At 62.1% G+C, this 57,123-nt stretch carries 50 protein-coding genes and 1 pseudogene (2 of these 51 cut by a window edge); 30 read left to right on the top strand and 21 right to left on the bottom strand.

Annotated features, from left to right (window positions below):
* From hscA to L9B60_RS05780, 14 genes are all read left to right on the top strand, one after another.
* Positions 1-939: the 3' portion of a Fe-S protein assembly chaperone HscA gene (gene hscA / locus L9B60_RS05845; RefSeq protein WP_249677159.1), read on the top strand. The gene continues 924 nt to the left of window position 1, outside the view; only the last 939 of its 1,863 coding nucleotides appear in the window; the start codon falls outside the window, past its left edge; it ends in the stop codon at positions 937-939.
* A gap of 3 nt (positions 940-942) precedes the next feature.
* The gene (fdx, locus tag L9B60_RS05840) at positions 943-1,284 is read left to right on the top strand and encodes an ISC system 2Fe-2S type ferredoxin (RefSeq protein WP_249677158.1); all 342 of its coding nucleotides are present in this window, start codon (positions 943-945) and stop codon (positions 1,282-1,284) included.
* 13 nt (positions 1,285-1,297) lie between these two features.
* Complete coding sequence (iscX, locus tag L9B60_RS05835) at positions 1,298-1,498, top strand: Fe-S cluster assembly protein IscX (protein WP_249677156.1); 201 nt, start codon at positions 1,298-1,300, stop codon at positions 1,496-1,498.
* 90 nt (positions 1,499-1,588) lie between these two features.
* Positions 1,589-2,020 carry a nucleoside-diphosphate kinase gene (ndk, locus tag L9B60_RS05830; RefSeq protein ID WP_249677154.1) on the top strand — a complete coding sequence of 144 codons (432 nt, stop codon included), beginning with the start codon at positions 1,589-1,591 and terminating at the stop codon, positions 2,018-2,020.
* Between the two features lie 22 nt (positions 2,021-2,042).
* Entirely contained in the window at positions 2,043-3,191 is a 1,149-nt protein-coding gene (rlmN, locus tag L9B60_RS05825) for a dual-specificity RNA methyltransferase RlmN (RefSeq protein WP_249677152.1), read from the top strand.
* 12 nt (positions 3,192-3,203) lie between these two features.
* Entirely contained in the window at positions 3,204-3,962 is a 759-nt protein-coding gene (gene pilW / locus L9B60_RS05820) for a type IV pilus biogenesis/stability protein PilW (protein ID WP_249677150.1), read from the top strand.
* Positions 3,962-4,978, top strand: coding sequence for a RodZ domain-containing protein (locus L9B60_RS05815; RefSeq protein WP_249677148.1), 1,017 nt, complete (start codon positions 3,962-3,964; stop codon positions 4,976-4,978). The genes pilW and L9B60_RS05815 overlap by 1 nt, the downstream gene beginning before the upstream one ends.
* Before the next feature lie 4 nt (positions 4,979-4,982).
* A complete protein-coding gene (ispG, locus tag L9B60_RS05810; RefSeq protein ID WP_249677145.1) occupies positions 4,983-6,092 on the top strand; it encodes a flavodoxin-dependent (E)-4-hydroxy-3-methylbut-2-enyl-diphosphate synthase in 1,110 nt (369 codons plus the stop codon).
* Positions 6,093-6,113: 21 nt separating this feature from the next.
* Positions 6,114-7,403 (top strand): histidine--tRNA ligase, encoded by a 1,290-nt coding sequence (gene hisS / locus L9B60_RS05805; protein WP_249677143.1) that lies wholly within the window; start codon positions 6,114-6,116, stop codon positions 7,401-7,403.
* A 46-nt stretch (positions 7,404-7,449) separates the two neighbouring features.
* The gene (locus L9B60_RS05800; RefSeq protein ID WP_249677140.1) at positions 7,450-8,091 is read left to right on the top strand and encodes a YfgM family protein; all 642 of its coding nucleotides are present in this window, start codon (positions 7,450-7,452) and stop codon (positions 8,089-8,091) included.
* Positions 8,084-9,235 carry an outer membrane protein assembly factor BamB gene (gene bamB / locus L9B60_RS05795; protein WP_249677138.1) on the top strand — a complete coding sequence of 384 codons (1,152 nt, stop codon included), beginning with the start codon at positions 8,084-8,086 and terminating at the stop codon, positions 9,233-9,235. The genes L9B60_RS05800 and bamB overlap by 8 nt, the downstream gene beginning before the upstream one ends.
* A 141-nt stretch (positions 9,236-9,376) precedes the next feature.
* A complete protein-coding gene (der, locus tag L9B60_RS05790; RefSeq protein WP_249677137.1) occupies positions 9,377-10,840 on the top strand; it encodes a ribosome biogenesis GTPase Der in 1,464 nt (487 codons plus the stop codon).
* Positions 10,841-11,003: 163 nt separating this feature from the next.
* Complete coding sequence (locus tag L9B60_RS05785) at positions 11,004-12,152, top strand: pyridoxal phosphate-dependent aminotransferase (RefSeq protein WP_249677135.1); 1,149 nt, start codon at positions 11,004-11,006, stop codon at positions 12,150-12,152.
* Positions 12,140-12,931 (top strand): amidohydrolase, encoded by a 792-nt coding sequence (locus L9B60_RS05780; protein ID WP_249677132.1) that lies wholly within the window; start codon positions 12,140-12,142, stop codon positions 12,929-12,931. The genes L9B60_RS05785 and L9B60_RS05780 overlap by 13 nt, the downstream gene beginning before the upstream one ends.
* Before the next feature lie 281 nt (positions 12,932-13,212).
* On the opposite strand, the gene leuA is transcribed toward L9B60_RS05780, so the two are convergent.
* The 4 genes from leuA to L9B60_RS05760 form a co-directional block, all read right to left on the bottom strand.
* Entirely contained in the window at positions 13,213-14,886 is a 1,674-nt protein-coding gene (gene leuA, locus L9B60_RS05775) for a 2-isopropylmalate synthase (RefSeq protein WP_249677130.1), read from the bottom strand.
* Positions 14,887-15,232: 346 nt separating this feature from the next.
* The gene (locus L9B60_RS05770) at positions 15,233-16,054 is read right to left on the bottom strand and encodes a peptidoglycan DD-metalloendopeptidase family protein (protein ID WP_249677129.1); all 822 of its coding nucleotides are present in this window, start codon (positions 16,052-16,054) and stop codon (positions 15,233-15,235) included.
* A 3-nt stretch (positions 16,055-16,057) separates the two neighbouring features.
* Entirely contained in the window at positions 16,058-17,437 is a 1,380-nt protein-coding gene (gene xseA / locus L9B60_RS05765; protein WP_249677127.1) for an exodeoxyribonuclease VII large subunit, read from the bottom strand.
* A gap of 120 nt (positions 17,438-17,557) precedes the next feature.
* Positions 17,558-18,442 (bottom strand): LysR substrate-binding domain-containing protein, encoded by an 885-nt coding sequence (locus tag L9B60_RS05760; RefSeq protein WP_249677125.1) that lies wholly within the window; start codon positions 18,440-18,442, stop codon positions 17,558-17,560.
* A gap of 104 nt (positions 18,443-18,546) precedes the next feature.
* Between L9B60_RS05760 and L9B60_RS05755 the strand changes: the two genes are divergently transcribed.
* From L9B60_RS05755 to guaA, 4 genes are all read left to right on the top strand, one after another.
* Positions 18,547-19,317, top strand: a complete 771-nt coding sequence (locus tag L9B60_RS05755) for a sulfite exporter TauE/SafE family protein (RefSeq protein WP_249677123.1) — start codon at positions 18,547-18,549, stop codon at positions 19,315-19,317.
* A gap of 58 nt (positions 19,318-19,375) precedes the next feature.
* The gene (locus tag L9B60_RS05750) at positions 19,376-19,924 is read left to right on the top strand and encodes a sugar ABC transporter ATPase (RefSeq protein WP_249677121.1); all 549 of its coding nucleotides are present in this window, start codon (positions 19,376-19,378) and stop codon (positions 19,922-19,924) included.
* A 94-nt stretch (positions 19,925-20,018) separates the two neighbouring features.
* Positions 20,019-21,488, top strand: coding sequence for an IMP dehydrogenase (guaB, locus tag L9B60_RS05745; RefSeq protein ID WP_249677119.1), 1,470 nt, complete (start codon positions 20,019-20,021; stop codon positions 21,486-21,488).
* 105 nt (positions 21,489-21,593) lie between these two features.
* Positions 21,594-23,171: a glutamine-hydrolyzing GMP synthase gene (guaA, locus tag L9B60_RS05740; RefSeq protein WP_249677117.1), complete on the top strand. Its 1,578-nt coding sequence runs from the start codon at positions 21,594-21,596 to the stop codon at positions 23,169-23,171.
* Between the two features lie 81 nt (positions 23,172-23,252).
* On the opposite strand, the gene L9B60_RS05735 is transcribed toward guaA, so the two are convergent.
* Complete coding sequence (locus tag L9B60_RS05735; RefSeq protein WP_249677115.1) at positions 23,253-23,855, bottom strand: LuxR C-terminal-related transcriptional regulator; 603 nt, start codon at positions 23,853-23,855, stop codon at positions 23,253-23,255.
* A 98-nt stretch (positions 23,856-23,953) separates the two neighbouring features.
* Between L9B60_RS05735 and L9B60_RS05730 the strand changes: the two genes are divergently transcribed.
* Positions 23,954-25,567 (top strand): ATP-binding response regulator, encoded by a 1,614-nt coding sequence (locus tag L9B60_RS05730; RefSeq protein WP_249677113.1) that lies wholly within the window; start codon positions 23,954-23,956, stop codon positions 25,565-25,567.
* Between the two features lie 21 nt (positions 25,568-25,588).
* On the opposite strand, the gene L9B60_RS05725 is transcribed toward L9B60_RS05730, so the two are convergent.
* Together L9B60_RS05725 and L9B60_RS05720 are read right to left on the bottom strand one after the other, a co-directional pair.
* On the bottom strand, positions 25,589-25,876 hold the full coding sequence (locus L9B60_RS05725; protein WP_249677111.1) for a hypothetical protein: 288 nt from the start codon (positions 25,874-25,876) through the stop codon (positions 25,589-25,591).
* Between the two features lie 225 nt (positions 25,877-26,101).
* Complete coding sequence (locus L9B60_RS05720; RefSeq protein ID WP_249677109.1) at positions 26,102-28,981, bottom strand: membrane-targeted effector domain-containing toxin; 2,880 nt, start codon at positions 28,979-28,981, stop codon at positions 26,102-26,104.
* A gap of 167 nt (positions 28,982-29,148) precedes the next feature.
* Between L9B60_RS05720 and L9B60_RS05715 the strand changes: the two genes are divergently transcribed.
* Together L9B60_RS05715 and tadA are read left to right on the top strand one after the other, a co-directional pair.
* Positions 29,149-30,525, top strand: coding sequence for a multicopper oxidase family protein (locus L9B60_RS05715; protein ID WP_249677106.1), 1,377 nt, complete (start codon positions 29,149-29,151; stop codon positions 30,523-30,525).
* Position 30,526: 1 nt separating this feature from the next.
* Positions 30,527-31,009, top strand: a complete 483-nt coding sequence (gene tadA, locus L9B60_RS05710; protein ID WP_249677104.1) for a tRNA adenosine(34) deaminase TadA — start codon at positions 30,527-30,529, stop codon at positions 31,007-31,009.
* A gap of 94 nt (positions 31,010-31,103) precedes the next feature.
* Here tadA and mltF read toward each other — a convergent pair whose 3' ends face one another.
* Positions 31,104-32,564 carry a membrane-bound lytic murein transglycosylase MltF gene (gene mltF, locus L9B60_RS05705; protein WP_249677102.1) on the bottom strand — a complete coding sequence of 487 codons (1,461 nt, stop codon included), beginning with the start codon at positions 32,562-32,564 and terminating at the stop codon, positions 31,104-31,106.
* A 188-nt stretch (positions 32,565-32,752) separates the two neighbouring features.
* Between mltF and purL the strand changes: the two genes are divergently transcribed.
* Positions 32,753-36,649: a phosphoribosylformylglycinamidine synthase gene (gene purL / locus L9B60_RS05700; RefSeq protein WP_249677100.1), complete on the top strand. Its 3,897-nt coding sequence runs from the start codon at positions 32,753-32,755 to the stop codon at positions 36,647-36,649.
* 3 nt (positions 36,650-36,652) lie between these two features.
* A complete protein-coding gene (locus L9B60_RS05695) occupies positions 36,653-36,964 on the top strand; it encodes a YqfO family protein (RefSeq protein ID WP_249677098.1) in 312 nt (103 codons plus the stop codon).
* An 84-nt stretch (positions 36,965-37,048) separates the two neighbouring features.
* Here L9B60_RS05695 and L9B60_RS05690 read toward each other — a convergent pair whose 3' ends face one another.
* From L9B60_RS05690 to L9B60_RS05675, 4 genes are all read right to left on the bottom strand, one after another.
* Positions 37,049-41,614, bottom strand: a complete 4,566-nt coding sequence (locus L9B60_RS05690; RefSeq protein ID WP_249677096.1) for a hemagglutinin repeat-containing protein — start codon at positions 41,612-41,614, stop codon at positions 37,049-37,051.
* Between the two features lie 23 nt (positions 41,615-41,637).
* Positions 41,638-43,296 (bottom strand): ShlB/FhaC/HecB family hemolysin secretion/activation protein, encoded by a 1,659-nt coding sequence (locus L9B60_RS05685; RefSeq protein WP_249677094.1) that lies wholly within the window; start codon positions 43,294-43,296, stop codon positions 41,638-41,640.
* 111 nt (positions 43,297-43,407) lie between these two features.
* Positions 43,408-44,112: a 4'-phosphopantetheinyl transferase family protein gene (locus L9B60_RS05680; RefSeq protein WP_249677091.1), complete on the bottom strand. Its 705-nt coding sequence runs from the start codon at positions 44,110-44,112 to the stop codon at positions 43,408-43,410.
* A gap of 114 nt (positions 44,113-44,226) precedes the next feature.
* Positions 44,227-45,018: a dienelactone hydrolase family protein gene (locus tag L9B60_RS05675; RefSeq protein ID WP_249677090.1), complete on the bottom strand. Its 792-nt coding sequence runs from the start codon at positions 45,016-45,018 to the stop codon at positions 44,227-44,229.
* 139 nt (positions 45,019-45,157) lie between these two features.
* Between L9B60_RS05675 and L9B60_RS05670 the strand changes: the two genes are divergently transcribed.
* The 4 genes from L9B60_RS05670 to L9B60_RS05655 all read left to right on the top strand — a co-directional run bounded on the left by L9B60_RS05670 (position 45,158) and on the right by L9B60_RS05655 (position 49,507).
* The gene (locus tag L9B60_RS05670) at positions 45,158-45,760 is read left to right on the top strand and encodes an opacity family porin (RefSeq protein ID WP_249677087.1); all 603 of its coding nucleotides are present in this window, start codon (positions 45,158-45,160) and stop codon (positions 45,758-45,760) included.
* A gap of 77 nt (positions 45,761-45,837) precedes the next feature.
* Positions 45,838-46,515 (top strand): response regulator, encoded by a 678-nt coding sequence (locus L9B60_RS05665; protein WP_249677084.1) that lies wholly within the window; start codon positions 45,838-45,840, stop codon positions 46,513-46,515.
* The gene (locus tag L9B60_RS05660) at positions 46,512-47,861 is read left to right on the top strand and encodes an ATP-binding protein (protein WP_249677083.1); all 1,350 of its coding nucleotides are present in this window, start codon (positions 46,512-46,514) and stop codon (positions 47,859-47,861) included. Before L9B60_RS05665 ends, L9B60_RS05660 begins: the two co-directional genes overlap by 4 nt.
* Positions 47,862-48,169: 308 nt before the next feature.
* Positions 48,170-49,507 carry a dicarboxylate/amino acid:cation symporter gene (locus tag L9B60_RS05655; protein WP_249677082.1) on the top strand — a complete coding sequence of 446 codons (1,338 nt, stop codon included), beginning with the start codon at positions 48,170-48,172 and terminating at the stop codon, positions 49,505-49,507.
* Positions 49,508-49,557: 50 nt separating this feature from the next.
* Here the strand turns inward: L9B60_RS05655 and L9B60_RS05650 are convergent, their stop codons facing one another.
* Together L9B60_RS05650 and L9B60_RS05645 are read right to left on the bottom strand one after the other, a co-directional pair.
* Positions 49,558-50,049, bottom strand: a complete 492-nt coding sequence (locus L9B60_RS05650) for a SprT family zinc-dependent metalloprotease (RefSeq protein WP_249677080.1) — start codon at positions 50,047-50,049, stop codon at positions 49,558-49,560.
* A 131-nt stretch (positions 50,050-50,180) separates the two neighbouring features.
* Positions 50,181-50,780 carry a Yip1 family protein gene (locus L9B60_RS05645; protein WP_249677079.1) on the bottom strand — a complete coding sequence of 200 codons (600 nt, stop codon included), beginning with the start codon at positions 50,778-50,780 and terminating at the stop codon, positions 50,181-50,183.
* 210 nt (positions 50,781-50,990) lie between these two features.
* Between L9B60_RS05645 and ttcA the strand changes: the two genes are divergently transcribed.
* Positions 50,991-51,815 (top strand): tRNA 2-thiocytidine(32) synthetase TtcA, encoded by an 825-nt coding sequence (gene ttcA, locus L9B60_RS05640; protein WP_249677077.1) that lies wholly within the window; start codon positions 50,991-50,993, stop codon positions 51,813-51,815.
* 86 nt (positions 51,816-51,901) lie between these two features.
* Here ttcA and L9B60_RS05635 read toward each other — a convergent pair whose 3' ends face one another.
* The 4 genes and pseudogenes from L9B60_RS05635 to arsC all read right to left on the bottom strand — a co-directional run bounded on the left by L9B60_RS05635 (position 51,902) and on the right by arsC (position 53,938).
* Positions 51,902-52,573: a DNA-3-methyladenine glycosylase I gene (locus tag L9B60_RS05635; protein ID WP_249677075.1), complete on the bottom strand. Its 672-nt coding sequence runs from the start codon at positions 52,571-52,573 to the stop codon at positions 51,902-51,904.
* Positions 52,573-52,989 (bottom strand): DUF2069 domain-containing protein, encoded by a 417-nt coding sequence (locus tag L9B60_RS05630; protein ID WP_249677074.1) that lies wholly within the window; start codon positions 52,987-52,989, stop codon positions 52,573-52,575. The genes L9B60_RS05635 and L9B60_RS05630 overlap by 1 nt, the downstream gene beginning before the upstream one ends.
* A pseudogene (wrbA, locus tag L9B60_RS05625) lies at positions 52,982-53,588 on the bottom strand (NAD(P)H:quinone oxidoreductase). The gene L9B60_RS05630 and the pseudogene wrbA overlap by 8 nt, the downstream one beginning before the upstream one ends.
* On the bottom strand, positions 53,585-53,938 hold the full coding sequence (gene arsC, locus L9B60_RS05620; protein ID WP_249677072.1) for an arsenate reductase (glutaredoxin): 354 nt from the start codon (positions 53,936-53,938) through the stop codon (positions 53,585-53,587). The pseudogene wrbA and the gene arsC overlap by 4 nt, the downstream one beginning before the upstream one ends.
* 106 nt (positions 53,939-54,044) lie before the next feature.
* Here arsC and L9B60_RS05615 point away from each other — a divergent pair, with 106 nt between their 5' ends.
* Positions 54,045-54,503, top strand: a complete 459-nt coding sequence (locus tag L9B60_RS05615; protein WP_249677071.1) for a TlpA disulfide reductase family protein — start codon at positions 54,045-54,047, stop codon at positions 54,501-54,503.
* Positions 54,504-54,542: 39 nt separating this feature from the next.
* Here the strand turns inward: L9B60_RS05615 and L9B60_RS05610 are convergent, their stop codons facing one another.
* Both L9B60_RS05610 and L9B60_RS05605 read right to left on the bottom strand, forming a co-directional pair.
* On the bottom strand, positions 54,543-55,136 hold the full coding sequence (locus L9B60_RS05610; protein ID WP_249677069.1) for an HD domain-containing protein: 594 nt from the start codon (positions 55,134-55,136) through the stop codon (positions 54,543-54,545).
* 118 nt (positions 55,137-55,254) lie between these two features.
* Positions 55,255-55,566: an Mpo1-like protein gene (locus L9B60_RS05605; RefSeq protein WP_249677068.1), complete on the bottom strand. Its 312-nt coding sequence runs from the start codon at positions 55,564-55,566 to the stop codon at positions 55,255-55,257.
* Between the two features lie 136 nt (positions 55,567-55,702).
* Here L9B60_RS05605 and L9B60_RS05600 point away from each other — a divergent pair, with 136 nt between their 5' ends.
* Positions 55,703-56,767 (top strand): AraC family transcriptional regulator, encoded by a 1,065-nt coding sequence (locus L9B60_RS05600; protein WP_249677066.1) that lies wholly within the window; start codon positions 55,703-55,705, stop codon positions 56,765-56,767.
* Here L9B60_RS05600 and L9B60_RS05595 read toward each other — a convergent pair.
* Positions 56,724-57,123, bottom strand: partial view of a TrkH family potassium uptake protein gene (locus tag L9B60_RS05595; protein WP_249677065.1) — the final stretch only. Its footprint extends 1,055 nt past the window's final position; 400 of the gene's 1,455 nt are visible here — the last part of the coding sequence; the start codon falls outside the window, past its right edge; it ends in the stop codon at positions 56,724-56,726. The two genes, L9B60_RS05600 and L9B60_RS05595, sit on opposite strands and share 44 nt — an antisense overlap.

The raw sequence follows: 57,123 nt of genomic DNA, 5'->3' as shown, positions 1-57,123 counted from the left end.
GCTCGCAGCCTGAAAGCCTGCCGCCGTGCCGTCCGTGATTCCAACGTTGAGTTCGAAGAAGTCGGCGCCGTGGTCATGGTCGGTGGTTCCACCCGTGTGCCGCGTGTGCGCGAGGCGGTGGCCGAGCTGTTTGGCCGTGCACCGCTGACCGAGATCGACCCGGATCAGGTGGTCGCCATTGGCGCTGCCATCCAGGCTGATACCTTGGCCGGCAACAAGCGTGACGGCGGCGAGTTGCTGCTGCTCGACGTGATCCCGCTGTCCCTGGGGTTGGAGACCATGGGCGGGCTGATGGAGAAGGTGATTGCGCGCAACACCACCATTCCCGTCGCCCGTGCCCAGGATTTCACCACCTATAAAGACGGCCAGTCGGCCATGATGATTCATGTGCTGCAGGGCGAGCGCGAGCTGATCAGCGACTGCCGCTCCCTGGCGCGCTTTGAGTTGCGTGGCATTCCGCCCATGGTCGCGGGCGCGGCGAAAATCCGTGTCACCTTCCAGGTGGACGCCGATGGCCTGCTCAGTGTCGCCGCGCGCGAGCTGGGTTCGGGCGTTGAAGCCAGCATCCAGGTCAAGCCGTCCTACGGCCTGACCGATGGTGAAATCGCCAAGATGCTCAAGGATTCGTTCCAACATGCCAACGATGACAAAGTGGCACGCCAGTTGCGCGAGCACCAGGTTGACGCCGAGCGTCTGGTTGAAGCGGTCGAGGCCGCCTTGCTGGCCGACGGTGATCGCCTGTTGAGCGCGCAAGAGCGCCAGGCCATCGACTTTCAGGTCGACCAATTGCGTGAATTGATGGTCGGTTCCGATGGCGCCGCCATCGAGCAGCAGACCAAGCGTGTGTCGCAAGTGACGGATGCCTTTGCCGCCCGGCGCATGGATTTGACGGTAAAAGCCGCACTGTCCGGCCGCAACCTGAATGAGATTGAGGAATAACTGATGCCGCAGATCATTTTTCTGCCCCACGCCGAGCATTGCCCGGACGGTATGGTCGTCGAGGCCGAAACCGGCAAGTCGATCCTGGAAGTGGCACACGACAACCACATCGAGATCGAAAGTGCCTGTGGCGGCGTGTGCGCCTGCACCACCTGCCACTGCATCATCCGCGAGGGTTTTAACTCGCTGGAGGAGGCCGACGAGCTGGAAGAAGACTTCCTGGATCGCGCTTGGGGTCTTGAGCCCACCTCGCGCCTGAGCTGCCAGGCCAAGGTCGGGACCGAAGACATTACCGTCGAAATTCCGAAATACTCGCTCAACCATGCAGCCGAAGCGCCGCACTGATCGGGAGATTGTCATGTCTTACGGCTGGAATGATGTACAGCGTATTGCCGAGGAGTTGGCCGAGGCCAAGCCGGAAGTCAATCCGCTTTCGGTTAATTTCGTCGATCTGCAGCGATGGATCATGGAACTGCCCGATTTTGACAACACCTCTGGCCGTTGTGGCGAGAAGGTACTGGAGGCCGTGCAAGGCCTCTGGATCGAAGAATTGGACTGATCATCCGCGCAGGTTAGGCAATACCCCAGAACCCGCGTATAATTCGCGGGTTTAATTTTTCGCAAAAACCACTGTTTCTGGAGTTACACCATGGCTGTTCAACGTACTTTCTCCATCATCAAGCCTGACGCCGTCGCTAAAAACGTTGTTGGCGAAATCGTCACCCGTTTCGAAAAAGCCGGTCTGCAAGTCGTCGCTTCGAAAATGAAGCAACTGTCCAAGGCCGAAGCTGAAGGTTTCTACGCTGAGCACAGCGCTCGTGGTTTCTTCGGCGAACTGGTTGCCTTCATGATCTCCGGCCCTGTTGTCGTTCAGGTTCTGGAAGGCGAAGAAGCCATTGCTAAAAACCGTGAGCTGATGGGCGCTACCAACCCTAAAGAAGCTGCTGCCGGTACCATCCGCGCTGACTTCGCTGACTCCATCGACGCCAACGCTGTACACGGTTCGGACTCCGAAGCCGCTGCTGCACGTGAAATCTCGTACTTCTTCGCAGCTACCGAAGTCTGCGCACGCACTCGCTAAGCGATTGGGTGAAGGTGAAACCATGAATGACATGACTGGCAAGACAAACCTGTTGGGGCTGACTCAACCGGAAATGGAACAGTTCTTCGACTCGATCGGGGAGAAGCGCTTTCGTGCCGGTCAGGTCATGAAGTGGATCCACCATTTTGGCGTCGATGATTTCGACGCCATGACGAACGTCAGCAAGGCCTTGCGCGAAAAGCTCAAGGTCTGTGCTGAAATTCGCGGCCCCGAAGTGGTCAGCGAGGACATCTCCACCGACGGCACCCGTAAATGGGTAGTGCGAGTGGCGTCCGGCAGCTGCGTCGAGACCGTGTACATCCCCCAGGGCAAGCGCGGCACCTTGTGTGTTTCGTCCCAGGCGGGCTGTGCCCTGGATTGCAGTTTCTGCTCCACGGGCAAACAAGGCTTCAATAGCAACCTCACCGCCGCCGAAGTGATCGGCCAGGTGTGGATTGCCAACAAATCTTTCGGCAGTGTCCCGGCTACCGTCGACCGTGCCATCACCAACGTGGTGATGATGGGCATGGGTGAGCCATTGCTGAACTTCGACAACGTGGTCGCCGCCATGCATCTGATGATGGATGACCTGGGCTACGGCATCTCCAAGCGCCGGGTGACCCTGTCCACCTCGGGCGTGGTGCCGATGATCGACGAGTTGGCCAAGCACATCGATGTGTCCCTGGCCCTGTCGCTGCACGCGCCTAACGACGCGCTGCGCAACGAACTGGTTCCGATCAACAAGAAATACCCGCTCAAGGTATTGCTCGAATCCTGCCAGCGCTACATGTCGTCGCTGGGCGAGAAACGTGTGCTTACCATTGAGTACACCTTGCTCAAGGACGTAAACGATAAGCTGGAGCACGCGATCGAAACGGCCGAGTTGCTCAAGAACGTCCCGTGCAAAATCAACTTGATCCCGTTCAACCCGTTCCCCCATTCGGGTTACGAGCGACCGAGCAACAATGCCATCCGTCGCTTCCAGGATCATTTGCACCAGGCCGGTTTCAATGTCACGGTACGTACTACCCGTGGCGAAGACATCGACGCGGCCTGTGGCCAATTGGTCGGGCAGGTGATGGACCGCACCCGACGCAGCGAACGCTATATCGCCGTACGGCAGCTCAATGCCGATGGCGACATGCCGCTTGACGCTGCGAACCGCTCCTAAGAGAGGATCTCTATGACCCTGCGCGCCGCGCTGTTGCTACTGTTTGTCAGCCTGTTGGCTGGGTGCGTCACCACGGGTCAAGTCAACCCGATGAGTACCAGCAAGGGCCGTGACGAAGCGCGCAAGGCCTACGTGCAGCTGGGCATCGGCTACCTGCAGGAGGGCGCGGCGGAACGCGCCAAGGTGCCACTGAAAAAGGCCCTGGAGCTGGATGCTTCCGACCCTGACGCCAACGCGGCGCTGGGCCTGGTGTTCCAGGCCGAGATGGAGCCCAAGCTTGCCGACGAGTATTTTCGCAAGGCCATTTCCAGTCGCGGCGACGATGCGCGTATCCTGAACAACTACGGCAGCTTCCTGTACGAGCAAAAGCAGTATCAGGACGCTTACGCGATGTTTGAAAAAGCCTCGGCCGACATCCTGTACCCTGAGCGTTCCCGGGTGTTCGAGAACATGGGCATGACCGCGCTCAAGCTCGGCCAGCGTGAACAGGGCCAGCAATTGCTCGACAAAGCCCTGCGCCTCAATGGCCAGCAACCGCGTGCACTGCTTGAAATGGCTGAGTTGTCTTACGAAGACAGGCATTATGTGCCCTCGCGTGGTTACTACGACCGTTTCAGCCAGATGAGCGAGCAAAACGCCCGCAGCCTGTTGTTGGGCACGCGGCTGGCGAAGGTGTTCGAAGACAAGAACAAAGCGGCCAGTTTTGGCCTGCAACTCAGAAGACTCTATCCCGGTACGCCGGAATATCAGCAATACCTGTCGGAGCAATGATGAAAGCGGCGCATCCCGAAGTTGTAGCAGCGACTCGCGTGAACCCTGGTGAGACCTTGCGCCAGGCCCGCGAAAGCCGTGGCTGGTCGCTAGCCGAAGTGGCAGTGAAGCTCAACCTGACCGTCAGCTCCCTTGGCAACCTTGAGGCGGGCGCGTTCGACAAGCTGCCCGGGCACACATTTGCCCGGGGCTATATCCGCGCCTACGCGAAATTGCTCGGCATGGATCAGGCGCCGCTGGTGCTGGCCTTCGACCAGGCCACTGGCAGCCATTCCCAGGGCAGTGAAGTGCACAGCCTGGGCCGCATCGAGGAACCGGTGCGCCTGTCGCACAATATTCTGCGCGGGGTCAGCCTGCTGCTCCTGCTGGCCGTGGTCGGCGGTGGCTTTTTCTGGTGGCAGGACCAGAACAACCAGCGCAGCAAAGACCAGTCGGGCTTGGCCATGGAGCACGTCGAGGTCGAAAGCGCCGACGGCACCACCCAGATCCACCCGATCGACGAGCCTGAAGACCAGGCCGTGACCGAGGCCGAGAAAGACGGCAGCAGCACCGCGCTGAGCCTGAACCAGGGTCAGCCACCGGTAGACCCGGCCACCACCGGTACGCCGGCATCGCCAGCCACCGTTGCGGCCCAGGCCGGCGTACCCGTGGCCACTGCGGCGCCGACCACCACCGCACCGGTAGCACCAAGTGCTCCTGCCGTGGCGCACACGCCCGCTGTCGCCGCGCCCGCACCCGCTGCACCGGCTGCCGCCGCCAGCGAGCCGGTTGCCGGCAGCGGCCAACTGCAGTTTCAGTTCACCGCCGACTGCTGGACCCAGGTCACCGATGCCAATGGCAAGGTCCTGCTCAGCGGTCTCAAGCGCAAGGGCGAAAGCCTGTCGCTGAGCGGCAAGCCGCCGTTCGCGGTCCGCCTGGGCTATGCCCGCGGTGCGCAAATCTCGTATAACGGCCAGCCCGTTGATGTCGCGCCCTTTACCTCGGGCGAAACGGCTCGCATGAAAGTGGGGCAGTAAAACCATGCACGGCGAATCACCGATCAAACGTCGCGTCTCTCGTAAAATCTGGGTAGGTAATGTGCCTGTCGGCGGCGATGCACCCATCGCGGTCCAGAGCATGACCAACACCGACACCAACGACGTCGCGGCCACCGTTGCGCAGATCATGCGCCTGGAAGATGCCGGCGCCGATATCGTGCGCGTGTCCGTGCCCGACATGGACGCCGCCGAGGCGTTCGGCAAGATCAAAAAGCTGGTGAACGTGCCGCTGGTGGCCGACATTCACTTCGACTACAAGATCGCCCTGCGCGTGGCCGAGCTGGGCGTCGATTGCCTGCGCATCAACCCGGGCAACATCGGCCGTGAAGACCGTGTGCGCGCCGTGGTCGATGCCGCCCGTGACCGCGGCATCCCGATCCGCATCGGCGTGAACGCCGGTTCGCTGGAAAAAGACCTGCAGAAAAAGTACGGCGAACCCACCCCGGCAGCCTTGGTGGAGTCGGCTCTGCGCCATGTAGAGCACTTGCAGCGCCTGAATTTCGAAGACTTCAAGGTCAGCGTCAAGGCCTCGGACGTGTTCATGGCCGTCGAAGCCTACCGCCTGCTGGCCAAGGAAATCATCCAGCCGCTGCACCTGGGCATCACCGAAGCCGGTGGTTTGCGCTCAGGCACAGTGAAATCCGCCGTGGGCCTAGGTATGCTGCTCGCCGACGGGATTGGCGATACCATCCGCATCTCGTTGGCGGCAGACCCGGTCGAGGAAGTGAAAGTCGGTTACGACATCCTCAAGTCCCTGCGCCTGCGTTCGCGTGGCATCAACTTCATCGCCTGCCCGAGCTGCTCGCGGCAGAACTTCGATGTGGTCAAGACCATGAACGAGTTGGAAGGGCGCCTGGAAGACCTGCTGGTACCCTTGGATGTCGCCGTGATCGGCTGTGTGGTCAACGGCCCCGGCGAGGCCAAGGAAGCCCATGTTGGCCTGACCGGCGGCACGCCGAACCTGATCTACATCGACGGCAAGCCTGCGCAAAAGCTGACCAACGAGAACCTGGTGGATGAGCTCGAGAGGCTGATCCGGCGCAAGGCGGCCGAAAAAGTCGAAGCCGACGCGGCGCTGATCGCCCGCGGCTGAACAGCATTTTAAGGATTACCCGTGAGTAAGACGCTGCAAGCCATTCGTGGCATGAACGACCTCCTGCCGGACCAGACGCCCCTGTGGCGCTATTTCGAAAGCACCGTGGCAGGCTTGCTGGACACCTACGGCTACCGCCAGGTGCGCATGCCGATCGTGGAGTTCACCGAACTGTTCAAGCGTTCGATCGGCGAAGTCACCGACATCGTCGAAAAAGAGATGTACACCTTCGAGGACCGCAACGGCGATTCGCTGACCCTGCGCCCCGAAGGCACCGCCGCGTGCGTGCGGGCCATGCTGGAACACGGCCTGACCGGTGGTGGCCAGGTGCAGAAGTTGTGGTACATCGGCCCGATGTTCCGCCACGAGCGTCCGCAAAAAGGCCGCTATCGCCAGTTCCACCAGATCGGCCTGGAAGTGTTCAACCTGGAAGGGCCGGACATCGATGCCGAACTGATCGTGTTCACGGCGCGCCTGTGGAAGGCCCTTGGTATCAGCGACGCGGTTACCCTGGAACTCAACAGCCTGGGTACCAGTGAGGCGCGTGCGCGCTACCGTGGCGCGCTGGTGGAGTTCCTCACCGCGCACCTGGACAAGATCGACGAGGACAGCCAGCGCCGGTTGAAAACCAACCCGCTGCGCGTGCTGGACACCAAGCACCCGGAAACCCAGGCCGTGCTGGTGAACGCGCCCAAGCTTGCCGATTACCTGGACGAAGAGTCGCGCGTGCACTTCGAGGGCCTCAAGGCTCGCCTGGACGCCGTGGGCATTCCCTACGTGATCAACCCCAAGCTGGTGCGTGGCCTGGACTACTACAGCAAGACGGTATTTGAATGGGTCACCGACAAGCTCGGCGCCCAAGGCACCGTGTGCGCCGGTGGCCGCTACGATGGCCTGGTCGAGCAGATGGGCGGCAAGCCGACCCCAGGCGTGGGCTTTGCCATGGGCATCGAGCGCCTGATCCTGATGCTTGAAACCCTGGGCCAGGTGCCGGAGTCCATTGCCCGTACGGTCGACGTCTACCTGTGCGCCTTTGGCGAGCAGGCAGAGCTGGCCGGCCTTGCCTTGACCGAACGCCTGCGCGACCAACTGCCAGGCCTGCGCCTGCAGGTGAACGCCGGTGCCGGCAGCTTCAAGAGCCAGTTCAAGAAGGCCGACAAGAGCGGTGCGCTCTATGCCTTGATCCTGGGGGACGACGAACTGGCGCAACAAGTGGTAGGTTTCAAACCCCTGCGTGGCCAGGGCGAACAACAAAACATTGCCTGGGATGCTCTGGCCGAGCATCTGGCTTCCTGCGTCGTGCAGGGTTGAATTGAAGCTGTCAAAACAGCCGAATTTGCAAAATAGGAGTATTGGGGTGTCAGGTACCGAAGATGAACAGCTCGCCGAGCTGAAAGACTGGTGGCAGCGCAACGGCAAACCGTTGGTTACCGGTGGCCTGTTGGCTCTGGTGGTCGTGTTCGGCTGGCAGGCCTGGCAGAAGTACCAGGGCAACCAGGCTCAGGGCGCCTCCAACCTGTATCAGCAACTGCTTGAAACCGCCTTGAACCCGACCGGCAAACCGGACGTGGCCCAGGTCGCGGACCTGGCTGGCAAGCTCAATACCAACTATGCCGGTACCTCGTACGCGCAGTACGGCAGCCTGTTCGTCGCCAAGGTGGCGGTGGACAACGGCAAGCTGGACGACGCTGCCAGCGAGCTCAAAGCCATTGTCGACAAGCCAAGCAACCCGGCGCTGGGCGAGATTGCCCGTCAGCGCCTGGCGCAGGTACTGGCCGCGCAGAACAAGGCCGACGACGCCCTGAAGCTGCTTGACGGTGACGCCGACAAGGCGTTCCTGGCCAGCCGCGAAGAGCTTAAAGGCGACCTGCTGGTGCAGTTGGGTCGTGCCGACGATGCTTATGCCGCTTATCAAAAGGCCAAGGCCGCTCTGTCCGACGAGGCAGCAGTGGGTGGCTTACAAATCAAGCTGGACGACTTGGCCAAAGGGGATGCGTGACGTGAGCCGTTGGAAACATGCGGGATTGCTGGCCCTGGTCATTTTGGCCGCGGGTTGCAGCAGCAATAGCAAGAAGGAATTGCCACCGGCCGAGCTGCACGACTTCAAAGAAGAAGTGGTGTTGCATAAGGAATGGAGCCGTTCGATCGGCGACGGTCAGGGCAAGACCTACAACATGCTGGTACCGGCCATCGAGAACGACAGCATCTATGCCGCTGACGTGACCGGCGTGGTGATGGCCATGAACCGCCTGAACGGCGACGTGACCTGGAAGAAAGACCTCGAGCTGCCGGTTTCCGGTGCGGTCGGCGTGGGCTACGGCCTGGTAATGATCGGCACTATCCGTGGTGACGTGATTGCCCTGGACGCCACCAACGGCGAAGAAAAATGGCGCGCGCGCGTCACCAGCGAAGTCCTGGCCCCGCCAGCTTCCAACGGTGACGTGGTGGTGGTGCAAACCCAAGACGATCGCTTGATCGGCCTGGACGCCAGCACTGGCAGCCAGCTGTGGCAATATGACAGTACCCCGGCGGTGCTGACCTTGCGTGGCACCGGTGCCCCGCTGGTCACCAACCACCTGGCCATCGCCGGCCTGTCGACCGGTAAAGTGGTCGCCCTGGACGTGCGCAATGGCGTACCGGTCTGGGAACAGCGCATTGCCGTGCCGCAAGGCCGCTCGGAGCTGGATCGCGTGGTGGATATCGACGGCGGCTTGCTGCTGTCTGGCGGTACACTGTACGTGGCCAGCTACCAGGGCCGCATGGCCGGCCTGGACCTGGAAAGCGGTCGCATCCTCTGGCAGCGTGACGCTTCCAGCTATGCCGGTGTGGCCCAAGGCTTCGGCAGCGTTTATATTGCCGGCGCCAATGGCACCGTCGAAGGCGTTGACGAGCGTTCCACCACCTCGCTGTGGAGCAACGACTCCCTGGCTCGCCGCCAACTGTCCGCGCCGGAAGTGTTTTCCAGCTACGTGGCGGTGGGCGACTTCGAAGGTTACCTGCACCTGCTTAGCCAGGTTGACGGCCGCTTCGTAGGGCGTGAAAAGATTGACGGCGACGGCCTGCGGGCCCGTCCGCTGGTAGATGGCAACATGATTTACGTGTTTGGCAACAGCGGCAAGCTCGAAGCGCTGTCCATCAAGTAAGGGTTGTCTATGCTCAAGGTCTGAAGGCCTTGTGCAGCCCCTCCAAGGTGGGGCGCGCGGTGCAGGTACTGGCCGCTTCGAACTCCGGCCGCTGCCTGCAGCGGCCTTTGTATTTTCTGAAATAACGCAGTGGAGAGCCTAATGGTTCCCGTAATCGCCCTGGTGGGCCGACCGAACGTCGGCAAGTCCACCATGTTCAACCGCCTGACCAAGAGCCGCGACGCTATTGTCGGCGACCTGTCTGGTCTTACCCGTGATCGCCAATACGGAGAGGCGCGCTGGCAAGGGCGTTCCTATATTCTGGTCGACACCGGTGGTATTTCCGGTGACGAGCATGGCATGGACGAAAAAATGGCCGAGCAGTCGCTGCTGGCCATCGAAGAAGCCGATGTGGTGCTGTTCCTGGTTGATGCGCGCGCTGGCTACACCGCCGCCGACCAGATGATCGCCGAGCATTTGCGCAAGCGTAACAAGCGCTCCATCCTGGTCGCCAACAAGATCGACAATATCGATCCTGAAATGGCCCGCGCCGAATTCGCGCCGTTGGGCATGGGCCACGCCATCGGCGTTGCCGGTGCACAAGGCCGTGGCGTGAACACGTTGCTGGAGGCCGCCCTGGGCGAATTCCCGCGTGACGTGGAAGAAGTCGACCTGGCCGAAGGCGTTGCCGAAGGCGAAGAGCAGGTGCGCATCCCTGGCCCGAGCGAGAAGGATGGCATCAAGATTGCCATCATCGGCCGCCCGAACGTCGGCAAGTCGACCCTGGTCAACCGCATGCTGGGTGAAGACCGCGTTATCGTCTACGACGAGCCCGGCACCACCCGCGACAGCATCTACATCCCGTTCGAGCGTAACGACGAGAAGTACACGCTGATCGACACCGCCGGTGTACGCAAGCGCGGCAAGATCCACGAAGAGGTCGAGAAGTTCTCGGTGGTCAAGACGCTGCAGGCGATCAAAGACGCCAACGTGGTGATCTTCGTGATGGACGCCCGCGAAGGCGTGGTGGACCACGACCTGAACCTGCTGGGCTTTGCCCTGGAGTCGGGCCGTGCGATCGTCATCGCGCTGAACAAGTGGGACGGCATGGTGCCGAGCGAACGCGACTTCGTGAAGACCGAGCTGGAACGCCGGTTGTTCTTCGTCGACTTCGCCGATATCCACTTCATCTCGGCACTGCATGGCACCGGCGTGGGTAACCTCTACGCTTCGGTACAGGCCTCGTTCAAGTCGGCGATCACTCGCTGGCCGACCAACCGCCTGACCCAGATCCTCGAAGACGCGGTGCAAGAGCACCAGCCGCCGATGGTCAACAGCCGCCGCATCAAGCTGCGTTACGCTCACTTGGGTGGCGCCAACCCGCCGATTATCGTGATTCACGGTAACCAGGTAGAGCGCGTGCCCAAGTCGTATGTGCGTTACCTGGAAAACACCTACCGCCGCGTGCTCAAGCTGGTCGGTACACCGATCCGCATCGAGTTCAAGGGCGGCGATAACCCGTACGAAGGCAACAAGAACTCGCTTACCGACCGCCAGGTCAACAAGAAGCGCCGCTTGATGTCGCACCACAAGAAAGCCGACAAGAAGCGCCGCGACAAGCGCTGATCGTCTGCTCTCGTGGGAGCGCGGCTTACCGGCGATGGCGTCCTCAAGGTCGCCATCGCCGGCAAGCCGCGCTCCCACAGGTGTCTGGCGCAGGCTCTGCTTTCAAGGTTATCCTGCTAACCCCCGCGCCGCTCTGAGCCGGGTGTTTTGCAGGGAACGGCCCATGATCAGCAGTAAGTTGCCGAACGTCGGCACCACCATCTTCACCACCATGTCCCAGCTCGCCGCGCAAACCGGTGCGCTCAATCTGTCCCAGGGTTTTCCCGATTTCGACGGCCCCCAGGCACTGCGCGATGCAGTCGCCCGGCATATCGCCGACGGCCATAACCAATACGCCCCCATGACCGGTTTGCCCGCTTTACGCGAGCAGGTCGCGGCCAAGATCGCCCGCAGTTACGGGCGCACGGTGAACGCCGACACCGAGGTGACCATCACCCCGGGCGCCACCCAAGGGATTTTCTGCGCCATCCAGGCCGTGATCCGCACGGGCGACGAAGTGATCGTCTTCGACCCCTGCTACGACAGCTACGAGCCGTCGGTGGAGCTGGCCGGCGGCCGCTGCGTGCACGTGCAATTGGATGCCCAGGACTTTGCCATCGACTGGCAAAAGCTTCGCGATGCGCTCAGCCCGCGTACCCGCATGATCATCCTCAACAGCCCGCACAACCCCAGCGGCGCGCTGATCAGCCGCGCCGAACTGGACCAGTTGGCTGCGTTGATCGCCGACCGTGACATCTACCTGGTGAGCGACGAGGTGTACGAACACCTGGTGTTCGACGGGGTCAAACATGTGAGTGTGTTGGCCCACGAGCAGTTATACCAGCGTGCCTTCGTGGTCAGTTCGTTTGGTAAGACCTACCACGTGACGGGTTGGAAAACCGGCTACGTGGTGGCGCCACCGGCTTTGAGCGCTGAGTTGCGCAAGGTGCACCAGTACGTCAGCTTTTGTGGGGTCACGCCTTTGCAGTGGGCCTTGGCCGACTACATGGCGGCGCACCCGGAGCACGTCGACCAACTGCCCGCGTTCTACCAGGCCAAGCGCGACCTGTTCTGCGACCTGCTGACGCCATCGCGCTTCACCTTCAGCCGCGTGGCCGGTACCTATTTTCAGTTGGTCGACTACTCCGCCATTCGCCCGGACCTGAACGACGTCGACATGGCGTTGTGGATGACCCGCGAGCAGGGTGTGGCGACCATCCCGGTGTCGGTGTTCTACCAAACGCCGATCCCCGAACAACGCTTGGTGCGACTGTGTTTTGCCAAGCGCGAGGAGACCCTGCGAGCCGCAGCGGAAAAACTATGCGTGATTTGACAGCACTGCCCAATCTGAACCTGGCCCTGGTGCAAACCACCTTGGCCTGGCATGACCGCACCGCCAACTTAGAGCATTTCGATGCTTTGCTGGAGCAGGCGCGCGGGGCCGATCTGATCATCCTGCCCGAGATGTTCACCACCGGCTTCTCGATGCAATCCGAAACCCTGTGCGAACCGGAGAACGGCCCCGCCACCAAGTGGCTGAAGGCCCAGGCCGAGAAGCTCGACGCGGTGATCACTGGCAGCGTGATTATCCAGGCCGCCGATGGCAGCCATCGCAACCGGCTGCTGTGGGCCCGCCCGGACGGCGAGGTGCTGCACTACGACAAGCGCCACCTGTTTCGCATGGCCGGTGAGCACAATCACTACACCCCCGGCGACCGCCAGGTGCAGTTCGAGCTCAAGGGCTGGCGGGTGCGGCCGCTGATTTGCTACGACCTGCGCTTCCCGGTGTGGAGCCGCGACGCGGAAAGCACCGACCTGTTGCTGTACACCGCCAACTGGCCGGGTGCGCGGCGCCTGCATTGGAACCGCTTGCTGCCGGCCCGGGCGATCGAAAACCTGTGCTATGTGGCGGCAGTGAACCGCGTGGGTACCGATGGCAAGGGCTTCACCTACACCGGTGATAGCCAAGTGCTGGATTTTCAGGGCGAGAGTTTATTGAGCGCGGGGGAGGCGGACGGGGTGTTCCATGTGTCGCTGAGTTCGGCGGAGTTGGCGGCGTATCGCACGCGTTTCCCAGCCAACCTTGATGCGGATACCTTCGACCTTCATTGATGAGGTGCTCTTTTCGCTCGCTGGCCTGTAGGAGCGGATTCATCCGCGAAAAGATCACCACGGTTGGCCAGGTGCACCGCGGCGTTTGCTTCGCGGATGAATCCGCTCCTACAAGAGCGCGACCATCCTGTAGGAGCGGATTTATCCGCGAAACAGGCGACGCAAATTGCCTGACACACCGCAATGTCCTTTTCGCGGATTTCTCCGCGAAGCAGGCGCCGCCAATCCAAAGGCATAAAAAAAACCGGCCATCAGGGCCGGTTTCTTCACGCGACGAAGGCTTACGCGGCCTTGGACGCATCCTGCTGGCTCAACGACCGGTTCAGCGCACTGAACAGCGCGCGGAAGCTTGCCGTGGTGATGTTTTCATCCACGCCCACGCCATGCACCGGCTTGCCACCGGCCACGCGCAGTTCGATGTAGGCCGCAGCTTTTGCGTTGGTGCCTGCGCCGATGGCGTGTTCGTTGTAGTCCATGATTTCCACGGCAATCGGCAGTGCCGACACCAGGGCTTCCAAGGCGCCGTTGCCCTTGCCGTGCCAATGGGCGGTTTCGCCGTCGTTGTGCACTTCCACGTCGACCTTGCTGTTGCCGTTCTCTTCTTGCAGGCGGTGGCTAACCAGTGCGTACGGCACGTTGGCTTGCAGGTATTCCTTGTGCAGCAAGGCGTAGATCTGCTGCGCAGTCATTTCCAGGCCCAGGCGGTCGGTCTCGCCTTGTACCACTTGGCTGAATTCGATCTGCATGCGGCGTGGCAGGCTGATGCCGTATTCCTGTTCGAGCAGGTAGGTGATGCCGCCTTTGCCCGACTGGCTGTTGACGCGGATCACCGCCTCGTAGCTGCGGCCGATGTCGGCCGGGTCGATCGGCAAGTACGGCACTTCCCAGCGTGCGTCGTCTTTCTGCTGGGTGAAGCCCTTGCGGATGGCATCCTGGTGGGAGCCGGAGAACGCGGTGTGTACCAGGTCGCCCACGTACGGGTGGCGTGGGTGCACCGGGATCTGGTTGCACTCCTCGACCACTTTGCGCACGCCGTCGATGTCGCTGAAGTCCAGTTCAGGGTGGATGCCCTGGGTGTAAAGGTTCAGGGCCAGGGTCACCAGGTCGACGTTGCCGGTACGCTCGCCGTTGCCGAACAGGCAGCCTTCGACACGGTCGGCGCCGGCCATCAGGCCCAGTTCGGTGGCGGCAACGCCGGTGCCACGGTCGTTGTGGGTGTGCAGGCTGATCAGCACGCTGTCACGGCGCGACACGTGGCGGCCGAACCATTCGATCTGGTCGGCGTAGATGTTCGGGGTGGAGACTTCTACGGTGGCCGGCAGGTTGAGGATCACCTTGTGCTCAGGCGTCGGGTTCCACACCTCGATCACGGCGTCACACACCTCCACGGCGAACTCCAGCTCGGTGGCGCTGAAGGTTTCCGGCGAGTACTGGAAGGTCCACTGGGTTTCTGGCTGAAGGGCTGCGTATTTGACGAACAGCTTGGCCGCGTTCACCGCGATGTCTTTCACGCCTTGCTTGTCCTGGTTGAAGACGATGCGGCGGAAAGCCGGGCAGGTGGCGTTATACAGGTGGACGATGGCTTTCTTCGCGCCCTTGAGGGACTCGAAGGTGCGGGCGATCAAGTCTTCACGGGCTTGGGTCAGTACCTGGATGGTGGTGTCATCCGGGATGTGGCCGTCTTCGATCAGGGTGCGCACGAAGTCGAAGTCGGTTTGCGAAGCAGAAGGGAACGATGCTTCGATCTCTTTCACGCCAACAGCGACCAAAGTCTTCCAGAAACGCAGCTTCTTGACCGCGTCCATCGGCTCGATCAGCGACTGGTTACCGTCACGCAGGTCCGAGCTGCACCAGATGGGCGCGGTGGTGATGGTCTTCGACGGCCAGGTACGGTCCGCAATATCCACTTGGGCGAAGGCGCGGTACTTGTTCGACGGATCTTTGAGCATGGTCATCAGGGGCAATCCTAGTTGTGCGGCCTTTGAAAAGGGCCTGCCGTAATGCGAAGAGTTTCAGAGGGCGAGGCGACGCGATTCAGCTTGGTAGTCGTGCACTGACCAAGCTTAGGCAGCGGTGTTGGCGAAGCAAAATGAGGGTGTGAAGAGTTTTCATGCCTTCAACCCTAACCATTGGGGTGAAAGATGGCAAGCATCGTAAAATATTTGAGATAAATACTCGAAGTTAAAGGTAAAACGATATTTTGTGGCAGTAATTCATTGAGCGTTTTAATAAAATTGCGCAACCGGTTTGGACTGCGCAATCTGTAGGAGCGGATTTATCCGCGAAAAAGCCCCCTCGGCCCTATGGCTGAAACGCATTGATAAAAATCGCCGGATCCACCCGCGCATCGTTCAGGCTGATATTCCAATGCATATGCGGCCCCGTGGCCCGCCCGCTCTGGCCCACGCGCCCAACCACCGTGCCGCGCGGCACGATTTGCCCCAGCTTCACGTCAATACGCGACAAATGGCAGAACATGCTGATAAAGCCTTGGCCATGGTCGACGAACACCGTATTGCCATTGAAGAAGAAATTGCCCATCAGGATCACCTTGCCGCTGGCCGGGGTCTTGATCGGCGTGCCTGACGGCACGGCAAAGTCCAGGCCGGCGTGGGGGTTGCGCTCTTCACCGTTGAAAAACCGGCGCACGCCAAAGCGACTCGACAGCGGGCCGTCCACCGGCTTGTCCAGCAGCAGGTTGCTCGGGGTGCCCGGGGTGAACGTGCGGTAGGCAGTGGTTTGTATGGCCAGCTCCGAGTCGATGCGCTTCAGGTCGTCCGGGTTAGGGTTGACCATGCGGTTGTTTTTCAGGGTGATGTGCTGCTCGGGGTACTTTTTGTTGCCCACCGTGAAGTTGACGTTGCCCGCATCGCTGGTGACCTGCGCGGGGCCAGGCTTGAGGCTCAGCGGCAGGCCGACGATGGCGCGCCACTGCGTCTGCTCCTTGACCACCATCACCGGCTTGCCTTGGAAAAACGCCTTGGGCGCCGCGTTGCCCGAGCCCAGGTCGAGCACCGCCACGCCCCCTGGCACGGGCTTGTTCAGCAGGCGGGTGATGTAACTGTCGGCGTGGGCATTGGCAGTCAGGCATAGCAGAAGCAGGGCAGATAAAAAGCGAGGCATGCATCAATCCAGTAAAGAGAGGGTGACCGGTGTCAGGTGGTTGTCTTCAACCCGCACGTGCAGCTCGCCTTCGCCCAGGCGGGCAGTCAGGCGTTGGCCGGTACGGGTCTGTTCGGCGCTACGGATGGCCTGGCCGCGCTCATCCAACAGGATGCTGTAGCCACGGCCCAGGGTGGCCAGGGGGCTGACCACGTGCAAGGTCTGCATCTGCGCGTTCAACTGCTGGCGGCGGGCCTTGAGGCTGTCGCGCATGGCCCGCGGCAGCCGTTCGGCCAGGGTGTCGATGCGTTGCTTGAGCAGTGCCAGCACACGGCCGGGGTGTTGCCCGGCCAGGCGGGTTTCCAACTGGGCCAAGCGATGGCGGCGCAGGTTCAGGCGCTGCTCGAACGCACGGCGCATGCGCATGTCCAGGTCGTCCAGGCGCTGGGCTTGCTGGCGCAAGCGTTCACCGGGGTGGCGCAGGCGTTTGGTCAGGCCATCCAGGCGCAGGCGATCATGCAGCAGGCGGTTCTGGATGCGCATCAGCAGGCGTCGTTGCAGGCTTTCCAGGCGCCGTTGCAGGTCGCTTGAGTCGGGAGCCAGCAACTCAGCGGCGGCCGACGGCGTAGGCGCGCGCACGTCGGCCACGAAGTCACTGATCGACACGTCGGTCTCGTGGCCCACCGCGCTGACGATCGGCGTGATGCAAGCGTCCACGGCGCGGGCTACGGCCTCTTCGTTAAAGCACCACAGGTCCTCCAGCGAACCACCGCCACGGGCCAATATGATCGCATCAAAGCCTGCGCTGTCTGCCAACTTCAGTGCGCGCACGATTTGCGCGGTGGCTTCGCGGCCTTGCACGGCGGTGGGGATCAAGGTCAGTTCGACCTGCGGCGCACGGCGGCGGAACACGCTGATGATGTCGCGGATCACCGCGCCGGTGGGCGAACTGACGATGCCAATGCGCTGCGGGTGGGCGGGCAGGGGCACCTTGCGCTCGGCACTGAACAGGCCTTCGGCGCTAAGCTTGTCCTTGAGCGCATCGAACGCCAGGCGCAGCGCGCCGTCACCGGCCGGCTCCACGGTGTCGAGAATCAGTTGGTAGTCACCACGGCCCTCGAACAGCGAGACCTTGCCGCGCACCTTCACCGCCAAGCCGTCCTTGAGCGCCTGGCGCACGCGCTGGGCGTTCTGCCGGAACAGCGCGCAACGCACCTGGGCGCCGCTGTCTTTCAAGGTGAAATACACGTGGCCAGACGCCGGGCGGGCAAGGTTAGAGATTTCGCCTTGCACCCAGATATTGCTGAACACGTCTTCAAGCAGCACGCGTGCGCGGCCGTTGAGCTGGCTGACGGTGAGGACCTCGCGGTCCAGGCCGAGTCTTTCGAAAGGGTCTTTGATCATGGGGGGCATGATAAGGGTATAGGCATCATCCGGCGACCTGTAGGAGCGGATTCATCCGCGAAAAATGCGCCTCGGTGTGTCAGCTGTACAGTGGTGGGGCCTTCGCGGGTAAATCCGTTCCTACAGGGGGGGCGTGAATCGGGCGGCGCATTCTGCGACCAATGCCGAATCACCCTGCCTAAAAGCCAACGCTACGGTGCTCTGGCAATCCTCCATCAGCTTAATCAAACGCACCCCCGGCGGCGCCAGTCTTGACATGGACTCCGGCAGCAGCGCAATCCCGAACCCCGCCTGAATCAACTGCAACTGCGTGGTCTTGCGCGACACCACTTGCGCCGCCTTGGGGAAAAATCCCGCAGCCATGCACAACTCGGCCGACAGGTAACTCAGCCCGCCACGCTCGCGGTGCGGGATGGAGATAAAGCGCTCGTCGGCCAGTGCCTTCAAGCTGACCTGCGCGCAACCGGCCAGCCGATGCTCAGTTGCCACCGCCAGCAGCAACGGCTCGACAAACAGCGGCTGCAAGACGATGCCCTCGCGCTGGCGCAACACGGGTAGGCGAAGCAGGCCCAGGTCCAAGCGCCGTTCGCTCAGTTCTTCCAACTGCGCTTCGGAGGATTGCTGGGCGATCTCCATGCGCACGCCGGTGTTTTCGCCCAAATAGGCCTTCAGCCGCTCCAGCAAAAAACCGGTCAGCGGCACCGTGCTCGAATGGCTCAGGCGAAGTACCCCGCGCTGCCCCTTGCCGATTTCCGTGGCCATGATGCTGGCTTTCTCAAGCTCCACCAGCATGGCCCTTGCACGAGGCAAAAAGGCTTCGCCTGCTGCGGTGAGACGCGGCTGGCGGGCGGTGCGTTCAAACAACGGCGTATCGAGCTGGGTTTCCAGGTCCTTGATCTGTCGGCTCAAGGCCGACTGGGCGATGAACAGGCGTTCGGCCGCGGCGCTGAAACTGCCGCAATCGGCAATGTCGACGAAGTAGCGCAATTGGCGAGTGGAGATCATGAGCTATGCCGTAAAGAGATGGCTAATGGGTTTATCTCATATTAGTCAGCATGACTACGTACTGGCTAAAGTTTCTTCATACCCGTTGATAGGAGTACGCCTGCATGACGCTGACCACCTTATGGGCACAGCTGCCCTTCACCCCGCTGGCCTGGCTATGCATCTTGCTGGGAGTGGCCGCCGCCTACGTGGTGTTCGGCATCGCAGGCTTCGGCACCGCGCTGATCGCAGGCCCGGTGCTGATCCTGTTCATGCCGCTGTCGCGGATCATTCCGCTGCTGGTGGTGCTGGATTTTGTCGCCGCCTTCGGCAACTTGCTGCCGACGCGCAAGGCGGTGGCGCGCAAGGAGTTGCTGCGATTACTTCCGTGCATGGCGGTGGGCTGCACACTGGGGGTGATCTTCCTGCTTAACCTGCATTCCGACCTTTTGATGCTGTTGATGGGGTTGTTCATCAGCACCTATGCCGTCTACAACTTGGCGGTGAAGCGCAAACCCACGACCTTGAACCCGTTGTGGGCGATACCCATGGGCGTCACCGGCGGGCTGTTTGGTGCACTGTTTGGCAGCGGTGGTTTTCTCTATGCCATCTACCTGAATGCGCGGCTGGCCAAAAAGGAAGAAGCGCGGGCCACGCAAAGTGCGTTGATCAGTTGCAGCACCGTGGTGCGCTTGAGCCTGTTCCTGCTGGCGGGGGTGTACGCCGACCTGTCGCTGTTGTTGCTAGCCGTTTGTCTGCTGCCGTCCATGCTACTGGGCATGGCCACGGCGCGGCGCATTACACTGAATATGTCCCGCGAAGCCTTTGTTCGCCTGGTGACCTGGCTGGTGTTGGCCAGTGGTCTGGCGCTGGTCACGCGTTACCTCAGTGCTTGACCTGTGCCCCCACGCGATTATGCTGCCCGGCTTTTACCGTCTGCCGCAGGGCCGCCCCATGAGTAACCAAAGCATCGTTGTGCCGCTGATCTCCAGTTTTCCTGGCCACGAAGGCCGGGCGCGGCTGATTTTGCGCTGGCTGGTGCAAAAGAACATTGTCGAGCAGCAGGCCACCACCTGTGGGCGTACCGGCAATGGCATGGCCTACGCCATTGGCGAAGGCGCGCGCAACGTGGTCGAGCGCCCCGAACTGCTGCCCTACGGCAAGCCGGTCAATGGCCTGGAGGTGGTGATCAAACGCTGCATCTTCACCCCCACCGCAGGCTTTAAGGAAGAGGCCGGCTGCCCCGCGTGCCGCCGCGAAATCGGCGAGGCGTTGTTCGACAGCCTGGAGGACTGGATGCCCGGCCACAGCGATAATTTCATGTGCCCGGAATGCCGCCACGAAGATGACATCAACGGTTTTATTTTTCTGCAGCCATGCGCTTTTTCCAATCTGGGTTTCATCTTCAATGATTGGGCAGACGCGCAGTTCAAGGGGTCTTTTTTGAAAGACTTCGCCGAACGTCTGGATCAGAAGGTGCGCCTGGTTCGGGTCGACCTGTAACCGCTGGTGCGATTGGCTGATCTTTACATTGAGCAACCGGGGTTGTATGTATATAATGGCGCGCTTCCATTTTTCCCGCTCGGGAGCCCCCGCGATGCTGCGTATCAGCCAAGAAGCTCTGACCTTCGACGACATTCTTTTAGTGCCCGGTTACTCCGAGGTTCTCCCTAACGAAGTCAGCCTCAAGACTCGTTTGACCCGTGGCATTGAACTGAATATTCCGCTGGTTTCCGCCGCCATGGACACCGTGACCGAAGCCCGCCTGGCCATTGCAATGGCGCAGGAAGGTGGCATCGGCATCATCCACAAGAACATGACCATCGAGCAGCAAGCTGCCGAAGTGCGCAAGGTCAAGAAGTTCGAGGCCGGCGTGGTCAAGGACCCGATCACCATCGAGGCTGACGCCACGGTTCGTGACCTGTTCGAACTGACCCGCCTGCACAACATCTCCGGCGTACCGGTGCTGCACGATGGCGACCTGGTCGGCATCGTCACCTCCCGTGACGTGCGTTTCGAAACCCGCCTGGAAGCCACCGTCCGCGAAGTGATGACGCCTAAAGAGCGCCTGGTCACCGTGCGCGAAGGCGCTGACAAGCTGGAAGTGCGCGAGCTGCTGCACAAGCACCGCCTGGAAAAAGTCCTGATCGTGGACGACAAGTTCCAGCTCAAGGGCATGATGACCGTCAAGGACATCGAAAAAGCCAAGGCTTACCCATTGGCCAGCAAGGACGACCAGGCTCGCCTGCGCGTTGGTGCTGCGGTGGGTACCGGCAAAGACACCGGCGAGCGCGTAGCCGCCCTGGTTGCTGCTGGCGTTGACGTGGTGGTGGTCGATACCGCCCACGGTCACTCCAAGGGCGTTATCGATCGCGTTCGTTGGGTCAAAGAGAACTTCCCGCAAGTGCAGGTGATCGGCGGCAACATCGCCACCGGCGCTGCCGCCAAGGCCCTGGCCGAAGCCGGCGCTGACGCGGTCAAGGTCGGCATCGGCCCGGGCTCGATCTGCACCACCCGTATCGTCGCCGGTGTCGGCGTGCCGCAAATCAGCGCCATCGCCAACGTGGCTGCAGCGCTGGAAGGCACGGGTATCCCGTTGATCGCCGACGGCGGCATCCGCTTCTCCGGTGACCTGTCCAAGGCCATCGTCGCAGGCGCCTCGTGCGTGATGATGGGGTCGATGTTTGCCGGTACCGAAGAGGCACCAGGCGAGATCGAGCTGTTCCAGGGCCGTTCCTACAAGGCGTACCGCGGCATGGGTTCGCTGGGCGCCATGTCCCAGGCCCAGGGTTCTTCGGACCGCTACTTCCAGGACTCCTCGGCCGGTGCCGAGAAGCTCGTGCCGGAAGGCATCGAAGGCCGTGTGCCGTACAAGGGCTCCCTGGCCGCGATCATCCATCAACTGATGGGTGGCCTGCGCTCCTCGATGGGCTACACCGGCAGTGCCGACATCGAAGAGATGCGCACCAAGCCTGAGTTCGTCCGCATCACCGGCGCCGGCATGGCCGAATCTCACGTCCACGACGTGCAGATCACCAAGGAAGCGCCTAACTATCGCGTAGGTTGATAGTTGTCGCCGCCGGGCCTGTGCCTGGCGGCGAGATTGAATTTAAGGCGGGGCTGTTCATGGCAGCCCCGTGTTGTTTCCGATTACCACTGACGAGAAATAGTCATGGCCCTCGACATTCATGCTCACCGAATCCTGATCCTGGACTTCGGCTCCCAGTACACCCAGCTGATCGCCCGCCGCGTGCGCGAAATCGGCGTGTATTGCGAACTGCACCCCTTCGACATGGACGACGAAGCGATTCGCGAATTCGCCCCGCGCGGGATCATCCTCGCCGGCGGCCCCGAGTCCGTCCACGAAGCCAACAGCCCGCGCGCGCCGCAAGCTGTATGGGACCTGGGCGTGCCGGTATTCGGCATCTGCTACGGCATGCAGACCATGGCTGAACAGCTAGGTGGCAAGGTCGAAGGTTCCGAGCTGCGTGAATTCGGCTACGCCCGCGTCGACGTGGTTGGCAAGAGCCGCCTGCTCGATGGTATCGAAGACCACGTGGACGCCGATGGCGTGCTGGGCCTGGACGTGTGGATGAGCCACGGTGACAAGGTCACCAAGATGCCGGAAGACTTCCACGTGCTGGCCAGCACCCCGAGCTGCCCGATCGCTGGCATGGTGAACGATGCGCGCGGCTACTATGGCGTGCAGTTCCACCCGGAAGTGACCCACACCAAGCAAGGCGGTCGCATCCTGTCGCGCTTCATCCTCGACATCTGTGGCTGCGAAGCGCTGTGGACCCCGTCGAAAATCGCTGAAGACGCCATTGCCAACATCCGTGCCCAGGTCGGTACCGACAACGTGTTGCTGGGCTTGTCGGGCGGCGTGGACTCCTCGGTGGTCGCGGCCTTGCTGCACAAGGCCATCGGCGACCAGTTGACCTGCGTGTTCGTCGACAACGGTTTGCTGCGCCTGCACGAAGGCGAGCAAGTGATGGCCATGTTCGCCGAGAACATGGGCGTCAAAGTGATCCGCGCCAACGCCGAAGAGCAGTTCCTCGGTAACCTGGCCGGTGAAGCGGACCCAGAGAAAAAGCGCAAGATCATCGGCCGCACCTTCATCGACGTGTTCGATGCCGAATCCTGCAAGCTGGACAACATCAAGTACCTGGCCCAGGGCACCATCTACCCGGACGTGATCGAGTCGGCTGGCGCCAAGAGCGGCAAGGCCCACGTGATCAAGTCGCACCACAACGTGGGCGGCCTGCCGGAAGAAATGAACCTGAAACTGGTCGAGCCGCTGCGCGAACTGTTCAAGGATGAGGTTCGTCGCCTTGGCCTGGAACTGGGCCTGCCGTACGACATGGTCTACCGCCACCCATTCCCAGGCCCGGGCCTGGGCGTGCGCATCCTGGGTGAAGTGAAGAAGGAGTACGCCGACCTGCTGCGTCGCGCCGACCACATCTTCATCGAAGAGCTGCGCAAGGCCGACTGGTACCACAAGGTCAGCCAGGCCTTCGTGGTGTTCCAGCCAGTTAAATCGGTCGGCGTGGTCGGCGACGGCCGTCGTTACGCCTGGGTCGTGGCACTGCGTGCAGTGGAAACCATCGACTTCATGACCGCACGTTGGGCGCACCTGCCTTACGAGCTGCTGGAAACCGTCAGCGGCCGGATCATCAACGAGATCGAAGGCATTTCGCGGGTGACGTACGACGTGTCGAGCAAGCCGCCAGCGACGATTGAGTGGGAATGATTGGGCGCCTGGCCTAGGCCGGCACCGAGCGTGATGGATGTACCCAGAAGCCCGCGTAACTGCGGGCTTTTTTGTGCCCGCTCACCCCACCCCCGAATACTTGGCAGCGGCCGCGGCCCGTGACGGTACACCCAAGCTGCGCAGCAGCGACGACACATGGATGCGCACGGTAAAGGGCGAGATATTCAGCTCCCGGGCGATTTCCTTGTTGGTCTTGCCTTGGGCGATCAGGCGCAGGATGGCGTGCTGGCGGGCCGTGAGCGGGTGGGTTTCCAGCGGCAGCAAGCCTGACGCGGCATACTTGACCAGCACCTCGCCGGCGCGGATCGCCAGCAGCGCCTGGCCGATGTCGTCCGGGGCGATGTTTTTGCCGATAAAACCGTCGATCCCCAGTTGCATGAGCTGATCGATCAAGGCGGGGTCATCGACCATCGACACCACGATCAAGGTGGTGCGCCGCAGTTGCTGGCGCAAGTCGCTGAGTTGGCTCATGCAGGTCAGGCCAGGAAAGCGCAGGTCGAGGATCAGCGTGTCGACCTCCGTGCCGGTCAGTAACTGCGTTCGCACGGTCTCCAGGTCGCCTGCTTGCTCTATCGACGCTTCGGGCAGCAGCCGTTGCACGGTGTGCACCAGGGCTTCGCGAAACAGCGGGTGATCGTCGGCGACTATGATCCTGCACGGCATGGCGAGCCCTCCCTGGGCGCGACTTTTTCAAGGCATGTTATTTTACTGCCGCGCCGGGTGGCGCGTGATGGATCTATTGATACCAAGGATGTTTTCCCATGAGCTTGGAGAAAAACAGCGAACTGGACCAGGCCAACTTGCGCGTCATCGTGGCCGCCTGTGCCTTGGCCTATATCTGCGTGCTGGGTTTTCTGCCGGGGCACGAGGTGCGCACCTACCTGCCGGTGATTGTTTATATCGCCGTGTTCCTGCTGGCCTCCATCGGTTTTCGCCAGGTGATCGCCAGGTGGCCCGGGCATTATTCGGCGCGCCGAGTGCTGGGCATGATCCACGACTACACGGGCACCTCGTTCGGCCTGGTGGTGGGCGGTGAGGCCGCGTTGCCGCTGTACGCAGTGATGGTCTGGGTGAACCTGGGCAACGGCATGCGCTTTGGCTCGCGCTACCTGGCGATTGCCACGGGCCTGGCATTGCTGGCGCTGTTGATCATCTACCGGCTGACACCGTATTGGCAGGCGCACCCGTTCATGGTGCTGATGCTGATGATTACCAGCACGGTGATCCCGGTATACGCCCACCTGCTGTTGGAGCGCACCCGCAAGGCCTCTGAGGAGGCAATCGCCGCCAACCTGGAAAAATCCCGCTTCCTGGCCCAGGCCAGCCATGACCTGCGTCAGCCGATTCACTCCATAGGCCTGTTCACTGCCTGCCTGCGCGAAGCACGCCTGGGGCAAGACGAGCGGCGCCTGGTGGACAGCATCGACCGCTCGCTGCTTAACGTTTCGCAGCTGTTCCATTCGATCCTGGACCTGTACACGCTGGACAATGGCCGGGTACTGCCCAGTTATCAGACCCTGCACCTGGGGCGCTTTTTGGCCGACCTTGTGCGCCAGAATGCCGAGGCGGCGCGCTGGGCCGGTGTAGCGTTGCGCTTGCGGCCTTGCAGCCACTGGGTTCGCGCAGACCCGGCGCTGCTGCGCACCATGGTTCAGAACATCCTGTCCAATTGCTTGAAGTACGGCGCCCAGCGGCCGGTGCTGATCGGTGTGCGCAAGCGTGGCGATGCTCTGGTGATCGTGGTACACGATCAGGGGAAAGGGATCGCGCCAGAGCACCTTTCAAGCGTATTCGAAGAGTTCTATCGGGTACGTCAACGGCGCGACAAGGACGTTGAAGGCGTGGGCCTGGGCCTGTCGATCGTCAAGCGCTTGGGGGAATTGATGGCCGTGCAAGTGGCTATTCGTTCGCGGGTGGGCCATGGCACCTCTGTTTGCCTCTCTGGCTTGCCGCAGGCGTTAGCGCCCCGACAAGCATGCGTTGGTGAGGGAGTGCACCAGACTGGGCTGCTCACCGGGTTGAAGGTCTGCCTGGTGGAGGATGATCACAACGTGCTGCTGGCAACCCAAGCGTTGCTGGAGCGCTGGGGCTGCTCGGTGCAGGCCGAGTCAAATGGCCTTGGCCTGGCCAGCGATTGCGATGTAATCATCGCTGACCATGACCTGGGCAACCACGCCACCGGCATCGAGTGCATCGATCAGTTGCGCCAGCAGCGTGGCTGGGCGGTGCCGGCGCTGATACTCACCGGGCATGACGTGCTAGCTATCCAGGCGCAGTTGCAAGACCGTCAGATCGCCATCCTTTCCAAGCCTGTGCACCCGGCTGAACTGCGCTCTAGTTTGCGCGAGCTTGGCCGTGCGGCTATGAGCCGTTGACGCGTGGGCAGGCTTGCAGGCTTATTGCTTGGTGCATTGGGCGCCCATGCCCATGCCCATTGAACCCAATGCGACCATGGCGCCGCTAGGCAGTTCGCAGGCGTACTCGGCGCTGCCCGTGTTGGCCGTGAAGTAGGTGGTGCTGCTGTCGTTGCGTACGTTGGAAATTTTGCTCACAGGCTTGCCAATACTGGTCTGGGCTCGGCTCTTGAGGTCGTTTTCCGAGGGCTTGACCACTTGGCATCCGCCCAGGCCGAGTACCAGGGCGCTGAACAGAGTGAGCGTGAGGGGCGTGCGAAGTTGTTTCATGGGAACCTTCTTGGTTGGTTTGCGCTTCCCTCTATTCTTGAGGGTGTGGTGGCGTTCTTGCGTGGGGGTGGCGTGCAGATGCTCAGGCGGAGCCCCCTCTTTTTGCCCGCAGATTTAATGTCGAAGGCGCCCAGGGATCAATTAGGGCAGATGTGCTAATGGCCCATTGCCGCCTGCCCGTCACCGCTGAGGCAGGCAGCCTTCGACAGTGGTTGGCGGTGCGGATTACTCCATGTGTGTCATGCCGATCACTTTCATCGCGGTGATCAGTTCGCGCAGGCTTTCGAAGCGCCGGTCATTGATGTAGGTCCAGCGTGGGCGCTGGATATACACGAAGTTGGCTTCGGTGTGGATGGGCGTGAAGGCAAGGGTGTTGTCGCCGGTGCGATGAACGATCTGGGGCGGCTGGGTGCTGTTGTCGACTGCGAACATGCCCGGGCGTATGAGCTTGTTTTCCAGGCGAATGGTGGCGGGGTGGTCTGCCAGGGTCTGCATCTGGTACAGCAGGTCGCACTTCACGTCGCCGCCGGGATCAAGTACATGTTTTTCCACGTGCAAGCCCGGGTCGGGGCGCAGGCCTCGGCCTTGGGTGCTGGGCACGTCTTCGACGCGAATACCGATGGCACCTTCCAGCTCCGACACCCCTGGTACGCCGGCGAACGTGTTGGCGTGGGTGTTGCCCATCAACGCGACCCACTTGCCGCCATCACGGATGCGCTGGGTGCCCTTGATCACGGACTGGGCAACGTAGTTCATCATCTTTTGCCGCAGGTTGCCGGTGGTGTCATTCATGCCGCTGAGGCGGTAGCTGGCCAGGCAGTCGATGGCCTGGATGCGGATATGGTGCTGGTTGGCCACCCTTACCAGTTCCTTGAAAGTGAACTGCCCGCTGGGGTCGGTGTGAAAGCCCTTGTCCAGGTCGTCCAGGTACTGTTCCAGCGCAGGGTTGAGCTCACCGGTGCGGGCGAAGGCGTCCAGGTCGGCCTGATGGAAGTCGGTCAGCAGGTGTTCCATGTACAGGGTGCGCACGTCTTCGCGGGCCAGCAATGCCATGTTGTCGATCAGCAGTTTTTTGCTGCCGATGCTGGCATGGCTTTCGCCAATCACCAGGCCGGGTGCGCGGTCCAGGTGCTCTTTCAAAAAGTATTTTTCCTGGGTGATAGGGTCCAGGTCGACGATGGTCGGGCGCGAGGGGAGGGCCACATGCTCGAAGTAGTGTTCGGCCTCTACTTGTAATTTATCGCGCAGTGCACGCAACTGCACGAACGCCTCGTTTTCTTCTTCATCGCGAATATTGGCCCAGCCTTGCAGCATTTTGTTGTCATGCCCATTGGCCGCATTGCGCAGTTTGCCGCGCAGCGCCTGTGGGGTGTCATAGCGATACGTCGGGGTACGTACTTCCTGGGCCGGGGCTACGGCGCGGCCCCACGGTTTCTTGCCAAAGATGCCGCCGCCACCGCGTAGCCCGCCCGCCTTGAGCGGCTCCCACAGGCCCGCATCGTTCAACTTGACCGGAACGTTCTTGTAGAAAGAAAACGGATTGGCCGGGTCGATGACTACCCAGGTTTTCAACTCGCTCACATAGCGCACGCAATAGGGTAGATCGGCGATCTCGATGAACATTTCGCCGCGGCCATTCACCTGTACGCCCTTCATGTGGCCTTCGGCTGTGCTGGCCGTGTCCTTGAGTACTTCGTTGCTTTCCATGGACCGCAACAGCGCTGGCGTATCGCTGCTGCGCAGCACGCTGGGCAATGCGCGTTCCACCTCGGCAATGGCCTGTGCCGGCTCTATCGCCTTGATGCCCTGGAATGCCTCGGCAAGCGGCCCCCCCAGCATCGTGGCGTTGAACAGGATGTCGATGGCGCTGAAGATTGCCCCCACCACGCCCTTCTCGCGCAGGGCTGTGGTACGGCCATTGATCGACTGGTCGATGTTCAAGCCCATGCCGGCGATACCCGCGCCTACCAACGCCAGCGCCACCGGCCAGTCCACTGCGGCGATCGGGCTGAACACCTTGGATGCCGCGCCCAGGTAGCCAATCCACATGATCTTGCGGTACTCGCCATTGGTGGGCAGCAGCAGCGCAGCGTCGTTGTGCATGCGCGCCTTGGCGGCTTGCTGCAGGAAGGTGAATGGGTCTTGGGTGATGGGGGTGGTGACCTGGTTGAAGACGCTGCTGTGGTGGGCGCCCAGATGATAGACCAGCACGTCCAGCAGGTGATTGAGGCCGGTGGTGCTGCCTTGTTGTTGGTCGCTGACGCAAAAGTGCGACATGAAGCGTGCGCGGTTTTCCGCCATGTTGGTTTCGCCCAGCACCCACCACAGTAGGTCATAGGGCGTTTCGAATACGTGGAAGGCATTGAGCTCGCCGGGTACGTAGAGGTATTGGCGGCCATTGGTTTCGACGATGCGCAGGATGTCGCTGGAAACGATACCGCTGATGTCGAACGGGTACACCGCAAGCCCGGGCTGGGGGTGATGGTCGGCTTCAAGCGTGGCCAGGTCTACCGGCCAGCTCACGTTGCCGGCGACGGCACGCACCAGGGTCTGGAAATGATCATCGGAAATACGCAGCGCCTGGCGATCGGCCAGGGCGCTGGCCAGGTAGCGTGCCTTGGCCAGCGTGCGGAAGTCGCGGGCATGGTGCTCCCAGTATTGATTGAGTTTGTTTTCGTAGTACCAGCGAAAGTCGATGGCCCAGAAGTCCTTGAGGATCTGTTGCGGCAGGATCCGCACTTCATTGCTTTGGTCATAGATCGATGCCCAGGGACCTGCCTGGTAGAAGCCACCGTGCTCTTGCAGGGCGTCCGGATTCTCCTGGAAGTTGCTGGCGAAGCGGTGGACCACCAGTTGCGGGAAGGTCAGCGACTGAATCGGCCGATCATCATGCACCCAGCCGTTGTAAGTGCGAGGGCTGCCCTGAGTGTTGTCCCAGAGGTGCCACCACACGTTGTCGGGTTCCAACGCCAGGCCGGTATGTTTCTTGATCAACCCCTGAGCGATCTCGCGGGCCACCTGGCGCATGTCGGGGCAGTTGCTGACCAGTTGGCGGGCGAGGGTGCGCAGGGCTTGTGCGTCGTCTAGCGGTGATGATGGGTGCATGGTCTTTAACCCTTAGTGAGTGAAGACCCATCGTTTCAAAGCGCAGGGAAGGCCTGTGGTAGTTATGCAGGGTGGCCTTTTCAAAATGTTTCCAGTCTTAAACTTTCTCACTCGCAGGTGTATCGTGTGCGCCCCGTTAGTACGCCGTTTTCGAGGTTGTTGCTGTCATGTCCTTTACCCGCCGTCAAATCCTCACTGGCCTCACCGGCCTTGCTGTCGTGGGCCTGGGTGCCGGGGGCACGGCGAGGTATTGGTTGGGCCGGCGTGACGATCAGGCCGGGAGTGACTACGAGTTGATCGCAGCGCCCTTGGATGTCGAGCTGGTCAGCGGGCACAAGACGCCCGCCTGGGCCTTTGGCGCTTCGGCGCCGGGTACCGAGCTGCGGGTGCGCCAGGGCGAGTGGTTGCGGGTGCGCTTCATCAACCACCTGCCGGTGCCCACCACCATCCATTGGCATGGCATCCGCCTGCCGCTGGAAATGGACGGGGTGCCCTACGTGTCGCAGTTGCCGGTGCTGCCGGGCGAGTACTTTGACTATAAGTTCCGCGTGCCGGACGCCGGCAGTTATTGGTACCACCCCCATGTGGCCAGCAGCGAAGAGCTGGGCCGCGGGCTGGTGGGGCCGTTGATCGTCGAGGAGCGCGAACCGACCGGGTTCGCCCATGAGGCCACGCTGAGCCTGAAGAACTGGCACGTGGACGAGGAGGGCGCCTTTGTGCCGTTCAGCATCCCTCGCGAGGCAGCCCGTAACGGCACGCTGGGGCGGCTTTCGACGATCAATGGTGTGCCGCAGGCCACCGTCGACCTGCCGGCCGGGCAGATTGTGCGGGTGCGCTTGCTTAACCTGGATAACACTGCCACGTACCGTTTGAATTTTCGCGGCGATGCCCAGATGCGCCTGTATGCACTGGACGGCAACCCCATCGAGCCGCGCGACTTTGGCAAGGACTACTGGCTGGGCCCGGGCATGCGCGTGTGCCTGGCGATAAAAATGCCAGCCGCCGGCTCGGAGATTGCCGTACGTGACGGCCCGGTGCGCCTGGGCACCCTGCGTTCGGTGGCCAGCACCGGCAGCGCCACCGACTGGCCGAAAGCCTTGCCCGCCAACCCGGTGGCCGAACCGGACCTGGCCAATGCCGAGAGGCTCAACTTCAATTTCGAGTGGGTGGGCTCGGTGTCGGTGAACACCGACCCCGAGCGCCCGCCCAGCTTGTGGCAGATCAACGGCAAGGCCTGGGACATCACCGACAAGACCTGCGCCGACCGGCCGATTGCCACGCTGAAAAAGGGCAACAGCTATATTTTCGAATTGAAGAACATGACCCAGTATCAGCACCCGATCCATTTGCATGGCATGAGCTTCAAGGTGATTGCGTCCAACCGTCGCGAGATCATCCCGTACTTCACCGACACCTACCTGTTGGGCAAGAACGAGCGGGCGCAGGTGGCACTGGTGGCGGATAATCCGGGGGTGTGGATGTTCCATTGCCACGTGATCGACCACATGGAAACCGGGCTGATGGCCGCGATCGAGGTGGCTTGAGATGCGCCAACCACAAATCATCGATCGCAGCCGCGATCAGCAATTCATGCGCGAAGCTCTGGCGTTGGCCGCTCAAGGCGCGGCGCTGGGCGAAGTGCCGGTGGGCGCGGTGCTCGTGCACAACGGTGAAATCATTGGCCGTGGCTTCAATTGCCCGATCAGCGGCAGCGACCCCAGCGCCCATGCCGAGATGGTGGCCATCCGCGCCGCAGCCCAGGCTTTGAGCAATTACCGGTTGCCGGGCAGCACGCTGTACGTGACCCTGGAGCCGTGCAGCATGTGCGCAGGGCTGATCGTGCACTCGCGGGTGAGCCGTGTGGTGTATGGGGCGGTAGAGCCCAAGGCGGGCGTGGCGCAAAGCCAGGGGCAGTTCTTTGCTCAGGGGTTTCTCAACCACCGCGTGCTGATCGAGGGCGGGGTGCTGGCGCAGGAATGCAGCACCCTCCTGAGTGAGTTTTTCCGGGCCCGCCGCGCCAAGGTTTGAGAGTGGCGGTGGCTTTTTCGCGGATCAATCGGCTCCTACGTAAACGTTACGCGCGCGTAGGAAGGGATTCATCCGCGAACAGAGCCCCGCACATTTACAGTGGCGGGGTTTCCTGGGTGGGCTTGGTCTTGTCCACGCCCGGTACGTGCAGGTTGCTCTCGGCCACCTGGCTGCCTTCCAGCTGCGGCTGGGTCACCCAGGTGAGGATGTCGTAATAGCGGCGGATGTTGGCCACGAAGTGCACCGGCTCGCCGCCACGGGCATAGCCGTAACGGGTCTTGCGGTACCACTGCTTCTGGGCCAGGCGCGGCAGCATCTTTTTCACGTCCAGCCACTTGTTCGGGTTCAGGCCTTCGTTCTCGGCCAACTTGCGCGCATCGTCCAGGTGGCCGCTGCCCACGTTGTAGGCGGCCAGGGCGAACCAGGTGCGGTCGGGCTCGGCGATCTTGTCGTCGAGCTGGTCACGCACGTAGGCGAAGTACTTGGCGCCGCCGCTGATGCTCTGCTTGGGGTCCAGGCGGTTGGACACGCCCATGGCCTGGGCGGTGTTCTGGGTCAGCATCATCAGGCCGCGCACGCCGGTCTTGGAGGTGACGTCGGCCTGCCACATGGACTCCTGATAGCCGATGGCGGCCAGCAGGCGCCAGTCCAGTTGTTCGGTTTTGGCCGAGGCATGGAAGTTCTTTTCGAATTTTGGCAGGCGCTGCTGCAGGTGCTGGGCGAAGGTGTACGCACCCACGTAGCCCAATACGTCGACATGGCCGTAATAACGGTCTTTCAGGCGTTGCAGGGTGCCGTTCTTCTGCACCTTGTCGATAAAGCCGTTGATCTCGTTGAGCAGGCTGTTGTCTTCCCCGGCGGCCACGGCCCAACGCTGGTCACGGGCATCGCCCAAATCGAAGGCCACCCGTACATTAGGGAAATACACTTGGTTCATCGACACTTCGTTGGAGTCGACCAGGGTCAGGTCGATCTGACCTTCATCGACCATGCGCAGTAGGTCGACGACTTCAACCGCGTCAGACTCTTCGTATTGAATGCCGGGATACTGCTTTTTAAGTTGTGCCAATTGTTCGGCATGGGTGCTGCCCTTGAGCACCATGATGTGCTTGCCCACCAGGTCCGACGCATCGGTAGGTCTTGCCTGGCCGTTGCGGTAGATGACCTGGGGGGTGACTTCAAGGTAGGGGTGCGAGAAGCGCACCTGCTGCTTGCGCTGGTCGCTGCTGACCAGGCCTGCCGCGGCCAGCACTGGGCCGTTGGGCTTGCCCACCTGGCCGAACAGGTCGTCCAGGTTGTCGGCGGTCTCGATCTCAAGCTTCACGCCCAGATCGTCGGCGAAACGCTTGACCAGCTCGTACTCGAAACCGGTTTCGCCGTTACGGTCCTGGAAGTAGGTGGCCGGGCTGTTGCGGGTAATCACGCGCAGCACGCCGTCCTCCTTTACTTTCTCAAGGGTGCTGGGTTTATCAACACAGCCATTGAGGATCAGGAAGAGACTGGTCGCGATAAGCCATTTGGCACCGCGCAGGCGTACTGCAGTCTGGGCGAACATGGGTGCAGTATACGCAAAGGACCCTCGTCGCCATATCTCGACAGTTGCGGGGTAGTCTGGTAGGGGCGGCGCTACAAAAACGCTGCGACGATCGGCCTGTGCCTCGATTACCGTTTCGGGTGCCCTAAGCTGCGGTTTAGGCTAGAATGCACGGCCTCCAAGCACACCCTTCTGAGGCTGTCCCGAAGATGTTGATCCTGCGCGGCGCTCCTGCCCTTTCTGCCTTTCGCCACGGTAAGTTACTCGAGCTACTGAGCCAGAAAGTCCCCGCTGTAAGCGGCTTGTATGCTGAATTCGCCCACTTCGCCGACGTTAGCGGCGAATTGTCCGCCGATGAGCAGCAAGTGCTGGCCCGACTGCTCAAGTACGGTCCGAGCGTACCGGTCCAGGAGCCTGCGGGCCGCCTGTTCCTGGTCATGCCGCGTTTTGGCACCATTTCGCCATGGTCGAGCAAGGCCAGCGATATCGCCCATAACTGTGGCCTGGGCAACGTCCAGCGCCTGGAGCGCGGTATTGCCTTCTACGTCAGCGGTGAATTCAGCGAGGCCCAGGCCCAACTGATTGCCAGCAGCCTGCACGACCGCATGACCCAAGTGGTACTGAGCCGCCTGGACGAGGCCGCTGGCCTGTTCAGCCACGCAGAACCCAAGCCTTTGACCGCCATCGACATCCTTGTTGGTGGCCGCGCCGCGCTGGAAACCGCCAACGTCGAGTTGGGCCTGGCCTTGGCCGAAGACGAAATCGACTACCTGGTCACCAGCTTCCAGGGCCTGGGGCGCAACCCCCATGACATCGAGCTGATGATGTTTGCCCAGGCGAACTCCGAGCACTGCCGCCACAAGATCTTCAACGCCAGTTGGGACATCGACGGCCAGAGCCAGGAAAAAAGCCTGTTCGGCATGATCAAGAACACCTACCAGATGCACAGCGAAGGCGTGCTCTCGGCTTATAAAGACAACGCCTCGGTGATCGTCGGCAGCGTCGCCGGGCGTTTCTTCCCGAACCCTGAAACCCGCCAGTACGGCGCGGTACAGGAGCCGGTGCACATCCTGATGAAGGTCGAAACCCACAACCACCCGACCGCCATCGCGCCATTCCCGGGGGCCTCCACCGGTTCCGGCGGCGAGATCCGCGACGAGGGCGCGACCGGCCGTGGCGCCAAGCCCAAGGCTGGCCTGACCGGTTTCACCGTGTCGAACCTGCAGATCCCAGGCTTCGTGCAGCCTTGGGAAAAGCCCTACGGCAAGCCTGAGCGCATCGTCACAGCGCTGGACATCATGATCGACGGCCCGCTGGGCGGCGCCGCGTTCAACAACGAATTCGGTCGCCCGGCCCTGACCGGCTACTTCCGTACCTTCGAGCAGCAGATCGACACCCCCCACGGCGAAGAAGTGCGCGGCTACCACAAGCCGATCATGCTGGCCGGCGGCATGGGTAACATCCGTGCCGAGCACGTGCAAAAGGGCGAAATCACCGTCGGCTCCAAGCTGATCGTACTTGGCGGCCCGGCCATGCTGATTGGCCTGGGCGGCGGCGCAGCCTCTTCCATGGCCACCGGCACCAGTTCTGCTGACCTGGACTTTGCCTCGGTACAGCGCGAAAACCCGGAAATGGAACGCCGCTGCCAAGAAGTCATCGACCGTTGCTGGCAATTGGGTGACAAGAACCCGATCAGCTTCATCCACGACGTGGGCGCGGGCGGTTTGTCCAACGCCTTCCCGGAACTGGTCAACGACGGCGGCCGCGGCGGTCGTTTCGAGCTGCGCAACGTGCCGAACGATGAGCCAGGCATGGCGCCGCTGGAGATCTGGAGCAACGAATCCCAGGAGCGCTATGTGCTGGCGGTGGACGCAGCCGATTTCGAGCGCTTCCAGGCCATCTGCGAGCGCGAGCGCTGCCCGTTCGCGGTAGTGGGCGAGGCAACTGCCGAGCCGCAACTGACCGTGACCGACAGCCATTTTGGCAACAACGCCGTCGACATGCCGCTCGAAGTGCTGCTGGGCAAGGCCCCGCGCATGCACCGTTCGGCCGTTCGCGAAGCAGAGCTGGGTGATGACTTCAACCCGGCCAAGCTTGAGCTGGCTGATTCCATCGAGCGCGTGCTGCACCACCCTGCGGTGGCCAGCAAGAGCTTCTTGATCACCATCGGCGACCGCACCATCACAGGCCTTGTGGCCCGTGACCAAATGGTCGGCCCGTGGCAGGTGCCGGTGGCCGACGTTGCCGTCACCGCCACCAGTTTCGACGTGTACACCGGCGAAGCCATGGCCATGGGTGAGCGCACGCCGCTGGCCCTGCTCAACGCCAAGGCCTCGGGGCGCATGGCGGTCGGCGAAACCCTGACCAACATCGTTGCCTCGTCCATCGGCAAGATTTCCGACATCAAGCTGTCGGCCAACTGGATGTCCGCTGCTGGCCACCCAGGTGAAGACGCGCGCTTGTACGACGCCGTGCAAGCGGTCGGCATGGAGCTGTGCCCGGAGCTGGGCATTACCATCCCTGTGGGCAAGGACTCCATGTCCATGAAAACCCGCTGGAGCGATGACGGCGTCGAGAAGAGCGTGACCTCGCCACTGTCGCTGATCATCACCGGCTTCGCCCCGGTGCTGGACGTGCGCCAGACCCTGACCCCAGAGCTGCGCATGGACAAGGGCGAAACCGACCTGATCCTGATCGACCTGGGCCGCGGGCAAAACCGCATGGGCGCCTCGATCCTGGCCCAGACCCACGGCAAACTGGCCAGCGTGGCACCGGACGTCGACGACGCCGAAGACCTGAAAGCCTTCTTCGCCGTGATCCAGGGCCTGAACGCTGATGGCCACCTGTTGGCCTACCATGACCGTTCCGACGGCGGCCTGTTGGTGAGCGCCGTGGAAATGGCCTTCGCCGGCCACTGCGGCTTGAACCTGCAACTGGACACCGTGGCGCACAACGCCGACGAAGTGCAGGCAGTATTGTTCAACGAAGAGTTGGGGGCGTTGATCCAGGTTCGCCAGGACGCTACCCCAGCCATCCTTGCCCAGTTCAGCGCTGCTGGCCTGGCTGACTGCGTGGCCGTGATCGGCAAGCCGGTCAACAACGGCGAGGTGATCATCAGCCTCAACGGCGAGACCCTGTTCGAAGGCCAGCGCCGCTTGCTGCAGCGCCAGTGGGCCGAGACCAGCTACCAGATCCAGCGCCTGCGCGACAACGTGACCTGCGCCGAGCAAGAGTTCGACGTCTTGCTGGAAGAAGACAACCCGGGCCTGAGCGCCAAGCTCAGCTTCGACGTCAACGAAAACATCAGCGCGCCGTACATCAACAAGGGCGTGCGCCCGCAAGTGGCCGTGCTGCGTGAGCAGGGCGTCAACGGCCAGGTGGAAATGGCGGCGGCGTTCGACCGTGCCGGTTTCAATGCCATTGACGTGCACATGAGCGACATCCTGGCAGGGCGCGTCGACCTGAACGAGTTCAAGGGCCTGGTGGCCTGCGGTGGTTTCAGCTACGGCGACGTGCTGGGTGCCGGTGAAGGCTGGGCCAAGTCGGCGCTGTTCAACGCCCGTGCCCGCGATGCGTTCCAACAGTATTTCGAGCGCACCGACAGCTTCACCCTGGGTGTGTGCAACGGTTGCCAGATGATGTCCAACCTGCACGAGCTGATCCCGGGCAGCGAATTCTGGCCGCACTTCGTGCGCAACCGCTCCGAGCAGTTCGAAGCACGCGTGGCGATGGTCCAGGTGCAAGAGTCCAACTCGATCTTCCTGCAGGGCATGGCCGGTTCGCGCATGCCGATCGCCATCGCCCACGGTGAAGGCCATGCGGAGTTCGCCAACGAGCAGGCACTGATCGAAGCGGACTTGTCCGGTTGCGTGGCGATGCGTTTCGTCGACAGCCATGGCAAGGTCACCGAGAACTACCCGGCCAACCCGAACGGTTCGCCGCGCGGGATCACCGGCCTGACCAGCCGCGACGGCCGCGTGACCATCATGATGCCGCACCCGGAGCGGGTCTTCCGCGCAGTGCAGAACTCCTGGTGCCCAGAGGATTGGACTGAAGACGCCGGCTGGATGCGTATGTTCCGTAACGCCCGTGTGTGGGTGAACTAAGGGATGTACAAGCTCGCCTTCTTCGTGCCACCCAGCCATGTGGAAGAGGTCAAGCGCGCCGTGTTTGCCGCCGGTGGCGGTCGCATTGGCGCGTATGACCACTGCGCCTGGCAGGTGCTGGGCCAAGGTCAGTTTCGCCCGAATGACGGCAGCCAGCCGTTCCTCGGGCAAACCGGCGTGGTCGAGCAGGTGGTGGAGTGGAAGGTCGAGCTGGTAGTGGCCGATGAGTTGATTCAGGCGGTAGTGATGGCGTTGAAAGAGAGCCATCCCTACGAAACGCCGGCTTATGAAGTTTGGCCGCTGTCTGATTTCTGACAGACCTTGCTGGCTTTTCGCGGATAAATCCGCTCCTACAGGCTTTCCAGTAGGAGCGGATTTATCCGCGAAGCAGGCGCCGCGTTATCCCTCCTTGTGTTTAACCCCCCCTTCAAGCGCTTGCGAACGGTCATGACCGCTGGTTTTGAACAGCCCCAGGTCAGACGTGCGCTCGGCGGTCTTTTGGGCGTCCGGCTTGCCGTTGAACGCCTCCATCAGGTTTTGCGTAAGCTCTTCGGGTACCAGTGACAGGTTGGTCTTCAGGCCAAATGCGTGGTCGTTGCCGCTCAGCGTGGTGGTATTGATATCACTGCCAGCCAATTCGATCGGGCCTTGGGTACTTTTCAGTAGCGCGCCGGCAAGGCGAGTATCGCCGCCCACCTCCAAGTTGATGCCGTCGCGGGCACTCACCACCGTTTGCACGCCCACGGTGTCGCGCACTTGCCGTTCCACTTCCAGGCCCAGGGTCGGGGCAAAGCCCTGATCGGCTTTCTTCAGGCCAGCGCCGGCCTTTTCCTTGAGTTTGCCAGCAGCGGGGCCGGCCAAGGCACTGGCGCCGTTGACCAGGCCTTGGGGGTTTTTCTCGGCGTTGAGCCGGGCATCCAGTTGCACCTTCAGGGCGTTGACCTGGTCCTGGCGGCTTTCGACGATCAGGTCATTGCCCACGCGCCCGCTGACACGATCGGCGTTCACCTGCACGCCGCTCAGGCGCACGTCGTTGCGGCTGTTCAGCTCCAAGGCGTCAGCCCGTACCCGAGCGTTGCCGTGGGTCTGGCTGTCGAGCTTGTCCAGGTCCAGGGTGGCGCGTGCGTGCAGGGCGGAGGTATCGGTCTTGGCATCGCCCGTTTTGCTGCCATTAAGGCCCATGCCAACGCCCACCGCTTTGTTATCGCGGGTTTCGCTGGACAGCGCCGACTCGATCACCACGCCACCCTTGGGCGCTTCCAGTTGCACGGTCTTGGCGTTCAACTGCGCGCCTTCGACCAGCACCGCGGCATCGTCGGCGGAGTTCGCCCCCAGCCGCGCGGTGTCCGTTGCATACCACTCGGCGCCCTTGAGCGTGCGCGAGGACTCGTGGGTGCGGCCAAACTCGACACTGGCCCCCAAGCCGCCACCGGTGCTTTCCTTGGCGCGGCTGCCACTGGCCTGCAGGCCGCCGCCATACAGGCGGCCCTCGGCCTGGTGGGTGTCGGCTGCGGCCAGCAGGCTGGTCTGCCCACCGGCCTGGGTGTCGGCGCGTTTGACCGGTTCTGTGACGCTACCCATTAGCACGCCTTCCAGGCGCAGGTCCTTGCCGGCGTTCAAGCGCACAGTGCCGGGGGTCTCGAAGCGGGCGACCTGGGCCTGGCTGTCGGCGCTGCTGGCGTCGTTGAATTTGCCGATGGCGCTGCCCCCCATGCTCTTGCCGGCGGTGGGGCTGTTGCCGCCCTTGAGCCAGGCGCTGCCGGTGATTTCGCGCTGCTGCAGGCTTTGGCGGTTGTCGGCCTGGGCGAAGGTCAGGTTACCTGGTGCGTTAACCACGATATCGCCAGTGCTTTTCAAGGCGGTGCCTTCGTAGCGGCCGTCGGTACCCAACTGGACCTGGATACCGCCGTTGCCCACCAGCGAACCGACCACCGCTGTCGTGCTTGCAGTGGTTTTATCGAGCGAGCCACCGGCGCCGACGATCTTGGCATTGAGGTCGGTGCCGGTGTTGGTTTCCACCCGCAGGCGTGCGTCGGCATCCATTCGTTTGAGTTGCACGGTTTCGCTGTTGGCCACGGCGCGCAGGTCATGCTCCCCAACCGTCAGCTTCAGCGGGCTTTGCGTGGATTGGTAGCGGGTCGCTTCATCGATCAGGGTGTTTTCCACCACCATCGCCAATTGACCAGCCTTGAGGTCGGTGACCTTGGCCTGGGTGCTGGTGGTGCTTTCACTGCGCTGCTGATACCCACCGATCAGGTCGGCGCCAAGGCTTGGGGCATACAGGTTGTCTTCCAGGGCTTGCTGCTGGAAGCGATACTGATCGTCGCCGTTGACCACGTTCTCGATGGGCCGGGTCAGGTCGTTGTATTCAAGGCTGGCGCCCAGGCTGCCCTTGATGGTGGTGCGGGTGGTGGATGCCTGATGCTCATCGATCGCGGCACGTTGGGTGACGTTGGCAGCGTCGATGGTCAGCGCGCCGGGGGTGTCGATTTTCGTGGCTTGGTTGGTGATGGCCTTGCCCTTGAGGGCGATGTCGCCGTTGGCGGTCAGTTGCGTCCCGGTATGGGTGGTGTCGTTGCGGGTGCTTTCGTCCTTCTGGTATTCGCCCTGAAAGGCACTGCCCAGCCGATCCATGCCCCCGGTCACGGCCAGTTTGCCGCTGGAGGTGCTGTCGCTGCGCAGCGTTTGGCTAACGTTTTTGCTGGCCAGCAGGTCGATCTGCTCGGCCGTGATGGTGATGCTGTCGGCACTGTTCAGCCGGGCACCGGTCAGGCTGGCTTTTTCGCCGCCGGCCAGATCGATGGTGCGTGCATCCAGCTGGCTGGCAACGGCCGTGCCGGTGCTTGTAGTGTCGCTACTGTGCTTGACCTGGAACCCCACCGAGGCGTCGTACTGCTTGCTGCCGGGCTTGCCGTCTTCGGCACGTTTGGTCTCGCGGGCCTCGGCAGTCATGCGCCGTTGGCTGGCCTGGTCGTCGACAATACGGCGGTCCTCGCCGGGCGTTATGCTCAGGCCTTTGTCGGCGCTGACCGCGAGCGTGCCGCCGGCCGTCAGGTTCGAGCCTTGGATCACCACCTGGTCGGGGCTGCGCAAGCTCAGGTTGTGATCGGAGCCCAGTTCGCTGGCCTTATGGGTACTGGTTTGGTCTTTGCTCGTGGAGCGGTCGCTGAACAGCCCGATAAAGCGGTTATCCAAGGTACTGTCGTCGTTCTCGCGGCTGACCTGCACGCCCTCCACGCGCAATTGACCGCTGGTGCTGGTGACGGTCGCGCCCTGCGTGCCATGTACCGAGCTGCCTTGGATGCGCACATCTTCAGAGGCAATGTCCAGGCTGCCGCCGGCCTTGATCCGGCTGCGCTGCTGCTCGACTTCGCGATGCTTACCGCTGTCTTCCTGGCCGAACACGTGGCGGCCTACCAGGTCGCCACGCTTGTATTGACGCTCGCCGGTGCTGTTGAGCGCTGTGCTGGTGATCAGTACCTGGCCGCCACTGCGGATCTGCAGGTTGCCCTGGCTGTCCAGGTCGCTGCCCTGCACGGCAACGCCAGTGCCACCGGTCAGCTCTACGCTGCCGGCGTTGAGTTGGCTGCCTTTGGCGGTTTCCTCGACGCGGTTCGAACTGCTGTCGCCACGCCACAGGTATTTGCGGTGGCTGGTTTGTTCGTTGACTTCGGTGCGGTTGATTCGCGCCTCGATGCTGATGCGCTTGCCGGCTTCTGCTTTCAAGGTGCCCGGGGCGTCCAAGTCTGCGGCGGCGATCAATATGTCATCGCCAGACGTCAGGGTGATATCACCGCTGGCCTTGATCTGGCTGCCCACCACCTGGGTCTCGGTTTGCGTGCGCTGGCTGGAATACTCTTCGGTGGGGATAAACCAGGCTTTGCTGCTGGAGACCTTGTTCTCGCGGCCGATCTTTTCTCGGGTGAGCGCATCGATGGTCAGGCGCTTGCCGGCCTTGGCCTGGATGTTCGCACCGTTGAGCTGCACCGCGGTCAAGGTCAGGTCATCGCGCGCGGTAAGCAGCACGTCGCCCTGGCTGTTCAGGCTGGCGCGGCTGACCTTGCCGTTGGCGGCCGTGCTGCCCGTGTGGCTGAGGGCGCCCCGGCTGCTGATGTGCACGCCGTCGCGTCCGTCGATCTGGGTGCCCGGCATGCGTACGCCGGCACCTTCGGTGGTGCTGACCACGCTGATCCGCCCGGCCCGCATGGCCCCCAGCAAGTGAGCATCGACGGGCGGGTTGGCAGGGTTGGGCGCTGCGGTGGCAAGCACGCGGTTGTCGGCATAGCCCAGCGTGTTGTGGCCGATGATCAGGTTAAGGTCGCCCAGGGCTTCGGTCGCGCCTTGGGTTTCTATGACCGGGGTTATCAGGTCCAGTGCGCCCTGAGCGCTGTATACCCCGTCCTTGCCAACGCTCATTGTGCCGCGGGCCTGGCTGGCGTCGAGCCTTGCCAGGCGGCCGTCCTCGAACAGGGGCGTACCGACCAGGAAGCTGGCGCGGTTGGCATTGATTACCCCGGCGCCGTTGAGGGTGATGCCATTGGGGTTGGCCAGCACGTAGTCCGCACGTTGGCCGAAGATTTGTTGGTCACCGAGAATGTTGGAGGCCTCGAACCCTGTCACTTCGAGGACGATGGTGCTGGCGGCCTGCCCGGTGAAGTGGCTGTTGCGCTCCAGTATCGGCCCCATCGCGCTTTCGCCGCCTTGCAGGGCGTTGTTCAGCAGTAAACCCTGTTCCGCGACGTTGTAGTCCAGAAAACCGTTGTGGGACACGCCCTGGTCATTGGGTTTGACGATGTCGATGCTGGGCGTGCCATTGTGATCGAACACGGTGGCGATGCCGTGCTCATTGGCCTGGGGGGTCAGGCCATCGGCCAGGGTCGGCAGGTGATAGGTCAGCAGCGCGGCCGATATGGCCCAGCGCAGGCGGTTGGGGGTGAGCAAGGTAGCGGTGGTGGTCCGAGTCACGTTGTTGTCTCTCTTGTTATGAATCAGAAATACAGGCTCAGCTCCATGTTCCAGAAGCCGGGTTCTGCGCCGGGTGCATGCTTGAGGCTCAGGCCTTTCTGGTAGTCGAGCTTCAGCTTGCCGGCCGGCCAGGCCAGGGTGGCGCCACTGCTGGCAGCGGCCAGGGTGGGGGTCGATGTTGTGCCATACAGGCTCAGCCAGCCCCGGCCATAGTCCACGGCGACATGGGGGGTAAGCGTCAGGTTGGCTGTCAGTGGTTGCTGAATGCTCAGTTCGTTGCGCCAGATGGCGCCGCTCGAGGCGCTGAGCGGGTTGTCGCGAAAGCCGCGAACGGTCGTTGCGTTGGCCAACTGCAATTGCTCGGTGCCGGGCAGCAGGTCGGGGCTGTATTGCAGCTCCAGCGCACTTTCCCATCGCCAGGCGCCCCCGACCCAGTTGTGGGTCAGGTACGCTCGGTATTGTTCGAAGCGCGGCTGGGGTCGCGAGTGCGACGTGGGGCGCGGGTTGGCGCCAAGCCAGCCGACCCCTTGGGCATAGCTCAACTGGGCCGCCAGGCTGGTCTTGCCCAGCCATAGCAGGTCCAGGGAGGCTTGCAGGACACTGAGGCGCGGGTCGGGCTCGAACAGGTTGATGTGGCCGATGTGCCGGCGGGTGCTCTTGTGGTCCAAACGCAGGCCGGCGCTGACGATGGCCTGCTGGTTGCGCCAAAGCGTGCGGTCCAGCTGGGCACTTGAGTTTTCGCTCAGGTAGCGGGTATTGAGCCGGCCTGTCGCTATGAACTGTTCACCATGGGTGAAGGACGTGGTTAACGTCCAGGGGCCATAGGGCACCCGGTAACCCAGGTTCACCGCATGGCTGTAGTTGGGGGCGTTGCCCACGGTTTGCACGAAGGCCAGGGTGATTTGATCGTTCAGGCCAAAGGGGTTGTCCAGCCCCACCCCTGCTAACACGACTACGCGTCCGGTAGCGGCGGGCGCGGCGTTCTTGTAGCCCAGTGAGGCAAATAGGGGGCTGGCATGGCTCAGCGAGCGCAGCACCACCCTTGATCCACCCTCCAACGACCCCGGCAGGATTTGCGCGGTGAGGTTCACCGAGCGCAACCGGTTGAGTTGATCCAGCCCTTGCTCCAACTGCGGCAAATGCAGGGGGCGGCCAATCATGCCGGGGAAGGCGTGGGCCAATGACAGGGCCGGCTCGCCTTCGCCTAGTTCGATGGATTCCACGAAACCCTCGTCAATCAGCACCTGCAAGGGCTGATTCGGTTGCGGCGAGGTGCGTAGGTAGGCGCGGGCGGCGATATAGCCTTTGGTTACGTACGCCTGGGTCAAGGCCGCCAATACGCCGCGCACGGCGGTGGCGCCCATGCAGGCCCTGAGCCCGGGCTTCAAGGCCTGGCTGAGCGCGACGTCTTCGAGCAGTTGATTGCCACTCAGGCTCACGCCGGGGACGGGCCAGCACGGCTCATTCGGTTCAGTCACGGGCGCGGGCAGCGCAGGCTTAGTCACAGGCTGCTGCCGTTGTAACTGGCGCAGGCGTTCCTGACGCTCACGGGCTTCGCGTTGGCGTCGCTCCTGTTCCAGCAGGCGCAAGGTTTCGTCAAGGGGCGCAGGCGGTTCAGCCAAGGCGAGCGGGGGCAGCAGCACGCCGCACAGCAGCAGGCGTGCCAGATTGAAGCGCGGCATATTGTTATTCTTCTGAGTGGCCGGAGGAGAATTCCTTTCGGATTTAATCTACCGGTTTGATCACTCAAACGAATTGAGAAACGTCCAGAGAAGCTGTAGGAACGATCCGATTCAGCGCGGAATGCTGACCAAGCTCAACAAGCGTTCACCTTCCACCGAGAACTGCCCCTGCACCTCGACCCCGTGGTGCCATTGCTCGTTCAGATCGGTCAGCAAGCGCAGGCGCGCCTGGCCATCGTCGGACCACTCCAGCAGTTCCGCATGCTCAAAATAGAAGCGCTTGCCCACCAGGGGATACAGCGCCTTGAACAGGCTTTCCTTCAGCGAAAAGGTCAAGGTCACACCCAGGGCAACCTGCTCGCGAGGCAGGCGTTGCAGCTCTTGCGCGGTCAGGATCTCGCCCGCCAGGCGTTCGGCGCGCTCAGCCGCCAGCAGGGTTTCCATGTCCAGCCCCAAGCTGCGGTAAGCGTTGCTGTGCGCGACTATCGCCGCCGCCCAGTTGCTGCCATGGGTGATCGAGCCGCTGACCCCGGCGGGCCACACTGGCGCGCGGTCCTCGCCAATGGGCGGTACCTGATTGGGTTGGCCTAGCTGGCGCAGAGCCTCACGGGCACACAGGCGGCCGGTCAGGTACTCGGCCTGGCGCTTGGCCACCGAGCGCTGGATGGACGCCGGCGGGGCGATGCCGCAGCGCTCGAAGTCGTAGCTTGCCAGCGCCTTGGGGTCGAACTGGCTGCTGACCAGAATCGCGCCGGGCAGCGCCTGGGGCAGGGGCCAGTGGGTGAGGGGGGCGGTGCAGCAATTGGGCAGGTTCATGCGCCTATTTTGCCATGCTTGCGCACCGTCGTAGGAGCGGATTTATCCGCGAAGGCCGCGCCCGTGTTCTACCTGGCAGGGCCCGTCGTGGTCCCTTCGCGGATACGCCAGTCCTCAACCAAACACTTTTTTCAGGAACGCCTGCATGTCGCTCCACGAACTTTTATCGGCCGCAGCGTTGTAGCCGATGTCCGGCCCGCCATGGTCACCATGGCTCAAACGGTCGGCGTCCGGGTTGCTGAAGCCGTGCTTGGCCCCGGCCAGGCTGACGAATTTGTAGTCGGCCCCGGCGCCGTCCATTTCCTTTTTAAAGTCGGCGACTTGCTGCGGGGTGACCATGCTGTCGGCGGCGCCGTGTTCAATCAGCAGCGGCGCCTTGACGCTGCCGGGCGTGGCGGGGCTTTTGGTGGCCAGGCCGCCATGGAAGGTCACCACCCCCGCCAGGGGCTCGCCGCGCCGGGCGGCGTCCAGCACCACCGAGCCGCCAAAGCAGTAACCAATGGCGGCGACCTTGTCCGGGTTGGTCTGGGGTTGCTTTTTGATCAGCGCAAGGCCTGCGTCAAAGCGCTCGTTGGACGCGGCGCTGTCCTTCATCGCCGCCTGCATGAAGGCCATGGCGTCCTTGGGGTGCTCGGTGTGCTTGCCTTCGCCGTACATGTCGATGGCCAGGGCGCTGTAGCCCAGCGCGGCCAGTTCACGGGCGCGGCGCTTGGCGTAGTCGTTCAGGCCCCACCATTCGTGCACCACGATGACCCCGGGGCGCGCGCCCTTGATGGCGTCGTCGTAGGCGTAATAGCCAATCAGCTTGCTGCCATCCTGGCTGGTATAGGGGATTTCCTGGGTCTTGATCGCGGCCTGGGCGAGGCTGCAGCACAGTACCAGGGCAAGGCTGAGCAGTACTTTCATGGCGGATGCTCCTTTAGAGGGTCAACTCAGCCTAGCCCATCTGGTTCAGCGCAAGTTCAGTTGGGGTTCAGCGGCGGTTCAGGGCTGTTTGCTTACTCTGAACCGGTACCCAGACAGCGCATGGCGCGGAGATAAAATAATGGACTATTTAAACAAACTGCTTCTGGCAATCACCGTCACCGGTGCCAGCACCCTGGCCCAGGCAAACGACACGAATTTCATCGGCCTGACCTACGGGCAGACCAGCGACAAAATCAGCAAGACCGGCGCGCTGAACCGCAATCTGGAGCGCCCGAACGCCGATGGCGTGATTGGCAAGGACAGCACCTGGGGCCTGCGTGCCGGGCGCCAGGGGCAAGAGGCACGCTATTACGCGACTTACGATAATGTCTCGGGCAGCCACAATGGTATCAAGCTGCGCCAAGAGAACCTGCTGGGCAGCTACGACCGACTGTTCCCGGTCGCGTCTGCCACCCAGCTATTCGTTGGCGCCAGTGCCGGCTTGACCAAGCTTAGCCAGGAGTCGTCGGGCTACAGCCGCGACACCAATGTCGGCTATGCCATCGGCGCGCAAGCGGGTGTGTTGCAGCAGGTCTCGAGCAACGTTTCGCTGGAACTGGGTTATCGTTACCTGCGTACCAACGCCAGTACCGAAATGGCCCCCCACGGCGGTGTAAAACAAGGTTCCATGAATTTGACCAGTAGCGCGCAGACGTACCTTTCTGCCAACTACGCCTTCTAACCGGGGCATACTTTCAGGCCGGGCGGGTCCCTTTTCAAACAGGGCCTGCCCCGCGTTCGTTGGGCCAGGAGAGCATTATGAAATTGCTGGTGGTAGAAGACGAGGCGCTGTTGCGCCACCACTTACAGACCCGCTTGAGCGAAAGCGGGCATGTGGTCGAGGCGGTCGGCAATGCCGAAGAAGCGCTGTACCAGGCCGAACAGTTCAACCACGATCTGGCCGTGGTCGACCTGGGCCTGCCTGGCATGGGCGGGCTGGACCTGATCCGTCAACTGCGCTCGATGGACAAGGCATTCCCCATCCTGATTCTCACGGCCCGTGGCAACTGGCAGGACAAGGTCGAAGGCCTGGCAGCCGGCGCCGACGACTACGTGGTCAAGCCTTTCCAGTTCGAGGAGCTTGAGGCGCGCCTGAACGCCCTGCTGCGTCGCTCCAGCGGCTTTATCCAGTCCACCATCACCGCAGGGCCTTTGCTGCTGGACCTCAATCGCAAGCAGGCGACCCTGGACGAACAGCCGTTGGCGCTGACCGCCTATGAGTACCGCATCCTGGAATACCTGATGCGCCACCATCAGCAGGTGGTGGCCAAGGATCGGCTGATGGAGCAGCTCTATCCGGATGACGACGAGCGCGATCCGAACGTGATCGAAGTGTTGGTCGGGCGCCTGCGGCGCAAGCTCGAGGGCGCCGATGGCTTCAAGCCGATCGACACCGTGCGTGGCCTGGGCTACCTGTTCACCGAGCGCTGCCGATGATCAAATCGCTGCGCGTACGCTTGATGCTGGCGGGGGCGACCCTGGCCGTGTTGTTCATGCTTGGCCTGTTGCCTGCGCTGCAAAGCGCCTTCAGCCTGGCCCTGCGCGAAGCCATCGAGCAACGCCTGGCCTCGGATGTCACCACCTTGATTTCTGCCGCGCGGGTCGAGAACGGCCAGTTGCAAATGCCTGCGTTGCTGCCCGATGAGCAGTTCAACCTGCCCGACAGCCGCTTGCTCGGCTATATCTACAACCGCCAGGGCGAGCTGGTGTGGCGCTCGCGGGCCACCACCGAAGCCCACATCAACTACACCCCGCGCTACGACGGCAAGGGCAATGAATTCACCCATTTTCGCGAGCCAGGTGGCGAGGAATATTTCGTCTACGACGTCGAAGTCAAACTGCTGGGCGGCCAGAGCGCGGCCTTCAGCATCGTCGCGCTGCAACCGGTGCGCGAATACAAACTGACGGTCACCGGCCTTCGCGAAAAACTCTACCTGGGCTTTGGCGCGGCGCTGCTGGCGTTGCTGGTGTTGCTCTGGATCGGCATGACCTGGGGCTTGCGTGCCCTGCGCCAGTTGAGTCTGGAACTGGACGACATCGAGAGTGGCGCCCTGGAAAGCCTCAGCGAAAGCCACCCACGCGAGTTGCTGCGCCTGACCGGCTCGCTCAACCGCTTGCTGCGCAGCGAGCGCGAGCAGCGCGGGCGCTATCGCGATTCCCTGGGCGACTTGGCTCATAGCCTTAAAACCCCCCTGGCGGTATTGCAGGGGGTCAGTGAGACCATCGCCCAACGCCCGGAAAACATCGAGCAGGCGCGCATCCTGCAATCGCAGATCGAGCGCATGAGCCAGCAGATCGGCTACCAGTTGCAACGCGCCAGCCTGCGCAAAAGCGGCCTGGTGCGCCATCAGGTCGAGTTGCGGCCGCTGCTCGACAGCCTGTGCAACACCCTGGACAAGGTCTACCGCGACAAGCGGGTCAAGGTCACCTTGAACGTACCGGTGCTCGCCCAAGTGCCGATGGAGCAGGGCGCTTTGCTGGAAATGCTTGGCAACTTGCTGGAGAACGCCTACCGCCTGTGCCTGGGCGAGGTGAAGGTCAGCCTGGTCCTGCATGAGCAGGGCGGTGGTGAAATCTGCATCGAGGACGACGGCCCCGGCGTGCCGCACAGCCAACGTGCGCGCATCCTCAAGCGCGGCGAGCGCCTGGACCGGCAAAACCCAGGGCAGGGCATTGGCCTGGCGGTGGTCAAGGACATCATCGAAAGCTATGACGCGCAGCTCACCCTGGATGACTCCGTGCTGGGCGGTGCCGCCTTCCACGTACGTTTGCGCCCCGCCTGAACTATAAATAAGGAAGGGAGCCTGCCGGTGAGTGTCGGCGGGTTTCCGCCAGGTGGCGGAAATTATCCGGGTGCTTCGGCGGAAATCCGCCACCAGTCCCGTCCAATAATGGCTACGATGATGGCACAGGCTCCCGCAAACACGGGCTGTAACAGTTTTCCGGCAAACTGGCACGCGCCTTGCGATAGGCAAGGAAGAACTGCCCGGCGCAGCTCGACAATAAATCCCTCCAAAGCAGGAGGGTTCTTGCTTTAGGTATCGCCAGCTTCTGCGGATGGATGCGCGGCGATGCACTTGAGGAATGTGTAATGACGACTCGTCAGCCACTGTACAAATCGCTGTATTTCCAGGTGATCGTCGCGATCATCATCGGTATCCTGATCGGCCACTTCTACCCGCAAACCGCGGTCACCCTCAAACCGCTGGGTGATGGCTTCATCAAACTGATCAAAATGGTCATCGCCCCGATCATCTTCTGCACGGTGGTCAGTGGCATCGCCGGCATGCAAAGCATGAAGGCAGTCGGCAAGACGGGCGGCTATGCGCTGATGTATTTCGAGGTGGTCTCCACCATCGCGCTGCTGATCGGCCTGTTCGTGGTCAATGTGATCCAGCCGGGCGCTGGCATGCACATCGACCCCGCCACCCTGGACGCCTCCAAAGTCGCCGCCTACGTGACCGCCGGTGCTGACCAGAGCGTCGTGAGCTTCATCCTCAACGTGATCCCCAACACCATCGTGGGTGCCTTCGCCAACGGCGATATCCTGCAGGTGCTGATGTTCTCGGTGATCTTCGGTTTCGCCCTGCACCGCCTGGGCGCCTACGGCAAGCCGCTGCTGGACCTGATCGATCGCTTCGCCCACGCGATGTTCAACATCATCAACATGATCATGAAGCTCGCGCCACTGGGTGCCCTGGGCGCCATGGCCTTCACCATCGGTGCCTACGGCGTGGGTTCGCTGGTGCAACTGGGCCAGTTGATGATTTGCTTCTACATCACCTGCGTACTGTTCGTGGTGGTGGTGCTGGGCGCCATCTGCCGCGCGCACGGCTTCAGCGTACTGAAGCTGATCCGTTACATCCGCGAAGAACTGCTGATCGTGCTGGGTACCTCCTCGTCCGAATCGGCCCTGCCACGCATGCTGATCAAGATGGAACGCCTGGGCGCCAACAAGTCCGTGGTAGGCCTGGTGATCCCGACCGGTTACTCGTTCAACCTGGACGGCACCTCGATCTACCTGACCATGGCCGCCGTGTTCATCGCGCAAGCCACCGACACCCACATGGACATCACCCATCAGATCACCCTGTTGCTGGTGTTGCTGCTGTCCTCCAAGGGCGCTGCGGGCGTGACCGGTAGCGGCTTCATCGTGCTGGCGGCCACCTTGTCCGCCGTCGGCCACCTGCCGGTTGCCGGCCTGGCGCTGATCCTGGGTATCGACCGCTTCATGTCCGAAGCCCGCGCCCTGACCAACCTGGTCGGTAACGCCGTGGCCACCCTGGTGGTTGCCAAGTGGGTCAAGGAGCTGGACACCGACAAGCTGCACACCGAGCTTGCCTCGGGCGGCACTGCGATCGTGCAAACTGCCCCGGTCGATGACTTGGGCGTAGCCGAAGTACCGGTGGCCAACACCACCCAGCGGTAAACACGGGCTGAACTAAAAAACCCATCTTCGGATGGGTTTTTTTATGCGGGTTATTCCACCCGGGTCTCGCCGCTGAACACCAGCGTGCTGCGGCAGCGCCGGCACAAATACCGGCGGCCTTGGCGAACCATACCGTGACGCTGGGCCGAGAAGGGGAACTCGGTGGCGCAGGGGCAGCGGTAGATGTAACGGGTGACGCTGCGACGCTTGACCGCGTAGTTGTGGCAGCGGTCCGGTGGCAGCTCGTACACCCCGCGCATGATCAACTGCCATTCCTCACCGTGGGGCGCGATGGTATCGCCGAACAGCTGGTGGGCGACCAGGTGCGCCACTTCGTGGGCCACCGTCTGCTTGAGGAAGTGCTCAGTGTTTTCGCGGTATAGCTGCGGGTTGAAACGCAGCAGGTTTTCGTGCAAATGGGCAACACCGGCCTTCTGGCCGCGCAGCTTGAGGCTGACCAGCGGGCGCTGGAATGGGCGTTTGAAGAAGGCTTCGGCTTGTTGGAAACAGGATTCGACGCGGGTATTGAGAAGCTCGGGCATTGATAAAGACACTCCAGATTGGGCGATTATGCCGCAAGCCCAGCCGAGTGCCGAGCCGCTCGTCGCTAAATGTGGAAGGCCATGCACAGCAGCGGGCCGCCCGCAGGCGGCCCGTTTTGACGCTTGACCGATCAGTTGGTGTATTCAGGCCCCACGCCCAGCCCCCAGATGATTACGGTAAAGGCCATGATCGCCACCAGCACCACCAGGCCCACCGCCAATACCGAGCTTGAGAACAGAAAGCCTTCGTCGGCCGGAATATTCATGAAGGTGGGCAGGCCCACGTACAACAGGTACACCGTGTAGCAGATGGCCGCGGTGCCCACCACCATGCCCAGCCACAAGTGCGGGTACAAGGCCGCCAGGCCGCCGATGAACAACGGCGTCGCGGTGTAGGTGGCAAACGCGATGCAACGGGCAAGGCTGGGGCTGGCATCGTAGGTGCGGGCCATCCAATGGATGAACGCACCCATCACCGCCACGCCGCCCAGCATGGCGATGTAAGACATCACCGTCATCCAGATCGCGCTTTCGTGGGTCAACATCACCGGTGCCCGGCTGCCAATCACCCAGCCCACCTGGGTGGTGCCAATAAACGCGGAAACGGCGGGTATCGCCGCCAGGATCAATGTGTGAGTCAAATACATGTGGCCGATGGTTTCTTCTTCGCCACGAATTTGCTGCCATTCTTGATCCGGATGGGTAAACAGCCCCACGACGTGATGAATCATGCCAGTCACTCCTATTGGATGGTCAAACCTGACCTTAACCGCAGTATAGGGTGCTGATCGGCGCACAAAGCCGTGCGTTTAGAGCAAATCGCGCTGTAGGGGCGCGTTGTAATCACCTTGAAGCATTTGCCCGCCGGGTAGCCATACACTCCAGGACGCTTTGAGGGTAAAATGTTCGGCTTTTCGTCATACCTCGCGGATTCAAGCGCCATGGGCACCCTTTCGGTCAGTCAGAACAAATTGCAGAAACGCCTTCGCCGGCTCGCCGGTGAGGCCGTTGCCGACTACAACATGATCGAAGACGGCGACAAGGTCATGGTTTGCCTGTCAGGCGGCAAGGACAGCTACACCCTGCTGGACGTGCTGATGCACCTGCAGAAGGTGGCGCCGATCAAGTTCGAGATCGTCGCGGTGAACATGGACCAGAAGCAGCCGGGCTTTCCCGAGCACGTGTTGCCGGCCTACCTCAAAGCGCTGGGCGTTGAATACCACATCGTCGAGAAAGACACCTACTCAGTGGTCAAGGAGCTGATCCCGGAAGGCAAGACCACCTGCTCGCTGTGCTCGCGCCTGCGTCGTGGCACGCTGTACACCTTTGCCGACGAGATCGGCGCGACCAAGATGGCGCTGGGGCACCACCGCGACGACATCGTCGAGACGTTCTTCCTCAATATGTTCTTCAACGGTTCGCTCAAAGCCATGCCGCCCAAGCTGCGCGCCGACGATGGCCGCAACGTGGTGATCCGCCCGTTGGCCTACTGCATCGAGAAAGACATCCAGGCCTATTCGGACTTCAAGGGTTTCCCGATCATCCCGTGCAACCTGTGTGGCTCGCAAGAGAACCTGCAGCGCCAGGTGGTCAAGGACATGCTGGTGGATTGGGAACGCAAGAACCCGGGCCGCACCGAAAGCATTTTCCGTGGCTTGCAAAACGTGGTGCCGTCGCAACTGGCCGACCGCAATCTGTTTGACTTTGCCAGCCTGAAGATCGACGAAACCGCGGCTTCGCGCTTCGTCAACGTGGTCAATATTTGATGCCCTTGTGGGAGCATGGCTTGCCAGCGACAGGGCCCTTGAGGACGCCAACGCTGGCAAGCCATGCTCCCGCAAAGTCGCGGTTATCAGTGATTGACGGTAAACGCCAACATCGCTGACAGCTGGCACAGTGGCCGCCCACTCTCCTCGCGCCACTGGTTGAACACCGCCTGCACCGTGGCCTGGTCGCGTTTGCTGCTTGGCACCTTATCAACGATACCCTGCGCGTTCAGCGCCGCCACCACGTCCCAGGTCGGGATGAAGGTGTCTTTGCCGACCATGCGCAAAAAGCGCGGCGACGACAGCCCGCCCATCTGGTTGCCGTGCTTGGCCAGGTACTGCCACAGGCCGACGATGTCATCTTGCGGCCAATCGGCGATGAAGTTGCCGAAGCTGCCGTGCTCATGGCTGAGGTCCAGGATCATCTGGGCATTGCGCGGCACGCTCTTGAGCTTGCCCAGGTGGCGGATGATGCGGGTGTCCTGCATCAGGCGCTCCAGGTGTTCGGCGCCCATCAGCACGACCTTCTCGGGGTCAAAGCCAAAGAACACCTGCTCGAACGCTGGCCACTTGGCATCCACCAAGCTGTGCTTGAGGCCGGCGCGAAATACCCGCAGGGCCATGGTCGACAGGTAGCGGTCGTTACTGATCATGCGCAATTGCGCCGGGGTTTTCGCTGAAGGCAGGTTGGCCTCCAGGGCTTTGGCCGAGCCAAAGCGGTTCAGGCAGTATTCGTTCAGCCATTTGTAATCCTGCATCAGGCCAGATCCTCTCCTGCCAATTTACGGTTCAACTGGAAGCGCCAGCGCACGTACAACAACGCGCTGACGAACACCGCAAGGCTTGCGGCCATTTCCAGTACGCCAAACAGCTGGCGATTGGGGTCGTAGGCGGCCAATGCGCCCTTGATGAAGTACAGGTTGACCGCAAAGCAGGTCCAGGAGTGCCCTCGGGTGCTGCCCAGCAGCATGCCTGGCGTCAGGATCAGCAACGGCACCAACTCGATCAGCAGGATGACCCAGGGGCGTGCGCCGTGCAGGTTGGCGAACACCAGGTAGTAACCGCACAGCAGGGCGATCAGCCCGGCAAAGCACGCAAGGCTCAGCCAGCGCGCCAGGCGTACATGCGCTTGCAACCATTGCAAAGGGGGCAGCACCTTGGGCTTTCTAGCCACGCGGTGCCTCCAGTTTCAGGGCGATGTTACCCAGGCGCTGGCCCAGGGCGCGGCACAGGGTGGTTTCATGCTCGTCCAGGGCGCGCTTGCTGTCGGCGCCGGCATGATGGCTGGCACCATACGGCGTGCCGCCGCCACGGGTTTCCAGCAGGGCTGATTCGCTGTAGGGGATGCCGGCGATCAGCATGCCGTGGTGCAGCAGCGGCATCATCATCGACAACAGGGTGGTTTCCTGGCCGCCGTGCAGGCTGGCGGTGGAGGTGAACACTGCAGCCGGCTTGCCCACCAGCGCGCCGCTCAGCCATAGGCTGCTGGTGCCGTCCAGGAAGTACTTGAGCGGCGCGGCCATGTTGCCGTAACGCGTGGGGCTGCCCATGGCCAGGCCCGCGCAGTTTTTCAGGTCCATCGATGCTGGCGTAAGGCGCGCCGTGCTCGGGGATGGCCGGGGCCACCGCTTCGCATTCGGCAGACACCGGCGGCACGGTGCGCACCCGCGCCTCCAGGCCAGCCAGTTCGACGCCCCGGGCGATTTGCTTGGCCATCTGGCTGGTAGCGCCGCTGCGGCTGTAATACAGCACCAGGATGTAAGGCGCGCTCATGGCAGGATCTCCAGTACCTTCTCGGGCGGCCGGCCAATGACGGCTTGGCTTCCCGCGATAAGGATCGGCCGTTCGATCAGCTTGGGGTGCGCCGCCATGGCCTCGATCAATTGCTCATCGGTCAGGTCGGGGTTGGCCAGGGCCAGGCTTTTGTATTCGTCCTCGCCGGTGCGCAGCAATTGGCGTGCGCCGATGCCCAGTTTGGCCAGCAAGTCTTTGAGGGTGGCAGCGCTGGGCGGGGTGTCCAGGTAACGCACGATGGTCGGGCTCAGGCCGCGAGCTTCGAGCAATTCCAGCGCGCCACGGGATTTGGAGCAGCGTGGGTTGTGATAAAGCGTGAGGTCGGTCATGTGCGGGTCGCATCTGGCATGAAGTGGCGGCTATTCTAACCTCTGTGGCGAGCTGTGCTGAACCGTGTGCGTTCATCGGGCGCTGCATTTTGACGAGGGACCGAACATGTTCAAGCGTTTCGCGATGGCACTGATGGCGTGCGTGCTGCTCAGCGGGTGCGGCGCCGACTATGGGCCAGACCAGAATGGCAAGGTGGTGCAGGCCAAGCAATTGGATGGGCAGTGGCTGGTGGTCAACTATTGGGCCGAATGGTGTGGCCCTTGCCGCACCGAGATCCCGCAGCTCAACACACTGGCCGATCAGCTCAAGGGCCAGGGCGTGGCCGTGGTGGGGGTGAACTTCGATAACCTGCAGGGCGACGACCTGAAAAAGGCCGCCGAGACACTGGGCATCACCTTCACGGTACTGGCCCAGGACCCGGCGCCGCGTTTCGACTTGCCGTCCAGTGAAGCCTTGCCCATCACCTACATCATCGACAACAAGGGCAAGATCCGCGATCAGTTGATTGGTGAGCAAACGGCCGAAGGGATCACGGCCAAATTGCAGCAATTGAAAAACTCCTGACGGAGCATTGCCGGGAAGCCGCCGCGTTCTTTTCGCGGATTAATCCGCTCTTGCAGGGGCGGGGGCTGTGGCCTTGTAGATGGACTGGCGCGGCTGGGCGAACAGGCGCGTCATCATCGGCTCGAAAAAGCTCAGGGGCAGGGTGTCGTAGTCGGGGTCGAAGGCTGCGGCGTCGTAGCGGGCGCAGAATTCGATGGTTTGCCGGTACTGCGGGTGGTCCTGGAATTGCTCGCGCAGGTGCCGGTCCATGCCTAAGTGATGGAAAAAGTAATAGCCCTGGAAAACCCCGTGCTTTTCCACCATCCACAGGTTTTCCGGGCTGACGAAAGGCTTGAGAATGGCTGCGGCGATGTCCGGGTGGTTGAAACTGCCCAGGGTGTCGCCGATGTCATGCAACAGCGCGCACACCACGTACTCTTCGTCACGCCCGTCGCGGTAGGCGCGGGTGGCGGTTTGCAGGGAATGGGTCAGGCGGTCGACCGGGAAACCACCGAAGTCGCCATCCAGCAAGCGCAGGTGGGTCAAGATCCGCTGCGGCAATTGCTGGGCATAGGCCCAGAAGTCTCCGGCGATGATTTTCCAGTCCTGCTCCGTGCCATCCTGCATGTGGGTGAAACGCGCAACTTCGCTCATTACGTCTCCGAAATATTCACCGGTAAGGTTCTGGATCCATCCTTTTCAGTGTAATCCGTCGCGCGCACCTCACAGTGTCCTTGCAAGACGGCTTAATGGCCCTGCAGGCCGAATGTATCTAAAAAGATACCTTGCCCACCAGCATGTCGCGGTACATCACAAAGTCACCCATCAGGCTGTACAGCGGGTGCCTGAAGGTGGCGGGGCGATTTTTTTCGAAGAAAAAATGCCCGAACCAGGCAAAGCTGTAACCGGCCACCGGAATGGCGATCAGCAGCAGCCAGGCAGCGCTGGCGAAGGTGTAGGCGAGCAAGGCGATGACCAGGCTGGTGCCGATGAAGTGCAGGCGCCGGCAGGTGGCGTTGCTGTGTTCTTCAAGGTAATAGGGGTAGAACTGGGCGAAGGTCTTGAAATGCTCGATATTTTTCACGACAGCAGTCTCTTTTCACGATCAATGGGACCACGTGGAGCCTGGTTTAAGTCTAGAGTGTGTATCAGCAAGGGCCAGTGACTATTGGCGCCAGTTTAATATCCTTGAAGTTACTTGGCCTGGTGGTGTGAGGATCATGAGCGAACGTACGACGTCGGCCAGTTGGGCCATGGGGATAGTCAAGGCGTTGGAACTGGAGGGCCTGGACTGCCGGGCTTTGTTCAAGCAATTGGGCCTGGATTTCGCGGCGTTGGACGACCCCGATGCGCGCTTCACTCAGGACAACATGACCCGCCTGTGGCAATTGGCGGTGGAGCAATCGGGCAACCCGGCCATCGGCCTGAACATGGCCAAGGTGGTGCGCCCGGCGTCTTTTCACGTGGTGGGTTACGTGCTGATGTCCAGCCGTACCCTGGCCGCCGGTTTCGAGCGCCTGGTGCGTTACCAGCGCATCATTGCCGAAAGCGCCGACTTGAGTTTCAAACTGTTGCCCGAAGGCTACGCATTGATTTTGACCGTGCACGGCGACCACCTGCCGCCCACCCGGCAAAGTTGCGAAGCCTCCCTGGCCTGCGCCTTGTCACTGTGTGCCTGGCTGACCGGGCGTATCCTGCACCCGCGCAAGGTGCTGGTGCAGGGCAGCACGCCGCAGAACCTTGCGCCCTATCAGGAAGCGTTTCACGCACCTTTGGAGTTCAACGCACCCTACGATGCGCTGATCTTCGAGCGCTCGGACATGGAAACCCTGCTGCCCACCGCCAACGATGCCATGGCTGCCTTGCACGACCGTTTTGCCGGCGAGTACCTGGCGCGCTTCTCGGAAAGCCGCGTGACCCACAAGGCGCGCCAAGTGCTGTGCCGGCTGCTGCCCCAGGGCGAGCCCAAGCGCGAAATGGTCGCCCAGGCCCTGCACCTGTCGCAGCGTACCTTGCAGCGCCGCTTGCAGGATGAAGGCACCAGTTTCCAGACGTTGCTGGACGACACCCGCCGGGAGTTGGCCGAGCAATACCTGGGGCAAGCCGATATGACTCTGCTGGAGGCCGCTTACCTATTGGGCTTTGCCGACCCCAGCAACTTCTTCCGGGCGTTCCGCCGCTGGTTCGACGCAACGCCTGGCGAGTACCGTGCGCGCCTGTTGGGTAGCGACGGTACCGGCCTCAGTGACGCCAGAACGCCGGCATACACAATACCAGCACCGTAATGATTTCCAGGCGGCCCAACAGCATGCCGCCGCTCAGAATCCATTTGGCAGCATCCGGCAGGCTGGCGAAGTTGCCCGCAGGGCCGATGGTTTCACCCAGCCCTGGGCCCACCCCCGACACGGTGCTCGCAGCACCGGTAAGTGCAGTCATCCAGTCCAGGCCCAGCAGGGAAAGCGCCAGCGCGATGCCACAGATGGTGATGGCGAAGAAAAACGAAAAAGTCAGGATCGATCGTACGATTTCGTCGTCCAGGCGGTGGCCGTTGTACTTCTGCTTGATCACCGCGCGCGGGTGGATCAACTGATTGAGGCTGGCCTTGAGCAGGATGTAGGCCACCTGGAAGCGGAATATCTTG

It is taken from the genome of Pseudomonas abieticivorans (assembly GCF_023509015.1).
In the GTDB taxonomy this organism is placed as follows: Bacteria; Pseudomonadota; Gammaproteobacteria; order Pseudomonadales; family Pseudomonadaceae; genus Aquipseudomonas; species Aquipseudomonas abieticivorans.
This window is presented reverse-complemented; position numbering and strand designations above follow the sequence as displayed.

Bases quoted from the DNA above. Each gene is read 5' to 3' on its own strand.
- ndk (WP_249677154.1), top strand. From the start codon at position 1,589: ATGGCTGTTCAACGTACTTTCTCCATCATCAAGCCTGACGCCGTCGCT.
- L9B60_RS05715 (WP_249677106.1), top strand. From the start codon at position 29,149: ATGTCCTTTACCCGCCGTCAAATCCTCACTGGCCTCACCGGCCTTGCT.
- L9B60_RS05770 (WP_249677129.1), bottom strand. From the start codon at position 16,054: ATGCCTCGCTTTTTATCTGCCCTGCTTCTGCTATGCCTGACTGCCAAT.
- L9B60_RS05685 (WP_249677094.1), bottom strand. From the start codon at position 43,296: ATGCCGCGCTTCAATCTGGCACGCCTGCTGCTGTGCGGCGTGCTGCTG.
- L9B60_RS05735 (WP_249677115.1), bottom strand. From the start codon at position 23,855: ATGCCGTGCAGGATCATAGTCGCCGACGATCACCCGCTGTTTCGCGAA.
- ispG (WP_249677145.1), top strand. From the start codon at position 4,983: ATGCACGGCGAATCACCGATCAAACGTCGCGTCTCTCGTAAAATCTGG.
- L9B60_RS05785 (WP_249677135.1), top strand. From the start codon at position 11,004: ATGATCAGCAGTAAGTTGCCGAACGTCGGCACCACCATCTTCACCACC.
- tadA (WP_249677104.1), top strand. From the start codon at position 30,527: ATGCGCCAACCACAAATCATCGATCGCAGCCGCGATCAGCAATTCATG.
- L9B60_RS05600 (WP_249677066.1), top strand. From the start codon at position 55,703: ATGAGCGAACGTACGACGTCGGCCAGTTGGGCCATGGGGATAGTCAAG.
- L9B60_RS05695 (WP_249677098.1), top strand. From the start codon at position 36,653: ATGTACAAGCTCGCCTTCTTCGTGCCACCCAGCCATGTGGAAGAGGTC.
- xseA (WP_249677127.1), bottom strand. From the start codon at position 17,437: ATGATCAAAGACCCTTTCGAAAGACTCGGCCTGGACCGCGAGGTCCTC.
- bamB (WP_249677138.1), top strand. From the start codon at position 8,084: ATGCGTGACGTGAGCCGTTGGAAACATGCGGGATTGCTGGCCCTGGTC.
- L9B60_RS05655 (WP_249677082.1), top strand. From the start codon at position 48,170: ATGACGACTCGTCAGCCACTGTACAAATCGCTGTATTTCCAGGTGATC.
- ttcA (WP_249677077.1), top strand. From the start codon at position 50,991: ATGGGCACCCTTTCGGTCAGTCAGAACAAATTGCAGAAACGCCTTCGC.
- L9B60_RS05615 (WP_249677071.1), top strand. From the start codon at position 54,045: ATGTTCAAGCGTTTCGCGATGGCACTGATGGCGTGCGTGCTGCTCAGC.
- rlmN (WP_249677152.1), top strand. From the start codon at position 2,043: ATGAATGACATGACTGGCAAGACAAACCTGTTGGGGCTGACTCAACCG.
- L9B60_RS05670 (WP_249677087.1), top strand. From the start codon at position 45,158: ATGGACTATTTAAACAAACTGCTTCTGGCAATCACCGTCACCGGTGCC.
- purL (WP_249677100.1), top strand. From the start codon at position 32,753: ATGTTGATCCTGCGCGGCGCTCCTGCCCTTTCTGCCTTTCGCCACGGT.
- L9B60_RS05665 (WP_249677084.1), top strand. From the start codon at position 45,838: ATGAAATTGCTGGTGGTAGAAGACGAGGCGCTGTTGCGCCACCACTTA.
- der (WP_249677137.1), top strand. From the start codon at position 9,377: ATGGTTCCCGTAATCGCCCTGGTGGGCCGACCGAACGTCGGCAAGTCC.
- arsC (WP_249677072.1), bottom strand. From the start codon at position 53,938: ATGACCGACCTCACGCTTTATCACAACCCACGCTGCTCCAAATCCCGT.
- L9B60_RS05660 (WP_249677083.1), top strand. From the start codon at position 46,512: ATGATCAAATCGCTGCGCGTACGCTTGATGCTGGCGGGGGCGACCCTG.
- L9B60_RS05720 (WP_249677109.1), bottom strand. From the start codon at position 28,981: ATGCACCCATCATCACCGCTAGACGACGCACAAGCCCTGCGCACCCTC.
- fdx (WP_249677158.1), top strand. From the start codon at position 943: ATGCCGCAGATCATTTTTCTGCCCCACGCCGAGCATTGCCCGGACGGT.
- L9B60_RS05750 (WP_249677121.1), top strand. From the start codon at position 19,376: ATGAGTAACCAAAGCATCGTTGTGCCGCTGATCTCCAGTTTTCCTGGC.
- L9B60_RS05725 (WP_249677111.1), bottom strand. From the start codon at position 25,876: ATGAAACAACTTCGCACGCCCCTCACGCTCACTCTGTTCAGCGCCCTG.
- guaA (WP_249677117.1), top strand. From the start codon at position 21,594: ATGGCCCTCGACATTCATGCTCACCGAATCCTGATCCTGGACTTCGGC.
- L9B60_RS05760 (WP_249677125.1), bottom strand. From the start codon at position 18,442: ATGATCTCCACTCGCCAATTGCGCTACTTCGTCGACATTGCCGATTGC.
- L9B60_RS05680 (WP_249677091.1), bottom strand. From the start codon at position 44,112: ATGAACCTGCCCAATTGCTGCACCGCCCCCCTCACCCACTGGCCCCTG.
- L9B60_RS05755 (WP_249677123.1), top strand. From the start codon at position 18,547: ATGACGCTGACCACCTTATGGGCACAGCTGCCCTTCACCCCGCTGGCC.
- L9B60_RS05650 (WP_249677080.1), bottom strand. From the start codon at position 50,049: ATGCCCGAGCTTCTCAATACCCGCGTCGAATCCTGTTTCCAACAAGCC.
- L9B60_RS05815 (WP_249677148.1), top strand. From the start codon at position 3,962: ATGAAAGCGGCGCATCCCGAAGTTGTAGCAGCGACTCGCGTGAACCCT.
- L9B60_RS05780 (WP_249677132.1), top strand. From the start codon at position 12,140: ATGCGTGATTTGACAGCACTGCCCAATCTGAACCTGGCCCTGGTGCAA.
- mltF (WP_249677102.1), bottom strand. From the start codon at position 32,564: ATGTTCGCCCAGACTGCAGTACGCCTGCGCGGTGCCAAATGGCTTATC.
- guaB (WP_249677119.1), top strand. From the start codon at position 20,019: ATGCTGCGTATCAGCCAAGAAGCTCTGACCTTCGACGACATTCTTTTA.
- leuA (WP_249677130.1), bottom strand. From the start codon at position 14,886: ATGACCATGCTCAAAGATCCGTCGAACAAGTACCGCGCCTTCGCCCAA.
- L9B60_RS05635 (WP_249677075.1), bottom strand. From the start codon at position 52,573: ATGCAGGATTACAAATGGCTGAACGAATACTGCCTGAACCGCTTTGGC.
- L9B60_RS05730 (WP_249677113.1), top strand. From the start codon at position 23,954: ATGAGCTTGGAGAAAAACAGCGAACTGGACCAGGCCAACTTGCGCGTC.
- iscX (WP_249677156.1), top strand. From the start codon at position 1,298: ATGTCTTACGGCTGGAATGATGTACAGCGTATTGCCGAGGAGTTGGCC.
- L9B60_RS05645 (WP_249677079.1), bottom strand. From the start codon at position 50,780: ATGATTCATCACGTCGTGGGGCTGTTTACCCATCCGGATCAAGAATGG.
- L9B60_RS05675 (WP_249677090.1), bottom strand. From the start codon at position 45,018: ATGAAAGTACTGCTCAGCCTTGCCCTGGTACTGTGCTGCAGCCTCGCC.
- pilW (WP_249677150.1), top strand. From the start codon at position 3,204: ATGACCCTGCGCGCCGCGCTGTTGCTACTGTTTGTCAGCCTGTTGGCT.
- L9B60_RS05610 (WP_249677069.1), bottom strand. From the start codon at position 55,136: ATGAGCGAAGTTGCGCGTTTCACCCACATGCAGGATGGCACGGAGCAG.